The sequence below is a fragment of the Novosphingobium sp. genome, from assembly GCF_965228995.1.
Classification (GTDB): Bacteria; Pseudomonadota; Alphaproteobacteria; order Sphingomonadales; family Sphingomonadaceae; genus Novosphingobium.
In genome coordinates this window covers 2,399,842-2,457,512 of the sequence record NZ_OZ245852.1, presented here as the reverse complement: position 1 = coordinate 2,457,512, position 57,671 = coordinate 2,399,842, and the positions used below count along the sequence as shown (strand labels likewise).

Here is a 57,671-nt window from a genome sequence, read left to right as displayed (position 1 = left end):
CGCAACGCCTTCAACCGCGCCTATGTCAGCGGCGGCTCGAGCTCTGGCTCGGCCATCGCCGTCGCCGCAGGGCTCGTGCCCATCGCGCTCGGTACCGATACCGCCGGTTCCGGCCGCGTGCCTGCCGCGTTCAACCATCTGATCGGTTTCAAGCCCACCAAGGGCCGCTGGCCCACGCGCGGCGTTGTTCCCGCTTGCCGTTCGGTCGATTGCGTCACCGTCTTCGCGCATGACACGGTGGATGCCGGCCTCGTGGACAGCGTGCTCGCCAGCTTCGATCCCGCCGACGCCTGGTCCAAACCGCGCGCCGACCGCGACCTCGCCCCCCGCCGCCTCGGCGTGCCGCTGCGGCGCCAACGCCAGTTTTTCGGCGATGCCGAATCCGAATATTTCTACGACCGCGCGCTCGAAAACCTCGCCGCGTTTGCCGAGATCGTCGAAATCGATATCGCCCCGCTGCAGGAAGCCGCACAGCTCCTCTATGGCGGCCCCTGGGTCGCCGAACGCACCGCTGCCATGGCGCAGATCCTCACCGAAAACCCTGATGCCGTCGATCCCACCGTCCGCGCCGTGGTCGAGGCCGGGTGGAGCAAGACCGCCGTCGAAGCCTTCAACGGCGTCTACCGCCTCGCCGAACTCAAGCGCCACGCCGATCTCATGTGGGGCGAACTCGATGCGCTCGTGTTCCCCACCACTGGCACGACTTACCGTGTCGCCGAACTCGCCGCTGCGCCGATCGCGCTCAACAGCAATCTTGGCGCCTATACCAACTTCGTGAACCTGCTCGATATGGCGGCGCTCGCGGTCCCGGCCGGCACGCGCCACAATGCCACCGGCTTCGGGATCACGCTGATCGGCCCGGCCGATACCGACCGCGCCCTTCTCACTCTCGCCGACGCCTATCTCGCCAAGGCCAGTCTCACCCCGCCGCCCCCGCTCGATCTGGCCAAAGATCCGGAGACCAGAATGCAGACCGTGAAACTCGCCGTCGTCGGCGCCCACCTCAAGGACATGCCACTCCACTGGCAGCTCACCTCGCGCGAGGCCGTGTTCGTCGAGGCGACCCACACCGCGCCCACCTACAAGCTCTACGCCATGGCCGACAGCGTGCCTCCCAAGCCCGCGCTAGTCCACAGCACCGAGGGCGGCGCTTCCATCGCGGTCGAAGTCTATGAGTTGGGCGTCGCCGAGTTTGGCAGCTTCACCGTCGAAGTTCCCGCCCCGCTTGCCATTGGCACCGTCACGCTGGCAGACGGCACCAGCGTCAAGGGCTTCGTCGCCGAACCCCGCGCCATCACCGGCGCCGAAGACATCACCCACCTCGGCGGTTGGCGCGCCTATATCGCGCAGAAGAACTGAAACATCTCATTCCGTTCGTGTCGAGCAAAGCCGAGACACCCCGCGAAAGGACAAACCGCATGACCCCGTTCAAGGCCCTGCTTCTTTCTGCCGCATTGATCCCTGGCCTTGCCGCTGCAAAGGACGCCCCCAAACCGGTCGTAATGACCGTCCCCGGTTTTGCCGATTTCCTCGCGATCGATGGCGATACCGTCTGGGCCACCAACCGGTTCTCGGTCGAGCAATGGTCGCTCAAGGGCAAGAAGGCCGAAACCCCGATGGGCCGAGCCTGCGGCGGGATGAGCGTCGACTATGGCGCGCTCTGGGTCGCCGATTGCCCGGAAGGCGCTGTCAAGCGGATCGACATCAAGACAGGCAAGCTGCTCGCCACGATCTCCACCGGCATCGCCAACAACATGGAAGGCGAGCTCAACACCGTCACCGGCGCCGGCTCGGCATGGATTGCCAGCGAGGCGAGCGGCAAGATCGCCCGCATCGATGCCGCCACCAACAAGATCGTCGCATCGATCCCGACCGCGCCGGGCTCATGGTATCTCACCTTCGGCCTCGGTTCGCTCTGGGCGGTCAGCGGCAAGGAACAGCTTCTCAGCCGCATCGACCCGGCAACCAACACCGTCACCGGCACCGTGGCGCTTGGCAAGACGCCCGGCTTCCTCGTCGCCGGCGAAGGCGCGGTCTGGGTGCAGGAACAGGGCGATGGCACTGTCGCCAAAGTCGATCCGGCCACGATGACAGTCACCATGCGGATCAAGGTGGGTGATAACCTGAAGTATGGCGATATCGATGTGGGCGACGGCAAGGTTTGGCTGCGCACCACCGATGATCAGGAGTTCGTCGTGATCGACGCGCAAACGGGCGCTATCCTCCAGCGCGTCGGCAAACCGGTCCACAGCGGCGGCCTGCGCTGGACACCGAAAGGGTCGTGGACCTCGGCCCACGATTTCCACTTGCTGACATGGTGGCCCAATAAATAGGGACAGTCCCTATTTTAGGAAAAGCACTTCTGCGCTGCTCTGGATCCCCGCCTTCGCGGGGATGACGAAGGAAAAGAGGGCGGTGTAGGTCGGAAAACCTACCCAAATACCTCGTCATCCCCGCGCAGGCGGGGATCCAGAGCGGCAACACCCAACCTTCGCCAGCAAATGCCTCAGGCTGCCCGCGCCATCCGTCCCTTCATCCACGCAATCACCGGGCTTACCGGATAAAGCAGCGTTTCCCGGATCGACATGTGGCGCCGGCCTTCCTGACCCACTTCCACCGCTTCGCCCATGCGGAACGTACCGTGCAGCCGGTCAAACAGGATCAGCGCGCAGGCATAATTGCAGCGCGTATCCTCGTACTCGACCGAATGATGCAGGCTGTGCGCCTCGATCGTGGTGAAGATCGCCGAATACCAGCGCGGCGGATTGAAGCGCACATTGGCATGGCTGAACGCCGCGATCGTGCCCAGCATATGCCCGGCGCAAAATAGCGCGGTCAGCGAGAAATCGAAAAACGTGACCACGCTGAGCCCGATCAGGAACAGCTCGAACGGATTGCCAACCGCGCCCTTCAAGGCATTGAGCTGGCGTACGAAATGATGCGGGGCGTGGACCACCCACAGCGGAAACCAGTTGTGCATCGCGCGGTGCAGCCAATAGTGCCCCCACTCGATCAGCAGCATGATCAGCGCCACCTGCGCGATCAGCGGCGCGTGTTCCAGCCAGGGCGTATGGATGCCGAGCCAGTCCTTCACGCTGATCAGCGGGGCATCGGCCCAGTGCTTTCCGGCATAGCGCACGACTGTGTAGAACATCACGAAGTAGAACAAGTCGGAGAGGAACTCCGCGCGCGTCAACCGCCACCCGGCGTGGCGTTCATTGATCTGTTCGAGCCCCAGAATCATGAACTTGGTGCAGACCGCCGCGATCACGATGGTCCAGCCATTCGTCACCAGCTCAGCCGGCAGTAGCGACCAGAACGCGAAGATCGCCAGCAATGTCGCCGGCTGGTAATACTTGAAGATCACCGATTTAATACCTGCCGCCATTACGCAAACCCCCACGGCTTTTTATCTTGCGGACGCTAACACCAAGTTCCGGTATCAACAACTGTCCACTTCGTCATACCCGCCCCCACTCTTCGTCATCCCCGCCCCCACTCTTCGTCATCCCCGCGAAAGCGGGGACCCAGAGCGTCCATTCACCGCGCAAGGCTCCATCCGCCCTGCCCGATTTCGCTTGCATCCCATGCGCGTTTTTGATCAAAGCAATCATAAACAATCATAAATCCGGGAGACGTACGTTGCACAAGGCCCCCATCCGGCTCCTCGGGGCGCTCCTGCTCGCCGGAAGCGCGCTGGCTCCACTGCATGCCCAGCAAACCGCCGACCCGCTCACCGATGGCTTCCGTGATCCCCCGATGTCCGCACGCCCGCGCGTGTGGTGGCACTGGATGAACGGCAACATCACCGAAGAAGGCATCAGGCTCGATCTCGAATGGATGAAGCGCATCGGCATCGGCGGTGCGCAGACTTTCGATGCCCAGCTGCAGACCCCGCAAGTCGTCGAAAAGCGCCTTGCCTATATGACACCGGAGTGGAAGCACGCCTTCCGCACCGCCGCCGAAACGGCAGACAAGCTCGGCCTCGAACTCGCCATCGCCGCATCGCCCGGCTGGAGCGAAACCGGCGGCCCATGGGTCAAGCCCGAAGACGGGATGAAGAAGCTCGTCTGGTCCGAAACCCGCGTAACCGGCGGCAAGCGCTTCAAGGGCAAGCTCGCCCCGCCGCCCTCCGTCACTGGCCCATTTCAGGATCTCGGCATGCAGCCCGAGATCGGGGTCGATCACCCCAAGACCGACCTGCCCCAGCTCTACCGCGATACCTATGTCTTCGCCGTCCCGGAGACCGCCGCCCCGCTCGCTCCCGCTTACATCGCATCCTCCGGCACCATCAACGCCGCCGCACTGACCGATGGCAAGCAGGCCACCACCATCGAATTGCCCGCCGGCAGTGCCGATGCACCCGCATGGATCCGCGCCGATTTCACGGCGCCCCGGCAGATACGCTCGGCCACGCTCGCCATGCCTCCGGTCTCGCTTTTCAGCGCGGCGCGGTTCGTGCCCATCCTCGAAGCGAGCGAGGACGGCGTCAGTTTCAGCGAAGTCACCCGCTTCCCCACCGGCACTTCGGCTGAATACACCGTGACCTTCCCGGCCGTCACCGCCAAGGCCCTGCGCGTGCGGTTTCTTTCCGAAAAGTCCGGCTTCGGCCTCCCCACGCCCCCCGCTCCGGGGGCGGAGTTCCCCTCATTCCCCGGCTTCATGGCAAGCGCACCGCACGTTACCGTCAGCGAACTCAGCTTTTCCGCCAGCCCTCGCACCCACCGCTTCGAGGAAAAGGCCGGTTTCGCGACCACGCTCGATTACGACGCGATCCCCACGCCCGACGCGCCTGCCATTCCGGAAGGTGCGGTGATCGATCTCACCGGCCGCCTCGCTCCCGATGGCAGCCTCGATTGGACTCCGCCCAAGGGCCAATGGCGCGTCCTGCGCCTCGGCTACTCGCTCACCGGCACCGAGAACCACCCCGCCCCGCCCGAGGCAACCGGCCTCGAGGTCGACAAGTTCGATGCCGATGCCGTGCGCCGCTACATCAACACCTACCTCGATACCTACAGCGCCGCCGCCGGTCCGGACCTGATCGGCGCCCACGGCGTGCGCGCCCTGCTCAATGACAGCATCGAAGTCGGCGCGAGCAACTGGACCCCGGGCCTTGTTGCGCAATTCAAGGCGCGGCGTGGTTATGATCCCGTGCCGTGGCTGCCTGCACTCACCGGCGTGATCCTCGGCTCACCTGCGCGTACAGACGCATTCCTCCACGATTTCCGCGCAACCCTCGCAGACCTGATGGCCGATGCACATTACGGCACGATCGCAGAGGAAGCCCACAAGCGCGGCCTGATCCACTATTCCGAAGCGCTGGAAGACAAGCGCCCCTCGCTGGGCGACGACATGGCGATGCGCCGCCGCGCCGATGTGCCGATGGCCGCGATGTGGTCCTACGATACCGAGCACGGCGCCCCGCAGCCGAGCTACGAAGGCGACATGCGCGGCGCAGCTTCGGTCGCCCACGTCTATGGCCAGAACCTTGTCGCTGCGGAATCGCTCACCGCCGCGCTGCAGCCCTGGGCCTTCGCGCCGCGCGACCTGAAGCCAATGATCGACATGGAATTCGCTTCGGGCGTCAATCGCCCGGTGATCCACACGTCGGTCCATCAGCCGCTCACCGACAAGGCCCCCGGCTTCTCGCTGTTCATCTTCGGCCAGTATTTCAACCGGCTCGAAACCTGGGGCGAGCAGGCGCGGCCCTGGGTCGATTACATGGCCCGCAGCAGTTACATGCTCCAGCAGGGCCGCAACGTGGCCGATGTGGCCTATTTCTATGGCGAAGAAGCGCCCCTTACCGCGCTCTACGCCAAGGCTGTACCGAGCGATCTGCCCACCGCGAACGCCTTCGATTTCGTCAATCCCGATGTGCTGCTGAACCAGCTTTCGAACGATGGCACAGACCTCGTTGCGAAAAGCGGCGCGCGCTACAAGGCGCTCTACCTCGGCGGCAGCTCGGCGCGGATGAGCCTCTCGGTACTCCAGCGCATCGCCGTTCTTGTCCGCGGCGGCGCCACCCTGATCGGCGAAAGGCCCACCGGCTCGCCGGCACTACAGGACGATCCCGCTACCTTCGCCCGCATCGCCGACGCGCTGTGGAACGGTGGCACTGGCAAGGGCCGCGTCCTCGCGAGCCATGATCCGGATGCGGCGCTCATGGCACTAGGTATCTCGCCCGACGTGTTCTACCTGAAGGCCGCAGCAGATTCCGCCGTGCGGTTCGTCCACCGCAAGACGGCAGATGCAGACATCTACTTCATCACCAACCGCAAAAATCGCGTGGAGGCGACTAAGCTCACCTTCAACGTTGCCGGTAAGGCGGCGGAATGGTGGGATGCTGCCTCGGGCAAGGCTTCACCGCTCGGCTATTGGTCTGACAGCGGCCATACCGAGATCGCGATGACGCTGCAGCCGTGGCAGTCTGGCTTCGTCGTGTTCCGCAAGGATGGCCCGGCGAGCCGGACGATCCCGGCAGCGGTCCGCACACCTGTCAACACGCTAACCGGTCCCTGGTCGCTCACCTTCCAACCCGGACGCGGCGCACCGGCCAGCGTCACGCTCCCTGCGCTCGCCGACTGGACCAAGAATTCCGATCCCGGCGTGCGCTACTTTTCCGGCACCGCGACCTATCACCAGACGATCAAGGTTCCTGCCACGAAGCCCGGCCAGCGCCTGATCCTCGATCTCGGCGATGTCCGCGATCTCGCCGAGGTGATCGTCAACGGCAAGTCCGCCGGCATTCTCTGGAAGCCGCCCTACGCAGCCGACGTGACCGGCCTCACCCGCCCCGGCACCAACAGGGTCGAAATCCGCGTCACCAACCTGTGGGTCAACCGCCTGATCGGCGATGCGCAGCCCGGTGCGAAACCGATCACCTTCACCACGCTAAAGACCTACCGCGCCGACGCGCCCTTGCGGCCCTCGGGTCTGCTCGGCCCGGTCACGCTGTTCGAGGAGAAATAGATCTCAGTGCAGCTTCAGCCGTGGCCGCACGATCTGGTTCACGTGCCCGATCACGATCAGCATGATCCCGCGCCACCAGCCGTGGATGGCGATCAGATGCATCCGGTAAAGCGACATGTAGACCATCCGCGCGATCCGCCCTTCGACGCGCATGCGCCCGCCGACAAGGTTGCCCATCAGGCTCCCCACCGTCGAGAACCGGCTCAGCGAGACGAGCGAGCCGTGATCGGCATAGGCAAAGTCCTTAAGCGGCTGCCCGGCCTGCGCGCGAACGAGGTTGGTGAACACGAGGCTCGCCATCTGGTGCGCCGATTGCGCGCGCGGCGGTACCGGGCGCTCCTTGCCGGGCAGGATGCATGAGGCGCAATCGCCCAGCGCGTAGATGCGGTCATCGGTCTCGGACTGCAGCGTCGGGCGCACAATGATCTGGTTGCCGCGAGTGAGCGCCAGATCGCTCATCCCCTTGATTTCGTCGGCGCCCTTGACCCCTGCCGCCCAGACGATGAGATCGGACGGGATCACCGTGCCATCGCCGGTATGGACCGCACGGTCCTCCAATCGCACCACCTGCGTGCGCTCCAGTACCTTGACACCGAGCTTCTGCAATTCGTCGCGCGCGGTCGCGGCCAGCACTTCATCGAGCGCCGGGAGGATGCGCGGCCCCGCCTCCAGCAGCGAGACCTCGAGCTTGGTCTCGTCGAACACCTCAAGGCCGTAGTGCCGCAGCGCCTTGGCCGCGTTGTAGAGCTCGGCCGCCAGTTCCACGCCCGTCGCGCCGCCGCCGACGATGCTGACCCGCACCCGCGCATCAGGATTGCCGGTGTGGTGCAAGTGGTTCGTGCGCAGGCAGGCATTGAGCAGCTTCTGGCGAAACTTGTCCGCCTGCGGCCGGTCCTCGAGAAACATCGCATGCTCGCGCACGCCGGGCACGCCGAAATCGTTTGAAATCCCGCCGATCGCCAGCACGAGATAGTCATACCGGATCGTGTGCCGCCCGATCACTTCCTCGCCGCGCTCATCGAGCAGGGGCGCGGTGGTGATGGAGCGATGCTCGCGGTCGATGCTTTCGATGCTACCCTGAAAGAACCGGTAACCCCAGCGCACCGCGTGGCCGCCATAGCCGACCTCGTCGAGATTGGCATCGAGCGATCCCGCCGCCACTTCGTGCAGCAGCGGCTTCCAGATATGCGTGAGGTTGCGGTCGATCAGGATGATGTCGTGCTTCTTGCGCCCATACTTGGCGCCGAGCTTGCGGACGAGCTCCAGCCCGCCGGCGCCGCCGCCCACCACAACGATCTGCGTCTTCTGGTCCGGCACGCAATTCCCCCTGCGCACGCGAATGGCGCAAGAGGTTAGTGCCAGAAACGCGCCGGAAATAGTAGCCTGTCCGTAGGGGAACGCCGAAATCAGGCCTTGGCGTGTCCTCCCAGCGTGTCGGCAAACCAGTCGGCTATGTAATCATTGCCGAAACTCATGTTGTCCGCGCCGACATGCTCCACCCCGCCTTCGCGCGCGGTGAAGATCTTGAGCTCGCGCCGCGGCGAATTGACCAGCTGCGCATAGCTCTGGTGCGCATAGTCGACGCTGATCTGCCGGTCGGTCGCCCCATGGGTGACGAGGAACGGCACCGTGATCCGGTCCAGATGCCCGTTGAGGTTCATGTCGTTGCTCTTGGCGAGGAAGTCCTCGTGGTCCTTCGCACCGAACACCCAATAGACGTGGCCCCAGTAGTGCGGCACCGGGTTCTCGCCCTCGCGGGCCATGCGCTTGTCCTGCACTTCGCGCCAGTTGTGGTTCGCGCCCCAGGCGGCCCCGCTGGCAAAGCGCGGCTCATAGGCCACCGCGCGCGGGGCGAAGTGCCCGCCGAGCGAGATGCCGGTCATGCCGATACGCTTGGGATCGACTTCGGGCTGCGTTTCCAGCCAGTCGACCCACTTCGAGGCCCATTGTTCCGAATAGGGCGTCGCATTGAGCCCTTGCAGCCGCAGCGCCTCCCCGGTGCCCGGCTGATCGACGCACAGCGTGTGGATGCCGCGCTTGGCCAGCGCTTCGGGAAAGCCGCCCAGCCACAACATTTCCTTCATGCTGTCGAGCCCGTTGCAATAGACCACGCAAGGCGCAGGCCCTTCGACCGGCGCGCGGTGGAAATAGGCGGCAATCGTCTTGCCATCGTAGGGGATTTCCACCCGCTCCACCGGATCGGCGGAGAACCTCGTGCCGCGCTGGAAGCTGTCCAGCGCCTTGGCATACGTCTGCTCGCGCCCCGCCGATCCATGCGCCTGCATGCGCTCGCCCGTCAGGTAGTAGATCGTCGCGCGCTTGAGCTTGGTTCCGGCGGAAAACTCGCGGCCCAGCGCGAGGTCTTCCTCGGCAAGGCTGACCAGCTTGTCGCCCATCTTGACCCATTCGGCCATGAAATCGGCGGTCCCGGCGTCCGCACCGCTTTGCGCCTTGGCCTTGAGCGGGGCGATCATGTCGACGATTTCGCCGATCCGCCCGCCGTTCTCCATCGCGATGGCGACCGACAGGTTCCAGATGTAGTTGGGAAAAGGCTCGAACAGCGCCATGGATCAGACCCCTGCCGGCTGGAACAGCGCCGCATCGGGCGCAGGGTGCGGCATGGTCTGCGGTCCGCCGACGCCGATCCCCCACTGGTCCATGATCTCGGGCGCAGGCGCAATCACTTGCGCCACGTGGTTTTCGAAATCGACCTTCTCGAGCTCGGCGGTATATTCCACCGCAAAGCCGCCCGGCGTGGTGAAGTAGCTGAACGTGTTGTTGCCCGCCGTGTGCCGCCCCGGGCCCCAGCGAATGTCGATCTTCTGCCGCTTGAGCCGCGCCACGCCGCGCATCATCTCATCAAGATTGGCCATGTCGTAAGCCACGTGATTGAGGCACGGCGGCCCGGGCAGGAAGGCAATGCGGTGGTGCGCCTCGTTGCAGCGCAGGAAGCACATGAAATCGCCCAGCCAGTCGCTCAGCTTGAAGCCCAGCACGTCGATGAAGAAGGCCAGTTCCTCGTGGTGGCGCGGCGAGTGCATGACGATATGGCTGATCCGCTCGGGGATCGCCTCGCGCGGGGCGAGCGTGCGCGCCGTCCCCCGCGTGACACCGGCGGAAATCTCGTAAGGGAGCCCGTCCTTCGAGAAGAAGCGGAAGCCGTAGCCGCCGCCAAACTGGTCGAGCGCCTTGGGCTCCCACACGATCTGGCAACCATAGTCCCGCACCTTGGCGAAAAGCGCATCGACATCGGCCTCGGTATCAGCCGCCAGCGCGATCACATCGATCCGCTGCACCGCATCGGGCCGCAACCGCACGACGTAGAGCTCGTCATGCCCCTCGGCGGCGAAATAGACCATGCCGTCTGCCTCCTGGACCTCCCTGAGCTTCCAGTTCTCGGCATAGAAGGCGCGCTCGGCAGCCAGATCGGTGACGGCATAGCCGACATAGCGGATTTCGGTAACGCGGCTCATAGCTCAGCCCTTTTCATGTCGCGCAAGTGGTTTGAAGAATTGTCCGCCCTTCATGATGGCGGCAAGGTTGTTCTTGTCCTGCAGTACGCGGACATCGGCCGTCGGATCGCCTTCGACCAGTAGAATATCCGCAAGGTACCCGGCCTTGATCTGGCCGACATCCCAACCGACGAGCTCGCCGCCCTGCTTTGTCGCGGCGACCAGCGCCTCGGCCGGCGAGAAGCCGAACAGATTGACGAAGTGCTCAAGGTCGCGCGCGTTGCGGCCGTGCGGGTTGTAGGGGAAGCCGTAGTCGCCGCCCGGCAGCACGCGAATGCCGCGTTTGCGCATTTCGGGGATGACCTGCTGGCCCAGTTCGATCCCGCGCAGCGCGCCGAGTTCGGCGGCCTGTTCCGGGCCGATCCCGAAGTCCTGCGCTTCATAGGCGCGCGCCCAGAGCAGGCCGACCGCAGGCGCGGTGAACGTCTGGTCCTTCTTCGCCTCGAACAGATCGAGCGCTTCCTCGTCGGCATAAGTGCAGTGATAGATCGCCCGGAAACCAGCCCGCAGCGCGCGCTTCACAGCTTCGGCCCCTTGCGCATGGCAGGCCAGCCAAATCCCGGCTTCGCGCGCCGCCTCGCCGATCGCCTGCGCTTCCTCTTCGGAATACATCAGCGTCTGCGAACCGCCCGGCTGGAAAGCCTCGTCGCTCGACATCAGGAACTTGATCGTGTCGCAGCCTTCTGCCTTCTTCTGCGCGATATATTCGCGCAAATGCGGGATATCGCGCTGGTGCGTCGGATCGTGCCCCGCCGGCACGCCGAGCACGCCTTCCGCGCCCTTCTCCAATGCCGATGCACGCAGGCGCGGGCCAGGCATGAAGCCAGCGTCGATCATGTCGCGCAGCGCCGGCTCAATTCGCTCGCCGAGCGATCCCGCCGAATAGACGCTGGTGAACCCCGCCTCCAGCGTGATCCGCGCGTTCTGCGCCGTCACCAGCACATGCTGTTCGATTGGCAGCGGCCTCATCGTGTTGATCATGCGCTCGATCGAGGTCGGCCAGGTCAAGTGCCCATGCGCCTCGACCATGCCGGGCATCAGCGTGCGGCCCTGCCCTTCGACCACCGTGGCGCCCTCGCGCGGCAGACGTTCATCGCCGCGCGCCACCGCCTCAATGCGCTCGCCGCGCACCAGCACCTCGCCCGGAAACAGCGCCGCGCCGCTCCCGTCGAACACGCGCACATCGGTGAACAGCGTAGCCGTCATGCGCCCGTATCCGCCTGCAAGCCTGCCGCCGCGATTCCCGCCAACGCGCAGATTTCGTCGTTGTCCGAGGTATCGCCCGTCACGCCCACCGCGCCGAGCAGCGCGCCATCGCCATCGCGGACGAGAACACCGCCCGGCACCGGCAGCATTCCGCTGGGAAACGCCGTCTGCAGCCCGTTGAAGAACATCGGCATGGCCGCCGCGCGCCTGGCCAGCTCGCGCCCGCCGAAGCCCATGCCGAGGCAGCCCGCCGCCTTGCCCATCGCGATTTCGGGCCGATACATCGAGGCGTTTTCATCGCGCAGCAGCGCCAGAATGTGGCCGCCGCGGTCCAGCACCACGCAGGCCAGCGGCGCAAAGCCGCGCTGGCGGCCTTGCGCCAGTGTCTCCATGGCGATGGTCTGGGCTTGCGCTAGCGTCAACATGTCCGGATCGTTCTCCCGGCACCCTTCTGCGGACGCGCGATCAATCTGTAAAAATGCTTCTTTGGATGCGTAGGCATTGATGGAATTTATGATTCAGCCAGCTGACCCTTGCGCGCGATTGCCTCGATCCGCCCGCGCATCCAGGTCAACCCGGCATCGTCCTTGCGCCCGGGATGATAGCTCAGCATCTGCTTCATCGCCGGAATCTCGAACGGCACCGGCGCGCTGGCAATCGCGAATCGCCCCTTGAGCTGCTCGGCCAGACGCGAATGCATCACCGAGAGCCGGTTGGTCCCCTCGATCAGCCAGGGCACCGCGGTGAAGATTGCCACCGTCGCCTCGATGGTGCGGTTGCGTCCCATCAGATCGAGCTGCCGGTCTGCGTAGGACAACGTCTGCCCGCCGCCGAGCACGACCGCGATGTGGCCCGCCGCAAAGAACGCCTCCTCGCTGATCGTACAGTCTGCAATCGCAGGATTGCCGCTCCAGCCCACCACCACCTGTGGCTCGTGATAAAGCGTATAGGAGAGGTGATTGCCGCCGATCACGTATTCCGGCGTGATGGTGATATCGATCTTGCCTTCCTCGAGCTCCTGCACGGTGCCCGGCTGTGGCAGCCCGCAATCGATGCGGATGCCGGGGGCTTCCTCGGTCAGCTGCGCCACGAGCGGCACGATCAGCGAGGCGAAGACATAGTCCGAAGTCACCACCTTGAAGCTGCGCTGCGAAGTTGCCGGATCGAAATGCGGCGAGCGCGAGAGCATCACTTCAAGCCCCAGCAGGCTCTCGCGCACTTGCGGCATCAGCTCGTCGGCAAAGGGCGTGGGGTGCATGCGCTTGCCCTGCAGCTGCAGCAGCTCATCCCCGAAATACTCGCGCAGCCGTGATAACGCGGCGCTCATCGCTGGCTGGCTGAGGTTCAGCCGCTCCGCCGAACGGCTGACGCTGCGTGTCGTCATCAACGCATCGAACGCGACGAGGAGATTGAGATCGAGACCCTTGAAGCGCATCCTGCCCTATCCACCCACGAGGCTGCAACAGCCCGATGTATCCACCACGCTTATACGATTTTATGCAACATGACAATTTTACTTGATTGATGATTTCCCCCAAACCGTGATCAAACATATGGGAGAAGGTGAAATGGCAATCGATCGTCGCACATTCGTGGCGGCCAGTGCGGCGAGCCTCGCAATGGGCGCGGCCCCGCGCGCGATGGCCAAGGCGGTCACAGCCGCTCCCGCACCCGGGCCCTTCCCCGCCGATTTCATCTGGGGCGCTGCTACCGCAGGCCATCAGGTCGAGGGCAACAATATCAATGCCGATTGCTGGCTGCTCGAAAACGTCAAGGGCACCGCCTACAGCGAGCCGTCCGGCGATGCGGCCAACAGCTTCGAGCTGTGGCGCACCGATCTCGAACTCGCCCGGAACCTTGGCCTGAATGCCTGCCGCTTCAGCCTTGAATGGGCGCGGATCGAGCCCGAGCCCGGCCAGTTCTCGGTCGCCATGCTCGATCACTACAAGCGGATCATCGAAGGCGCGCGCGCCATGGGCCTCAGACCCATTGTCACTTTCAATCACTTCACCACGCCGATCTGGTTCGCTGCGCGCGGCGGCTGGCTGAATGACGATGCGCCCCAGCTGTTTGCCCGGTTCTGCGACAAGGCCGCGCGCCATCTCGCCGCCGGGATCGACCACGCGACCACGCTGAACGAGCCAAATCTGGCGGGCTTGCTCCAGCAACTGCTGCCGGGCGGCCTGCTCGAGGCGGACAAGGCCATGGCTGCCGCCGCCGCCGCCAAGCTCGGGGTTCCGGTGTTCCTAGCCGGCAATGCGATCTATCAGCCCGATCCGGCCAAAGTGCAGGCCAACCTCCGGGCAGGCCATACGGCCGGCAAGGCAGCGATCAAGGCTGTTCGCAGCGATCTGCCTGTCGGCGTGAGCCTTGCGATGCTTGATGATCAAGCGGGAGAGCCCGGCTCGCTGCGCGATGCGATGCGCGAGAAGCTTTACAACGCGTGGCTGCGCCTCGCTCAGGCCGATGACTTCGTCGGCGTGCAGAACTACGAACGCTCGATCTGGGGCAAGAAGGGCAAGCTCGATCCGCCCGCGGATGCGCGCCGCAACATCATGGGCGCCGAAGTCTATCCCGCCTCGCTCGCCGGCGCGGTGCGCTATGCCTACGAGGTCGCAAAGGTTCCGGTCATGGTGACGGAACACGGGGTCGGCACTGATGACGATACGATCCGCGCCTGGCTCATTCCCGAGGCGCTCACCCACCTCAAGGCGGCCATGGACGAGGGCGTGCCGGTGAAGGGCTATTGCCACTGGTCGCTGATCGACAACTTCGAATGGGGCTTCGGATACAAGTTCCACTACGGCCTGCACACACTGGACCGCCAGACCTTCGAGCGGCGCACCAAGCCGAGCGCGCTCGTCTACCGCGACTACATCAAGAGCCACACGGCAGGAGCCTGACTCATGCGCAAGACCATCGCCTTCCTGATCGCATTGCTCGCGTTCACCGGTGCCCCGGCCCGTGCGCAAGTTCCGGTTCCGACCGCCGATACAGTCCCGCCCGTCCGCGGCGAGGAGATCGTGCTCAACAACGTTCCGGCAGGCGGCGAAACCTGGACCCGCGTGTTCGGGCAGGTCTGGGCACGCAATGTCCAGCGCTCGACGCTCTATGTGATCCATCCGATGAACGGGCGCGCCAACGGCAAGTCGGTCATCATCGTCCCGGGCGGCGGTTACATGTTCGTCTCGATCGACAGCGAGGGCTTCCGGGTGGCAGACCGGCTTGCGGCGGAGGGCTACACCGCCTTCGTCCTCAAGTACCGCGTCAATGCCACCCCGCCGACAGCGGATGGCTTCATGGCCGATATGGCGTCCAAGTTCGGGCAGCTGGGCAAGGGCGAACTGGCCGATCTTCCCCCGGCGGTCGATGATCTCGCCGCTGCTGTAACGGTGGTCGCTTCCCGTGCGGCGGAATGGAAGCTCGACCCCAGGCAGATCGGCGCCATCGGCTTCTCCGCCGGATCGCGCAGCCTGATCCGCTTGCTGGAGCAGAAGAAGGAAGCCGAGCTCCTGCACCATGTCGGCCTGATCTACCCGCCGATGACTCAAACCGTGACCGGCGGCCCGCGCCCGCCTCTGTTCCTTGCGATTGCCGCGCATGATCCGCTGTTCAAGCAGGGCGGGCTGAAGCTCGTCGATAGCTGGCTCAAGGAAAGCGATGCCATCGAGTTCCACCTTTATTACGGCGGCGAACACGGCTTCGGTATGATGCCCAAGGGCACCACCAGCGATCACTGGATCGACCAGTACATCGATTGGCTGGCCGTCCAGTGACAATGTTGCGGGCGCTCGCCGCTACCCTGTTGCTGCTTGCAGGCACTCCGGCGTTGGCCGGAGAGCCGGTGCGCGATTGTCCGCTGGCGAGAGCGCCACTCGGCGTGGATTCGCCGCTTTCGGATGTGCTGATGCATCCCGATGGCCCGGCGGCGCTGGAAGCGGCCGCGCCCGATCTCGTCCCCGGCTTCACTCGCAACTTCGGCGGCGGCGGCCTGCCTCCGGGCTTTGCCAATATCCTCAGCGTGGGCTCGCTCCTCGAAGTGCGCGCCGATGGCGCCGCCCTGCGCCCCGCCCTTGCGGCAAGGCTGGCCGCGCTGCCCATCGACGATGCGTTCACCGTGGCCCGCTGCGCCCGATATGACCATGATCGCCCGGCCCTGCCCCTCGCAGATCGCCGCCCGCAAGTGCTGGTGTTCGAGAAGATCAACGGCTTCCGTGATAACCCTTCCGTCGATGCCGCGCGTGCGCGCCTCAGCGCCATTGCGGAGGCGCGCGGCTGGCAGATCGTGTTCACGGATCGCGGCGGCGTAATGAACGGCAAAGACCTCGCGCGCTTCGCCGTCGTCATATGGAACAACGTGAGCGGGGATGCCCTCACCCGGCCGCAACGCGCGGCCTTCCGCGCCTATATCGAGCACGGCGGCGGCTATGTCGGCATCCACGGCTCGGGCGGCGATCCGAAGTGGTTCTGGGACTGGTATGCCGATACACTGCTCGGCGCGCGCTTCATCGGCCATCCCGGACGGCCGCAATTCCAGACCGCCACCGTCCACGTGTCCGGCGGACAACACGGCTTCACCGCCGGCGCATGGCCGCTGCTGGAGGAATGGTACTCCTTCGACCGCAATCCGGTGAACGGCGGCGCGGTTGCCGTCGCGACCATCGACGAGAACGATTACCAGCAGATCGGCTACCGCGGCGAAAGCCTCTCGATGGGGTATCACCCCATCGCCTGGCGCAAGGCTATTGGCGCGGGCCGCATGTTCTATACCGCCATCGGCCACCGGCCGGAAAACTACGACGAACCCCATGCAGCCGCGCTGCTGGCCGAAGGCATCGCCTGGGCCATGGGACACAAGGGAACCAAGCTGCATGACTGAACTTGCCCCCATCTCCGCCATCAGCAACGCCCTCGTCGTAGGCGGCGGCATCGGCGGCATGGCAGCCGCCATCGATCTCGCCGCGCGCGGCGTGGCGGTGACGCTGATCGATCTCGATCCCGAATGGCGCGTCTACGGCGCGGGCATCACCATCACTGGCCCCACGCTGCGCGCCTACCAGCGCCTCGGCATGGTCGAGGATATCGCCCGCGAAGGCGCCATTGTCGCGGGCTCCAGCATGTTCCTGTTCAACGGCATGCACCTGCGTGATCTGGAAGAGCCGCCCATCGAAGAAGGCCTCCCCGCCACTGGCGGCATCATGCGCCCGGTGCTCCACCACCTGATGCAGCAGCGCATTACCGCCGCAGGCATTCCGGTTCGCCTCGGCGTGACAGTCGACAGCCTCGCCAATTGCGACGGCGGCGTTGACGTGACGTTCTCGGACGGCACCAGCGGCCGCTACGATCTCGTCATCGGTGCTGACAGTGTTCGCTCGCGCGTGCGCGATCTGGCCTTCCCGCACATGGCAGAAGCCGAGCTGACCGGACAGGGCTGCTGGCGCGTCTCGATGAAGAAGCCGCCGACGCTGGAGCGCGGCGAGATGTTCTTCGGCCACCGCTACATGGTCGGCATCACCCGCTGCGGTGAGGACCGCATCTACCTCTGGCTGCTCACCCCGCACGAAGACACCGGCGAGCGCCTGGAAGGTGAAGCGCTGGTCGCGCAGATGAAGGCCCACCTTGCCGATTTCGGCGGCAATGCGGGCTGGGTGCGCGATACCATGACCGCCGACGACTGGGTCAACTACCGCCCGCTCGCCGCAAAGATCCAGCCTCGCCCATGGTCGGACGGGCGCATCGTGCTGCTTGGCGATGCTGTCCATGCCACCACCCCGCACCTCGCCTCGGGCGCAGGCATCGCCGTCGAAAGCGCGCTCGTGCTGGCTGAAGAACTGGCGCGCGCCGAAAGCGCCGAAGCCGCGCTCATGGCTTACGAAGAACGCCGCTACGAACGCTGCCGCGATGTGGTGGAAACCAGCGTCTCCATCGGCGCCGCGCAGCTCGCCGGCCGTCCGGGCGAGGAAATCGGCGGCATCATGGGCGCCGCGCTGCACCGTCTGGCGGGGCCGTTCTGAGGGGACGAGACCCTGGCCCCCTCACCCGCTCGATTTTGCCGCTCTGGATCCCCGCCTTCGCGGGGATGACGAGAAGTTGAAGAAGCGGACCATGTACAAACCTCGTCATCCCCGCGAAGGCGGGGATCCAGGGCCATCACGCGCAGCCCCGCGACAGGTAGCCAGCCCCCAGCTCAATCCGCGTGGCGCAAGTAAGCGAGCGCCATCTTGGCGATCTCGTCCTTGATGAAGCCCCACAGGTAGGGATCGCTCGATTCCGGCGTCGAACCAAGGCCGAACTGGCGCGCGATCGTGGCAAACACGATCTGGAACACAGCCAGCGCCTTGGCTTCGGGATCGGCGGACTTGATCTCGTCGCGATAGGTCAGGATCGCTGCGATTGACATCTCGGACGAGCGCCGCGCAGTTTCCTTGCCCGGCTCCGACACCGCCGGATCGACCTCGGCGCGCGCCATGATCGTGCGCAGCAGCGGCGCGTGTTCTTCAAGAAACGCGCTGTAGCGAGCGATGTAGAGCGGCAGGAACTCACCCAGGCTCGACGTCTGCGCCAGCACTTCGTCGATGATCACCCGCTCCTTGGCGAGGATTGCGGTCAATTCCTCCGCGATCACCGCATGGAGCAGCCGGTCCTTGCTCTCGAAGCGCAGATAGATCGAGCCGATCGAGACCTGCCCGCGCTCGCTCACATCCTGCAGCGTGAAGCTGTCCCCACCCGTCTCGATCATCAGCGCCTTGGTCGCCTCGATCATGCGTTCGAACGAGGCAAGGCTGCGCCCCTGGCGCGGTTTGCGGCTGAGGGCCTGGAGAGCAAGCGCTTCGGTGTGATGTGTGGCGGTTGACATTGATTTGGTAGACCCTACTAAAACAGGAACGTCAATTCTAATTTGATTCGTCTGAAACGTACCAAACCGGCGTCGAGCCGCAGTCAGGCGAAGGGGGAGAAGTCAGGCTCATGCGATTCTCGGTGTTCCTCAACGCGCGCACGATGCGCCCCGAAGACGACCGGCAGCTGATGAAGGATCTCGAGACCCACGCGCTTCGCGCCGGCGATCTCGGCTTCTCGGCGATCTTCCTCCCCGATCACCACTTCAACGGCTACATGCCGGTCGCCAGCGACAGCTTCATCTTTGCGGCCTATCTCGCCGCCAAGATGCCGGACATGCATTTCGGCTTCTCGGTCGTCTCGGTGCCGCTCCACCATCCTGTGCGCTTTGCCGAGCGGATCAACATCCTCGACCAGCTGACGGACGGAAAGCTGCTCGTCGGCATCGGCAGCGGCACGACGCCGGAAGAAATGATCGGCTTCGGTGTGAACTACAAGGACGCTGGCGCCATCGCGGAGCGCAACCTCGAACTTGCCGAGGCGCTCTGGGCCAAGACGATGACCGACCCCGCTATCGAGATCGACAACGGCCCGCATCAGGGCCGCGTGCTGCAGCGCATTGCGCCGGCCGCCTATACGCCCGGTCATGCGCGGCTGATGCCGGTGGCGATGAAGGAAGCCAGCGCCCGCCGCGCCGCGACGCACGGCTGGCCCGCCTTCATCCCCGCCTTCACACCGCCCAGGATCGGCGGCACCGAGCCGTTCGTCCACGTCAAGAAGTTCTTCGACATCTACCACGGCATGCTGACGTCTGCCGGCCACCCGGCCGAAACTGTTGCCAGCGCGCTCGACTGGACCACGCACACCTACCAGTGCGTCCATGTCGCGGAGAGCGACGATCAGGCGCGCGAAGAGCTTGAGGTTATCCTGCGCGCCTATCAGGCCGCCGTCGAGCGCGAGGCGGAGTTCAACGCCCGCGCGGAAAGTACCGACGCGAACAAGAAGACCGACAGCACGCCCAATGCACTGACCGAGGACTGGATCGGCACATGGTGCCTTTACGGTTCGCCCGAGACGGTGATCGAACACCTTGAGCCTTACAAGCAGCTCGGCATCGGCAATGTGCTGTGCGGCACGACCACCGGCCCGCTGACCGAGGAGCGCCTCCGGCTTGGCAACCAGACGCTGGACCTGCTTTCGCGCGAGGTCATGCCGGCATTGGCATGATCTATTCACCGATTAGATTATCCATCAATCTCGTGAATAGATATCGATGAAAACATACTATTTCACTTAATGGACCCGATCAGGCAGGAAAATCGCCGTGAGAAGCCCGGTTCGGACCTTTTCGGCCAGAGCGGCATGATGGGTCCGCCGGGAAGACAATCAGAAAGTCAGAGCCTGCAATTCCGGCGCTGACGCAAACTTGCAAACCAGACACTCCGGCTCAAGCGGGGTGCATAACGGGAGGGATCATGCGCACCACCATCCAAGGGTTCAGCCTGCTCGCCAGCAGCGCGATCATCGCCATGGCCGCGCCCGCGCACGCCCAGCAGGCGGCTCCGCAGGCGGACACCGACGCAAGCGCGACCGAGATCGTCGTCACCGCGCAGAACCGCACCCAGAACGTCAACGACGTTCCCATCGCGATCAACGTGATCAGCGGTGAAGAGCTCAAGAAGGCGGGCTTCTCCGATCTCAACGACATCGACAAGATCGCTCCCGTGGTCCAGCTCAACCAGGATCAGGGCACGGTCAAGATCTCGGTGCGCGGCATCGGCACGACCTCGAACGATGAGGCGCAGGACACTTCGGTCGTCATCAACATCGATGGTGAATACCTCAACCGCCCCAACGTCATGGGCATGTCGCTGTTCGACATGGACCGCGTCGAAGTGCTGCGCGGGCCGCAGGGCACGCTCTATGGCCGCAACTCGACCGGCGGCGCGATCAACTTCATCACCCGCAAGCCGGGCCAGACCCTCGCCTTTGACGGCTCGGCCAGCTACGGCAATTACAACGCGGTGCGCGCCGATGCCGGCGTCGATGTGCCTGTCGGCCAGAACGCTGCGGTGCGCTTTGCCGGCTTCTACGAGGACCGCGACGGCTATGTTGCCAGCCCGGCGGGCGGCGGCTTCTTCGTGTTCCCCGCGTACAAGGCGTTCCGTTCGGACGACAACCATGCCTATGGCGGCCGCGTCTCGCTGCGGTGGGATCCGACCGATGCGCTGTCGATCAACCTTGCCGGTGAATACGCCAACCGCAGCTTCACCCCGCAGGCCTATGCCTCGACCGATCTCAACTCGCCCGGCAACGGGCCCACGGGTCCGGGCTGCAATGCGAGCGGCTTCGTGCAGGTTGCACCCAAGTATGTCGGTGAGACGCTTTGCATCCCGGCGAACACGAATTACCTCGGCAAGATCAACCGCGCCAACTTCGCCGCACCGTTCTTTGGCCAAAGCCACGTGGCGGCCGATACCTGGGCGATCCGCGGCCGCATCGCCTACAAGTTCGGCCCCGAGGCGACGCTGACCTATACCGGCGGCTACCGCAAATACAGCGGCGACCCGACCACCCACCTCTCGCTGCCCGAGACCTACCAGAGCTTCAACTTCCTCGATGAAGCCGCGACCCAGAGCCACGAACTGCGCGTCAACGGCGTGATCGGCGGCGTAACCTATCAGATCGGCGGATTCTACTTCAAGGAGAAGCTCGACCGCGAGAACGGCTTCTTCGTCGCCCCGATCGGCATTCCGGCACCGCTGCCCACTGGCTCGTACCTCACCTATTTCGGCCGCAACATCAGCAGCGAAAGCAAGTCGGTGTTCGGCCAGGTCGAAGTGCCGCTGGGCAAGACGCTGACGGCTGTCGGCGGCCTGCGCTACACTGACAACAGCCGTTCGGCGACGTACCTCAACGCGACGCCGTTCGATCCGGACCCGTCGCCGCCGAACCTGCCGCCGGACGCCTTCCTCACCCCGCCGGGCACGCCGACCACCGATTTCCTGTTCAACTCCGGACCGGGCCGCAAGAACATCCTCAAGCTGCTCTATCTCCAGACCATCCCGCTCAAGAGCTCGGAAAACAAGGTCACGTGGCTCGCCGGGCTGAACTATCAGCCTAATCGCGACACGCTGATCTATGCCAAGGCATCGACCGGCTTCAAGGGCGGCGGCTTCGACTCGGTCGGTACCTACAAGCCTGAAACCAACACCGCCTACGAAGCCGGCTGGAAACAGACCTTTGGCGATCACCGCCAGCACCAGTTCAATCTCGGCGCCTTCTACTACAACTACAAGGACCTGCAGGTTTCGGTGCTGCTCGATACCACCAAGGGCGGGCAGACCTTCAACGCGGGCAAGGCAACGATCTGGGGTATCGAAGCGGCGGCCAATATCGGCCTCGATGACGACACCCACTTCAACGCCTCGGTCAACTACCTCAATGCCCGGTATGACGAGTTGCTCGCGCAGTTCAACGTCTTCCAGGCACCGGGTGGCGGCTTCGACCGCAACGGCATCGGCGACCTCGATCCGTCGACGGCGGCTATCGAGCAGCCTAACTTCGCGGGCAACCGCCCGCCGTTCTCGCCGCGCTTCATCATCACGGCCGGGCTCGATCACGTGTTCCATCTCGGCTCGGCGGGAACGCTGACCGCGCGGGCGGACTCAACGTTCAAGTCCGCGTACTTCCTCGATTTCTACAACTACCGTGATGGCACGCAGACGGCCTATACCCAGACCAACCTGAGCCTCGAATACGCACCCGAGAACAAGCAATTCACGCTCTCGGCCTATGTGAAGAACCTCGAAAACACGCGTCCGCTCACCTACGGCAGCTTCACCTCTGCTGGCGCAGACGATATCTACAACTGGCAGTTCGGCTCGCCCCGCCTCTACGGTGTGCGGCTCGGCGTGAAGTTCTGATCTGATCCGATGACCCATGAGGGGGCGGTTGGCGACCGCCCCCGAAAACCGGCAGCCAGCCGTTCGAGAACGAACACCGGACACGCCCGGTCCCGCCGCAGCGCCCGCCGTACCCGGCGTCACCCGCAGCGATATTTGCATCGCTCCGCGCCGCTTAATTGAGCGATCAATGCGCCTGACGCGGTGAGCGAAACCGCCCGCGCCAATATTCGCATCACCGGTTTCCCTATCGCCGGGGGCCTGCCGACGCTGCATGCCGGTGTCATCTGGTTCTGGCCAGTCGACGGCGCATGGCGCAGCCAGCCCGGCGCGATCACCCTTGACTTCGCGTGGGAATTACTAGAATTAGCGTTCTAATATTTTCACAGGGAATCGCAGACAGCCACGCGGCTCCACAGCACAATCAGGGCGGCGCTTTGGCAGCTGCCTCAGGGAGACAGCCACATGCCGATCAAGCGCGGCGTAAGCCTGTACAGCTTTCAGAACGAGACCTTCCAGGGCAAGATGACCCTCGAAGACTGCATCCGCACGTGCGCCGAAATGGGCGCGAACGGGATTGAAGTGATCGGCGAGCAGTCCTTCTGGGGCTGGCCCGAGCAGGAGGTCGATCCGGCCGAGATCGATACCTGGCACCAGCTCATCGCCAAGTACGATTGCGTGCCCGTGAGCCACGATTTCATGGTCGATTACAAGCGCTACAAGGGCCGCGAAATGCCCTTCGACGAGCAAGTCGCCAGCGTCCGCAAGGATATCGAGTTCGGCGCGCGCCTCGGCATGAAGTTCCTCCGCGCGCTCGTCTCGATCGCGCCCGAAGTGCTCGTCGCCGCCGCGCCTTATGCCGAGGAAAAAGGCATCAAGATCCTGATCGAGGTCCACGCCCCGCTGCACTTCGATCATCCGTGGATCATCCGCCACGCCGAAGCCTACGAGAAGTGCGGTTCGCCCGCGCTCGGCTTCCTGCCCGACATGGGCATGTTCCTCCACGCCTTCCCGCCGGTGTGGAAGGAAAAGTTCATGCGCGTCGGCGTGCCGCAGAACATCGCCGACTATATCGAGAAAGCCTATGCCGACCGTGTCCTGTCGGAATACGTCATCCTCGATGTCCAGCAAATGGGCGGCGTCGGGCCCGCCATCGCGATGGCCGAAACGCTCCGCCACAACGCCGCATTCGAGCCGAAGCGCATGCTGGATTACATGCCGCGCATCCACAACATCCACGGCAAGTTCTACGAGATGACCCCGGATGCCAACGGCTCCTTCGTCGAACCCTCGATCCCCTATGACGAGATCGTCGGCGTGCTCAAGCAGGGCGGCTATGACGGCTACATCTGCTCCGAATATGAAGGCAACCGCTGGATCGAGGACGTGATGGAGCCCGACAGCGTCGAGCAAGTCCGCCGCCAGCAGGTCATGCTCGCAAGCCTCCTCGGCGAGCCTGCCCCCCTGCTCCGCGCTGCTGCCTGAAAGGAACTGTTCCAATGATGGACAACAAGATGATCGTCGAGGGCAGCCTTGAGAGCTCCGACAAGGGCTTCGCCTTCTACGGCCGCCTTCCCTATTACCGCGGCCTTGGCCTCTCGATGATCGAGGATATCCAGATCACCGTCGATGGCGAGCCTGTCCCCCGCGCTGACGTCCGTTTCCACGTGCGCGGCAAGACCTACACGCTGGACCAGATGGAAACGGTCTACGACGACCGCTGGAACTTCGGCGAAAAGGCCAAGATCATCGCGCTGAAAGCGGGCGGCCTGACCGCCGGTGATCACAAGATCGAGTTCGCCGTACGCATGCGCGTGTCGTACCTGCCTTTCGTTCCCACCACCAAGGACACCAAGGTCCTGGCGCTCGCAGCCTGACATGACCCGGTTGACGCTCGATCAGGCCGCCCTGCTCACGGCGGGCGCCGCGATGTGGGCCACGCCCGCCGTGCCAGACGCCGGTATCCCGTCGTTCACCATGAGCGACGGGCCGATGGGCATCGCCAGCGGCAAGGTCGACGAGCGCGACATTGCCCGGCTCTCCCCCTGCGCCACGGCGCTCGGGGCGAGCTGGGACGTCGATCTGGCGCGGCGCGTTGGCACGCTGGTCGGGCAGGAAGCGGTCGGGCGCGGCATCGACATAGTGCTCGCCCCCAACATCAACCTCGCGCGCAGCCCGCTTGCTGGCCGCGCGTTCGAGTATTTTTCCGAAGATCCCCTGCTCGCCGGCGTGCTCGGTGCGGCGTGGATCGGCGGCCTGCAGTCCACCGGCACCGGCTCGTGCGCCAAGCACCTCGTCTGCAACGACAGCGAAACCGCGCGCGATACGATGAATGTGCAAGTGGACGAGCGCACCTTGCGCGAGGTCTATCTCCTGCCATTCGAATTTGCCGCCAGTGCGGGCTGCGCCGGGATGCTGGCCGCCTACAACCGCGTCAACGGGCACTATTGCGCCGAACAGCACCACGTGCTCACCCAGGTCGTGAAGGGCGAGTGGGGCTATCCGGGCGTGATCATGTCCGACTGGTTCGGAACCCACAGCACCGCGCCGACGCTGGCCGCCGGGCTCGATCTCGAAATGCCCGGCCCCGCCCGCTTCCTTGGCACCAAGGCCGCCGCTGCCGTTGCCGAAGGCGCTCTGGCGGAGGCCCGCGTGCAGGACGCCGCCATGCGCGTCGCAAACGCCGCCCTCCGCGTCACCGGCACCAAGACTCAGCCGCTGGCCGAAACCGCCATCACCGCGCTGCTCGAAGAAGCTGCCGCAGCCGGCATGGTCCTCCTCAAGAACGAGGGCGCGCTCCTCCCGCTCGATCCGGCCCGCATCGGCACGCTTGCGGTGATCGGCCCCAATGCCGCCGCCCCCTGCTTCCAGGGCGGCACGTTTGCCAAGATCTCGGTCCGCCCGGACCTCGCCTCCCCCATCGACGCCATCCGCGCCCGCTTTGCACCGCACTGCAAGGTGCTGTTCGAACCCGGCGTCGATCCCGCGCCGCGCCTGCCGCTCATGCCGGTCACCCCCGCGCACGACAGCGGCGATGGCTGCGCGCGCGGCATGACGCTAGAATATTTCGCCAGCCCCGATTGCAGCGGCCAGCCGCTCACCCGCGAAACGCGCGATACCAATTCGCTCGTCTGGTTCGCCGGAATGCACGATCAGGCCCCGTTCGCCGTGGGCGGCTCGATCCGCGCCTCGGGCCGCTTTACCGCCGAAAAGGCTGGCATCCACCGCTTCCACCTCGGTGCCACCGGCGTGTCGCGCATGCTGGTCGATGGCCGCGCAGTCCTCACCACCACCGAATGCCCCCCGGGCGATACGATGGGCGTGCTCAAGGCCGGGGACAGCGAGAGCGCCCCGGTCGATCTCGCCGCAGGCCAGACGGTCGATGTCGTGGCCGAATTCACCTTCACCGGCGCGCGCGTCCACGGCCTTTGGTACGGCATCCGCGCCCCCGGCAGCGGCGAGGAACTGCTCGCCGCCGCAGTTGCCGCCGCGCGCGCAGCCGATGCGGTCGTCCTCATCGTCGGCGAAACCTCGGACAGCTCGGTCGAAAGCAAGGACCGGGCGGACACCCACCTCGCCGCGGGCCAGCTCGAGCTCATCGCCCGCGTCACCGCTGCCAATCCCCGTGTCGCCGTCATCACCAATGTCGGCCACGCCTACGACGCTTTGTGGGAAGACAAGGCCGCCGCGCACCTCGCCACCTGGTACCCCGGCGAAGGCTTCGCCGCCGCGCTGGCAGGCGTCCTTGCCGGTGACAGCGAGCCCGGCGGCCGCATGCCCGTCACCATCGCACGTGCCGAGGCCGATTACCCCGCCTTCACGCTCCAGCCAGACGCCGACGGCTCGCTGCCCTACAGCGACCGCACCCGCATCGGCTATCGCGGGATCGCCTCCGCGCGCCACACGCTGGGCGCGGGGCAAGGCTACGCCCGCTTCGCATGGACCGCAGCCGAGGCCACCCCCGGCGGCGTTGCCGTAACCGTGACCAATCTGTCAGACCGCCCCGGCGCAGAGGTCGTGCAGGTCTACCGCGACAGCCCCGAGACGACCCTGATCGGCTTGGCCAAAGTCCACCTCGCACCCGGCGAAGCGCAGCGCGTACAGGTCACCCTGCCCCGCCGCCGCTTCATGGTCTGGGGCGAAAGCGGCTGGGAACTGCTCCCCGCCCCTCACGCCGTGCGCATCGCCCGCCATGCCGAAGATACCGGCCACGCGCTGGAAGTGGACGCCGCAGCCCTCCCCGATACCGGCCCCTGAAACCGCAAAACCCGAAACAGCCCGCTCGCCAACCCCCGCCCATGCTGAGCTTGTCGAAGCACTGTCCTTCTTGTTGCGCCCCTCACGCGCCGCTCAAGGCAAACAACAGCCCTTCGACAAGCTCAGGATGGCCGGGGTAAGGGAGCAGCAGCAGTTCTAAAGCGCCCTGTAGCGGAAATCGCGGAACACCCCCTGTCCATTGCCCGCCGCGTAGAGCGCGGGCCGCAGGCTGGCGAGGTCGTCCATCGTATTGGCGTTGTAGCCCGAGACTTCCGATCGCACCGCATGGCGCGTCCAGTTTGTGCCATCGAGGCTGTAGAAGAACGTCACGATCTGCCGCTCGTTGACGATCCTCAGGTGCAGCAGGCGCCCCGCTGGCGCCGGCTCGCGCCAGTACATCGGCATCCCGCCGCGATAGCTCGTCATGCCAGAGCCGGTGATCCCCATGCCGAGGAACAGCCGCCGGTTGTAGAACAGCAGAAGCCCCGCCTCGCCTTCACCTTCCAGCTCCACCGTCACGCTGATCTCATAGGCCCGGTCGCCGACCATCTGCGTCAACACGCTGCCATCGCCCGGCCCGCTGCCCTTGCCCGGCAGCACCAGCTTGCCGCCGCCCATGGCGATCCGCGCCGCCTCCTCGGGCGATGCGCCATAAGCCGTCCAGCGCGTGCCCAGCGAGGATGATGCAAACGCATCGGAGCGCGCCATTCCGTGCGGCCCGCCAGACCTGCCCCCCGGCATCGGCAGCGCGCACGAAAGATCGCCGCCCAGCGCGCGCGGCCAGCCATCTGCCGTCCACGCAAAGGGTTCAAGCAAAGTCTGCCGCCCCAAAGTGCGGTAGCCGTTCTCGTATCCGTGGTAGACGAAGTACCACTGCCCGCCCGGCCCCTCGACCGCCGTCGCATGCCCGCGCGACCACCAGGCCTCGCTGGCATCCTTCGTGCGGATGATCGGATTGTGCGGACAATGCTCCCACGGCCCATGGACCGACCGCGAACGAGCCGCCGTCACCATATGACCCGTCGGCGGCCCGCTTGTGCCGCCGACCGCAGTGACGAGGTAGAACCACGCGCCCCGCCGCACGAGCTTGGGCCCTTCGAGCGAATAAGCCTCGGTCACCCAGTCGTCCGGGTATTTCCAGCCATCAAAGGCATGAACCGCCGGCCCCGCCGCTGATAGGCCGTCATCCGCCAACGGCACCTGCATCCCGCCCGAAAGGAACAGGTAGCGCCTGCCATCCTCACCCACGATATGGCCCGGATCGATCAGGCCCCGGATGCCCAGATCGATTGGCTCGCTCCACGGGCCCGCGATGGAGTCCGCATGGATCACCCAGATATGCGGCGCATCCTTGACTTTGTCCGACCAAGGCGCGGGGATGAAAGGGATGTAGATGAAATAGCGCCCGCCGTGCTTCACCAGATCGACCGCAAAGCCGATCGCCGCCGGATGCGCCAGCGCCGGGCCAACCGGGACCCAGTTCACCAGATCGCGCGAATGCCAGATCAGCAGGCCCGGCGCCGCATCGAAGCTCGAATGGGTGAGGTAGTAATCGTCACCGTCCTTCAGCACCGAAGGATCGGGATAGTCACCCGCCAGCACCGGATTGCGGTACGTGCCGTTGCCAAGGTCCGCCTTGCGCTGCCCTTCGATCCCGCGTCCCCACTGCGGCGCGGATTTGTCGGTGCGCGCCGCAACCGCCGCCTCGGCGACCACCGGCAAGGCCGCTCCCGAAAGCGTCAGTCCGCCCAGCGCGAGCAGCGAACGCCGATCCACATCGAAACCGCCCATCGACAATTTCTCCCTTTTCGCGCCCTATCAAACGCTTGAAACCCGGCCTCTAACAAATTAGAACGCTAATTACAAATAGACGGGGAGAGACAAGCTTGAGTCGGTTGCGCATGGCCATGATCGGCGGCGGCCCGGGTGCCTTCATCGGCCCCGTGCACCGGATCGCGGCGGAACTGGACCGCGAGATCGAACTCGTCGCCGGGGTCTTCTCGGCCGATCCCGCACGCAGCCGCGCGGGCGGCCTTGCCTATGGCCTCGATCCCGCCCGCGCTTATGGCAGCCTCGCCGAAATGCTCGTCGCCGAACGGGCGCGGCCCGATGGCGCGCAGTTCGTTGCAGTGGTCACGCCCAACCACGATCACCTCCCTTCGGCTCGCGCCGCGCTCGCCGCGGGTTTCCCCGTGATCAGCGACAAGCCGATGACCGCAACCCTCGCCGAAGCGCGCGAGCTGGCCACGCTGGTCGACGCCGCAGGCCTCCCCTTCGCCCTCACTTACACCTATTCCGGCTATCCGCTGGTGCGCGAAGCCCGCGCCCGCATCGCTGCCGGAGCGCTTGGGCCCGTCCGCAAGGTGGTCGCCGAATACCCGCAAGGCTGGCTCGCTGGCCCCGCGAGCGGCAAGCAGGCCGAATGGCGCGTCGATCCCGCGCGGGCCGGTGCAGGCGGCTGCATCGGCGATATCGGCGTCCATGCCTTCCAGCTTGCCGAGTTTGTCACCGGCCTGCGCGTCACCGAACTGCTTGCCGATCTCGGCTCGGTCGTTCCCGGGCGCCAGCTCGATGATGATTGCAGCGTCCTTCTCCGCTTCGAAAACGGCGCGCGCGGCGTGCTGCTCGCGAGCCAGATCGAAGTCGGCGAACTCAACGGCCTGCGCATCCGCGTCTACGGTGAAAAAGGCGGCCTCGTGTGGAAGCAGGAGGAGCCGAATGTGCTGACGCTCCACCACCTCGATGGCCGCTGCGAGCTGATCCGCGCGGGCACCGGCCTGCTCGGGCCAGACGCTGCGCGCCGCACCCGCACGCCCGGCGGCCATCCCGAGGGCTATCTCGAAGCTTTCGCCAATCTTTACCGCGACTTTGCCGAAGTCCTGCGCGGCGGCGATGCTCCGCTTTTGCCCGGCGCCGCCGAGGGCCTGCGCTCGATGGCCTTTATCGACACCGCCGTCCGCGCCAGCGCTACCTGCGCGGGCTGGACCCCGCTCTCCGTCTGAGGAACCGCCCCATGAAGACCATCAAAGGCCCCGGCATCTTCCTCGCCCAGTTCGCAGGCGATGCCGCGCCCTTCAACAGCCTTGAGGCCATCGCTGACTGGGCCGCCAGCCTTGGTTACAAGGGGATCCAGATCCCCAGCTGGGACGCGCGCCTGTTCGATCTGACCAAGGCTGCGCAAAGCCAGACTTATTGCGACGAGATCACCGGCATGCTGGCGGACAAGGGCCTCGCCATCACCGAGCTTTCAACGCACCTGCAAGGCCAGCTCGTCGCCGTCCACCCCGCGTTCGACGCGCAGTTCGATGGCTTCGCTCCGCCCGAAGTGCACGGCAATCCCGCGGCGCGGCAGGAATGGGCGGTGGCCCAGGTCAAGAATGCCGCCGCCGCCAGTCGCCGCCTCGGCCTCACGGCCCACGCCACGTTCTCCGGCGCGCTGGCATGGCCCTATTTCTACCCCTGGCCCGCGCGTCCGGCGGGTCTCGTCGAAGATGCCTTCGCCGAACTCGCCCGCCGCTGGAAGCCGATCCTCGATATGTTCGAGGACAACGGCGTCGATGCCGCCTACGAAATCCACCCCGGCGAGGACCTCCACGACGGTGTCACGTTCGAGCGCTTCCTCGAAGCCGTCGGCAATCATCCGCGCGCCAACATCCTCTACGATCCCAGCCACTTCGTGCTGCAGTGCCTCGATTATCTCCAGTTCATCGATATCTACCATGAGCGGATCAAGTGCTTCCACGTCAAGGACGCCGAGTTCCGCCCCAATGGCCGCTCGGGCGTCTACGGCGGCTATCAGGGCTGGGTGGACCGCCCGGGCCGCTTCCGCTCGCTGGGTGACGGGCAAGTCGATTTCGGCTGCATTTTCAGCAAGATGGCGGCCAATGATTTCGAAGGCTGGGCCGTGCTCGAATGGGAATGCGCGCTCAAGCACCCCGAAGTCGGCGCAGCAGAGGGCGCACCCTTCATCGACCGGCACATCATCAAGGTCACCGACCATGCCTTTGATGATTTTGCTGCCGCCGGTGCCGACCCCGCGCTCAACCGGCGCCTTATGGGGATCGGCGAATGACCGGCTGGAGCAGACGCAGCTTCCTCGGCGCCGCCGCGCTGGTCGCGCTGCAAGGCGCCGTGCCGGGCGGCGCGCAAGTGCTGGCGCGGCTCGATCCGAAGGACGCGCCTTCGCCCCTGCGCCGCAAGCTCATGCGCACGGTTGCCGATCACGTGATCCCGGCCACCGACACCCCCGGCGCGGGCGCCGTCGGTGCGGGCGATTTCGTCCTCGTCGCGCTGGCTCACGGCCTTGAAGGCACGCGCCGCCCGCCTGCCGCCAATCCCGCCTTCGCCCCCTTCCTGCGCGCCGATGGCAGCCTCGATCATGCCGCATGGCTGGAAGGCAAGCTCGGCCCCAAGTGGCTCAAACTGCCCCCGGCCCGCCGCCACGATGCGCTCGCCGCGCTCGATACCGCCGCCTTTGCCAATGATCCGGCCGCCGCCCCATGGCGCGCGATCAAGGGCCTGATCCTCACCGGCTATTACACCAGCGAGATCGGCGGATCGAAGGAACTCAACTACGAACTGGTCCCCGGCCGGTTCGATCCCAAGGTGCCCGTCACGCCCACAACGCGCGCCTATTCCAGCGACTGGACGGCAGTGGATTTCGGCTGATGGATGAGAACATGACATTTGACGCCATCGTCGTCGGCTCCGGGATTACCGGCGGCTGGGCGGCCAAGGAACTCACCGAGGCCGGCCTCAAGGTGCTGCTGCTCGAACGGGGCCGCAAGATCGAACATCAGGTCGATTACGACACCGAACTCAAGGCCCCGTGGGACATGCCCTTCCGCGGTGAAGGCGATGCCGATCTCTACGCCCGCGAGTATGCGGTGCAGAGCCTCAACCGCCACTTCACCGAGTTCACGCAAGGCCACTTCGTGAACGATGCCGAAAACCCGTATCAGACCGGTGCGGATACCGCCTTCACGTGGTTCCGCAGCTACCAGCTCGGCGGGCGTTCGCTCACCTGGGGCCGCCAGTGCTACCGCTGGTCGGACTACGATTTCGGCGCCAACAAGCGCGACGGCCACGGCACCGATTGGCCGATCCGCTACGCCGATCTCGCGCCGTGGTACGACAAGGTCGAGGACTACATCGGCGTTGCGGGCGCGGCGGAAGGCTTGCCGCAGCTGCCCGATGGCCGGTTCCAGCCCCCCTTCGCGCTCAACGTGGTCGAGCAAGCCGCGCGCGAGCGGATCATGGCGACATGGCCCGAACGCCGCCTCACCATCGGCCGCACCGCCAACCTGACGGCAGAAAAGGACGGGCGCGGCCTGTGCCAAAGTCGCTCGATCTGCGCGCGTGGATGTTCCTATGGCGCCTATTTCTCCACCCAATCGAGCACGCTGCCCGCCGCGCAAGCCACCGGCAACCTCACCCTGATCACCGACGCGGCGGTCGAGCACGTCGACTACGATCCCAATACCCGCCGCGTCACCGGGGTGCGCTGGATCGACAGCAAGACCAAGGCCCGACATCAGGCCGGCGCGCGCATGGTGTTCCTCAATGCAGGCGCATTCAATTCGGTCCACCTGCTGCTGAACTCCGCCAGCGAGGCCATGCCGAACGGCCTTGCGAACAGCAGCGGCGTTCTCGGCACCCACATCATGGACCACGCCAATACGCTTTCCGCCGCCGCCATCATGCCCGGCTTCGAGCAGTGGACCAGCTTCGGCAACCGCCCGACCGGCATCGTCATCCCGCGCTATCGCAACATGGAAACGATGGACGGCACCGGCCACACCCGCGGCTACTCGTTCCAGGGCGGCGCGCTCCAATCGACATGGACCGCCGGCAAGCGCGATGCGGGTATCGGCATAGACCTCAAGGACAAGCTGCGCAGGCCCGGCCCGTGGCGCATGGTCCTCGTCGCCTTCGCCGATTGCGTCCCGCGCGCCAGCAACCGCCTCACGCTCGACCGCACCAAGGTCGATGCGAACGGGATCCCGCAGCTGCACATCGATTTCGCCTTCGGTGCAGAGGAAAACGCCGCGCTCGCGCAGGCCAAGGCCGATGCGACCGAAATGCTGACCAAGGCGGGCGGCCACGTGATCATGGGCTTCGATCATCCCGGCCCCGGCGGAACCGCGATCCACGAGATGGGCGGCGCGCGCATGGGCAATGATCCCGCGACTTCCGTGCTCAACAAGTGGAGCCAGTCGCATGACGTGGCCAACCTGTTCGTCACGGACGGCGCGCAGATGGCTTCGTCCGCCTGCCAGAACCCTTCGCTCACCTACATGGCGCTGACGGCCCGAGCCGCCGCCCATGCCGTCTCCCTGCTCAAATCGAGTGCGCTATGACCGCTTATGTGAACAACGTCTGGTACATGGCCGCCTGGGCCGACGAGATCGCCGGAGACGCCCTGTTCTCGCGCACCCTGCTCGGCAAGCCGTGGCTGATCTGGCGCAAGGCCGATGGCAGCTATGCGATGATCGCCGACCGCTGCCCGCACCGCTTTGTGCCGCTCTCGATGGGCAAGCGGGTGGGCGACACCGTCCAGTGCCGCTATCACGGCCTCGGTTTCGACGGCGCGGGCACCTGCGTCCACTCGCCCTTCCCCGGCGATCCGCCCGCGCATGTCAGCGCGCCCGCCATGCCGATTGTGGAGAAGCACCGCGGCCTGTGGTTCTGGCCCGGCGATCCCGCGCTCGCGGACCCAGCCCGGATCCCCGATTTCAGCTTCCTTGAAGCGGATCGCGGGATGCATCGCGGCTGTCTGCGGATCGAGGGCAATTACGAGCTCATCACCGACAACCTGATGGACCTCACCCACGCCGAGTTCCTCCATATCGAGACCTTCGGCGTCAACGGCTCGATCTTCCACGGCGCGCAGACCGTCCGCCAGGACGAGGACGGCGCCATCTGGAACAACTGGGACATGACCGCGGCCGAAGCGCCCGAATGGTCGAAGCCCATGCTGGAGCCGGGCCAGAAGATCGACCAGTGGCTCCACATGCGCTGGCACGCGCCCGCCGCCATGGCGCTCACCGTCGGCCTCGCCAAGGCCGGAACCCAGCGCGCCGATCTCATCGTCCCGCCGATGATAAACCCGCACATCATCACGCCCGAGACCGAGACGTCCTCACACTATTTCTACGATCACGAGGACAACGCTGAGGCCGCCGAAATGGCCCGCCGCGTCTTCGTCGAGGAAGACGAACCGATGATCGAGGCCGCCCAGCGCGCGCTCGGCGCCCAGGATTTCTGGGACGCCCGCCCCGCGATCCTCAAAACCGACGCCGGCGCCATCCGCGCCCGCCGCGCACTGATGCAGCTGCGCAAGGCGGAGGAAGCGGCGCTCTAGCGCATGCTGCATGAAACCTGATGCATCTCCCCAATCCCCCGTCCATGCTGAGCTTGTCGAAGCACTGCACTTCTTTTTGCGGCCGACGCGCATGCTCCAAAGAAAAGCAGTCCTTCGACAAGCTCAGGATAGACGGGTTTGGGTGCGGATGTGGTTCGCATGAATCGCTCGTCGCGCTAGATGCCTGCGCGTCCTGAACCAACGGCGGCTTTCAGAGCCAACACATTGGCTCCGTTATGGCCGGAATGTCGCGGAAAGCGGACGCTATTTTAGATAGGTCGATAAACATGGCACATGTAGGAACAACGAGCGCGTCACTTAGGATTTTCGGCGACAACCTTGATCCTGAAGAGATTTCCTTGGCTCTAGGTGCTGAACCGACAAGATATGCGCGCAAGGGGGTGACGTGCTCCCCTGAAATGTGACCGCTTTTTGGTAGAGTCTGGCGCAAGGAGTCGGACGATATGAAGCGAAGCAGGTTCAACGAAGAGCAGATCATAGCGATCTTGAAGGAGCAGGAGGGCGGATTGCCGACGGCGGAGGTTTGCCGCCGCCACGGGATCAGCTCGGCGACGTTCTACAAGTGGAAGTCGAAGTTCGGCGGGCTGGAGGTGTCCGAGGCCCGGCGGTTGCGAACGCTCGAGGAGGAGAACTCCCGGCTGAAGAAGCTCTTGGCCGAGGCGATGCTCGACAATGCCGTGTTGAAGGATCTGGCATCAAAAAAATGGTAACGCCCGGCGCCAAGCGGGAAGCCGTCGCCCATGCCCGGGAGCATCACGGGGTGAGCGAGCGTCGGGCGTGTGCATTGGTTGGCGTGAGCCGCAGGGTGATCCGTTACGAGCCGACACGGCCGGATGACGGCACGCTGCGGCAACGGTTGCGCGAGCTGGCGGCGGAGCGTCGCCGGTTCGGCTATCGCCGCCTGGGCTATCTGCTGGCGCGGGAGGGCATCGCACCCAATCACAAGAAGCTGCTGCGCATCTACCGGGAGGAAGGGCTGCGCGTGCGCCGTCGTGGCGGGCGCAAGCGCGCTCTGGGCACACGCAGGCCAATGGTGTTGCCCGATGGCCCGAACCAGCGCTGGTCGCTCGACTTCGTCTCTGACAGCCTGATCTGCGGTCGGCGCTTCCGCATCCTGTGCGTGGTCGATGACTACACACGCGAGTGCCTGGCGCTGGTGGCCGATACATCACTGTCGGGTGCACGGGTGGCCCGGGAACTGACCGGCCTGATGGGCATCCGGGGGAAGCAGCATACGGTGGTCAGCGACAATGGCACCGAGCTGACCTCGTCGGCCATCCTACGCTGGTCGCAGGAGCGCCGGGTCGAGTGGCACTACATCGCGCCGGGCAAGCCGATGCAGAACGGCTTCGTCGAGAGCTTCAACGGGCGCCTGCGCGACGAATGTCTCAACGAGACGCTGTTTACCTCGCTAGCTCATGCCCGGTTCGTGCTCGCTGCCTGGCGGCACGATTACAATACGGTCAGGCCACACTCCAAACTGGGCGGGAAGACCCCCGCCGAGATCGCCGGCCAACGTGTCTGGGGGCATGCCCCCAGACACGTTGCCATCCCCTCAAACACCCATCATGAAGGAGCGAGACTCTACCTCTGACTGGTAACAATCAGGGGAGCACGTCAGGGGAAATGGAAGCAACCTCGCCACGCAAGATACCTGCAAGGACGGGATTCTGGCGATTGCAAGTGGCTGACCGGGAGCCGGGCAATCTTGACGCTCAAATAAAAGAGCTGTTCTCAATGGTATCGAGTGATCTGGGGGTCTGGCAGATTCTAACCCAACGGTTTCGGGCAGACATATTCTGCGGTTTCTTCATGAATGAAACCAATGAGGGTGGATCATTGGAACGCGATACGCTTGAGGCGATGGCTCAAAGGCGCATTACTCTTGAGTTTGATATTTATGGACCGTCATCGGATTGAGCGTCCGCAATGTTGTCGTATCCGGAACGGCAGCTTTTGATCCCCGCAGGCCATAAGCTGCCGTCGCTATCAGGCTGGATGTCCACCCAGCCTATGCCGCTTTGCCCTTCCGCCCCGCGCCAGACAACACGAGCAGCAGCAGCACAGCCCCCACCGCACTGATGATCCCCGCCACCAGAAACGCCCCCTGCATCGTGCCCAGCGCGCCGCGCAACACGGAAACCAGCAGCGGCGAGGAGAACTGGCCGAAGAAGAACGTCGCGGTCCAGATGCCCATGCCGCGCCCCCGATGCTGGAACGGCAGCTGGCTTTGCGCCCAGGCGATCAGCGTCGGGATCGCCATGCCCGCGCCCGTCTGCTGCAGCGCCATGCCGAGGATCATGCCCTTCCAGTCGTGCGCCAGACCCATCACCGCGAGGCCTGCACCGAGGAAACTGAGGAAGATCGCGATCAGCACCGGCGAGCCGACCCCGCGCGCGCCCAGCCACCAGAACAGGCTCGCGCCCGCCAGAATGAACAGCGTCGGCAGCGCGGTGATCTGGCCGATGCTCTGCGGATCGGTCACGCCCAGCTCCTGCCAGACGGTCGCGCCATTGACGATGAACACATAGTAGATCGCCGAGGAAAACAGCGTCAGCCCCGCGATCCCCAGCATCGCGCGCCATGGGAAGCCCTCGCCATCCTTCTCGTCCATCCCCAGCATCATGCGGACGGTCGCATCGCTCGAAGGCTCGAACATCCAGCGCACCATCGCCGCCCAGATCGGCACCGCGAGCAGGTAGAGCAGGAAGATCCCGTTCCAGCGCCACGCCGTCATCGTACCCGCAAAGAAGATCATCACCGAAGACAGCGCCGGCCCCACCAGCCCCTGCAGCGCCAGCCACTTGCGGCGGCCGTCGTCGGGCCAATAATCGGCGATCAGCGTGTTGACGGTGGTGAGGATCACCGCCTCGCACAGCCCCAGCAGCAAGCGCGAGGCATAGATCGTATCGAGGTTTTCAAGAAAGAACGGCGCCGCCCCGATCAGGCCATAGAAGAAAGTGGAAACCAGCAGCAGCTTGCGTCGCCCGAACCGGTCGACCATCAGCCCGGCAAACAGCGCGACCAGCGCAATCGTCAGCCCCGGCGCGGTCACCATCGAAGGCACCTTGGTCGGCGCGGTCGGATCGGTGGGCGCGAAATGGCCGATGATCGCCGGGATCGCCGGAAACATCGTGACGATGGCCAGAATCGGCAGGAAGCCCGCAATGATCACGGTCAGCCCCTGCGGCATGCCAGCCACGCGCGCGGCCGTCGGTGTGGTTGCCAAGATATTCTCCCAAAACAATTTTCGTGCCGCAGGCGGGTTGTCATCCCCACAATACCCCGCGTCCTGTGCTTGACCATAAGCGAGGTACGCGCATAATAGAAGCAAGATTTTAATTTGACCGGCAAGACGGACGGGAAATCGAAAGCAGCAATGACAGCGCATCGGGCAGCACCGGCTGCGGCCACCGGCACCAAGCTGCCGCACGAACTCGACGACCGCCAGCGCGCGCTCGCCTTCTTCACCGTGCTTACCGCAGTCGTGCTCGAAGTGGCGGACACGACCATCGTCAACACCGCGCTGCCCGCGATCCGCGATGGCCTCGGCGCCTCTCCGGCGGCGATGCAGTGGATCGTCGCGGGATATCTGCTCACGCTGGGCTCGCTGCTCCTGCTTGGCGGGCGGCTGGGTGACACGTTCGGCCATCGCCGCCTGTTTCTCGGTGGCGTTGCGGGCTTCGTCGCCGCCTCGGCGCTCTGCGGCTTTTCGTCCAGCCCGGGCATGCTCGTCCTTGCCCGCGTGCTGCAGGGCGCGGCCGGCGCGATGATGGGCCCGCAGACCATGGCCATCGTCCAGTTGCTCTACACGCCGCTCGAACGGGTGAAGCGCCTTGCCTTCTTCGGCATGATCATCGGCCTCGCCGCGATCATCGGACCGATCATCGGCGGCATGCTGATCCAGCTCAACCTGTTCGGCCTCGGCTGGCGGCTGATCTTCCTGATCAACCTGCCGGTCGGCCTGTTCGCGCTCGCCATGGGCCGCATCACGCTCCCCCGCACCGGCGAGGAGCACAAGGGCCTCGCCATCGATCTGGCCGGTGCCGCCCTGTTTGCAGGCGGCTTCGGGATGATCCTGCTCGCGCTGATTCAGGCGCATGAGGACATGGCGGCGCTCACCGCCGGGTCGATCCTCGCGGGCGGCATCGGCGCTGTCGGTCTTGGCTGGCGGCGCTCAGTCCTGCGCCGCGCCGCTGGTCTCCCCGCCATGGTGGAGCCAAGCCTCTTCGCGCTGCCGACATTCCGCTGGGGCGTGCTCGCGGCGATGGCGTTCAACAGCGGCTCGGTCGGTTTCCTGATGATCTTCGCGGTCGCGCTGCAGCAGGGCCTCGCGCTCACGCCGCTCAAGACGGCGCTGATCCACATTCCCTTCGGCCTCGGCGTGATGGTCGCCGTCGCTCTCATCGTCCCGCGTCTGCTCCCCCGGCTCGGACGGGTACTGCCGATGACGGGCGGCGTGCTGATGGCCACCGGCATCCTGGGCACCCTCGCGCTGATCCATGCCCGGATCGACGGCGGCCCGCTGCTGATCACGATGCTCGCGCTCGCCGGGATCGGCTTCGGCACGCTATCCGGCCCGCTCGGCCCCATCGCCGTCTCCGAAGTCCCGCGCACCCATGCCGGTACCGCCAGCGCGACGATGCGCACCGCGCAGCAACTGGGCGGCGCGCTCGGCATCGCGCTGGTCGGTTCGGCGTACTTTGCGGTTCGGGGAAGCGACGCGGCGGCGCGCCTTGCCGGGCTTGTCCCCGGCGCGGTCATGGTCGCTGCGCTGCTGTCCATCGCAGTGCTCGCCGTCTCGCGCCTGCCTTCGACCCTGTTCGCTGCAGAGCACAAGCCCACAGCGGATTGACCCGCCGCAACTTGATCGGCATTATCAATTGAAATCAAACGGAATCTATCCACAAAAGCGATAGATAACCATCGCGGGAGATTATATGGAACTGAAACCTGTGCGCCGCATCGTCACCGGCCACGATGCAGCCGGCCGCGCGATCATCCAGGAAGATGGCGCGCCTCCCCGCGTCCAGCAAGTCGGCGGCGCGATCGGCCCGATGTTCCACGAAGTCTGGAACACGCAGGCCACACCCGCCCCCATCGACGCTGCCTCGGGCGAACCCGCCGAGGCCGGCATCGTGCTCGCCCCGCCGAAGAACGGCACCCGCATCCGCGTGCTCGATATCCCGCCCGAAGGCGACGGCATCCGCAACATGTCGGCCGAGGAAGCCGCCGCGCACTTCGCGGAGATCGGCGCTGGCCACGCGTCCAACGCCGCCAAGGAAGGCGCGCGCCACGCCCTGATGCACCGCACCGAGACCATCGACTACGGCATCGTCATCGAGGGCGAACTCGTGCTGATCATGGATGAGGGCGAAACCACCGTCTATCCGGGCGATATCGTCATCCAGCGCGGCACCAACCACGGCTGGGCCAACCGGTCTGACAAGAACTGCCGCATCGTCTTCGTGCTGATCGACGGCGAATTTGCGCCCGAGCTCAAGGCATGAGGCTCGCGACGATCCGTGACGGTTCGGCGGACGGCGCGCTGGCGCTCGTCTCGGCAGACGGCGCGCGCTTGCTGCGGGTTGGCGGAAACCTGCTCTCCGCGATGGAGCACTGGCCCGCCGCGCAGGCCCTGCTCGAAGCAGCACAGGCCCGCCTTGCAGCCGGTGAGGGCGAACCGACCGACGACCTCGATTTCGCCGCCCCCCTGCCGCGCACCTGGCAGTGGCTCGATGGCTCGGCCTTCACCACCCACGGCGATCTCATGGCCATCGCCTTCAAGCATGATCCCCACGAAGGGGACCGGCCGCTGATGTACCAGGGGCTGTCCGACAGGTTCTACGGCCCTGCTGATCCCATGCCCTTCCCCGCGATGGAACACGGCATCGATTTCGAAGGCGAGTTCGGCGTGGTGATCGATGCTGTCCCCATGGGCACCAGCGCCGAGGAAGCGCTGAAGCACATCCGCCTGATCGTCCAGATCAACGATTGGTCGCTGCGTGCCATCGCCCCCATCGAAATGAAGACCGGCTTCGGCTGGATTCAAGCCAAGCCGGCCTGCTCGATGGCCCCCTTCGCTGTCACGCCCGACGAGCTCGCGGCTGCGTGGCAGGACGGGCGCGTGGGCCTCGATCTCATCATCGACTGGAACGGCAAGGAAGTCGGCCGAGCCAATGGCGCCGCGATGGCCTTCGGCTTCCACGAACTGATCGCCCATGCCGCGCTCACCCGCGATCTTGTCGCCGGAACGGTGATCGGCTCGGGCACAGTCTCGAACGCCAACTACGCCGAAGTCGGTTCGAGCTGCATATCGGAAATCCGCGCGATCGAGATCATCGCCCATGGCGCGCCGCAAACGCCGTTCATGGCCTTCGGCGATACCGTGCGGATGACAGCGGTGGACAGCACGGGCCGTGCTCCCTTCGGCATGATCGATCAGGAGGTCGTGAAGGCCTAGCAATTGCGGGCCGCCCCGGTGTAGGATCAGGGAAACGTTCCCACGACGAGGCGGCCGCGAGTTCCATGACCAGACCCAAGCGGGCCACTATCGTCGATGTTGCACGCATGGCCGAAGTTTCGGCCAAGACCGTCAGCCGTGTCGTCAACAACGAACCGCATGTCACCGAAGCGGTGAAAACCCGTGTGCGCGAAGCGATGCGCGAGCTGCGCTATCACCCCAATGTCGCAGCGCAAGGCCTTGTCCGCAGCCGGTCCTACCTCATCGGCCTCGTCTACGAAAAGCCCAGCCCCAGCTATGTCGTCGAACTCCAGAAGGGCGCGCTCGAACGCCTCCATGGCGAACGCTTCCGCCTTGTCGTGCTCCCGGTCGAATCCGTCACCGAGCGCGAGGACGAGATCATCGCGCTGCTCCGCTCCGCCGCGCTCGATGCCGTGCTGCTTGCCCCGCCTGCCTCCGATCACGCCGGGCTGATGGCGGAACTGCGCGAAGTCGGCATGCCATTTGCCCGCATTTCACCCACCCGCCTCCTCGGCAATGGGCCCTCTGTGGCGATGGACGATGTCGCCGCCGCGCAGGAGGCCGCCGAGCACCTCGTCGCGCTCGGCCACCGCCGCATCGGCGTGATCAAGGGCGATCCCAGCCATGCCGCGTCCGATGCGCGCCTTGTCGGCACGATGCAGGCGCTCGCCAAGGCGGGCATCGCGCTGCACCCGGAACTGATTGAATCCGGGCTCTTCACCTTCGATTCCGGCCTTGCCGCCGCGCGGCGCCTGCTGGCGCTCGATCCGCCGCCCACCGCGATCCTCGCCCAGAACGACGACATGGCCGCCGCCACCGTCGCCGCCGCGCGCGAATGCGGGCTGCATGTGCCTGAGGATCTCTCGGTTGTAGGCTTCGACGATTCCGACATATCCCGCGTCGTCTGGCCGCCGCTCACAACGATCCGCCAGCCTGTCGAAGACATGGCCTACCGCGCGATGGACATGCTGCTCCAGGTACTCAAAGGCGAACCCGAAGGCGGCGATATCCACCTCGCCCACGAACTCCTCATCCGCCGCAGCACCGCACCGCCGCGCGGCAATTAGACCCGCGAGCATTCCATAAACTCCCTCGTCACCCCCGCGGAGGCAGGGGCCCAGAGCAACATGCGCAGCGCAGGCCGCTCTGGCTTCCCGCCTGCGCGGGAATGACGAAGGGTGTGCAGGTGCGCGCAGTACCGCGCTGCGGTTAGGCCCCGAGCATTCCATAAACTCCCTCGTCACCCCCGCGCAGGCGGGGGCCCAGAGCGGTCGTGCACGGCGCTCTGGCTCGCTACTCAGCTCGCCTCGCCCGCCAAAGCCAGATCATCGAACGAGAGCAGCGCCGCGCCCACTGCCGAAGCATCCTCCGCCAGCGCTGCCGCCATGACCGGCGCAATCGCCGGAGCCTCGCGCCCGCCGCTGCGCAGGAGGAGATTGGTCCGCTGGGTCAGCCGCTCAAGTAGCGGCATCGGCAGCCGCCCGCCAACCAGCACCACGCCGGGGTTGATCAGCAAGTTCACCGCCACCAGCGGCTGCACCAGCGCGCGCGCGCATTCCTCGATCCAGTCGTCATGAATGCGCTGCAGGACGGCATCGTTCGATGGTGTCTCGCCTTGCGCAAACGGCGAACGGCCCCCTTGCTCGAGCCTCCGGTTGATGCCTGCGATCGAGACGATGGACTGCAGCGGCACCAGCGCGCCGCCTTCGCCCGGCACGGCCATGAAGCCGATCTCGCCGCTGCGCCCGTCCGCGCCCCGATCATATTGTCCGCCAACCACCAGACCGCCGCCCAGACCATAGCTGATCAGCACATAGAAGAAGCTCTGTTCCCGCTGCCCGCGCCCGAACTGCATCTCGCCGATGGCTGCAGCGGCCGCGTCGTTCTCGATATAGATCGGCCGCCCGAGCGGTTCGGCAAACAGGGCCTCGAGGTTGGTGGCCGACCACTGCGCATAATCGCCCGGCATGCCCGGCAGATCGATCACGCCAAGCCCGTCCGGCAGCGCCAGCCCGATCCCGGTTATCGCCCCTGCCTCGACCCCGGCCATCGCCAGCAGCCTGTCGAGATTGCGGCGATAGAAGCTGCGCACCTGCTCGGGCAGCGCGAAGGCGATTTCCTGATCGAGCCGCGCCTTCACCGTTCCGGCAAAGTCCGCCAGCACCATGGTGATGTGATCGCGGTCGACATTGAGCCCGATGGCATGCGCGCCCTCGGCGTTGATCACGAGCCGGGTCGCCGGCTGCCCGCGCCCGCCGCGCTGCATGCCGGCAGTGCGCAGCAGGCCGCGCTCCATCAGGCGCCGGGTGATATTGGTGACGGTGGGATGAGCAAGCCCCGTCTGCCGCGCCAGTTCTGCCTTGGTCAGCGTGCCTTGCGCACGGATGGCGCGCAGCACGATCCGGGTGTTGTGGGCACCGGCATCCTCGATTGTCGCGCCGCGATAGCCGCTGCGCGTGAGCCCCAGATTCACGCGGCGGCGCCCTCCAGCACATCGAGCGCAATCGCCAGCGCGCCCATCGGCCCCGCCTGATCGCCCAGCACCGGCGCACCTACGCTGAACGGCGCCTGCGCATAACCACCAAGGCTTGCCCGCACGGCCGCATCGACCCGCGCCACCAGTTCGGGCCGGCTGGTCAACACGCCGCCTCCCAGGGCGACGCGCTCGGGTGCCCCGGTCAACACGATGGTATGGACGAGCCGTGCAAGAACATGGACGAAGGGATTCCATATCGGATGGAGTTCGTCCAGTGCCTCCCCCGCCTGCCCCGCCCGCGCGGCCAGTGCCGGTCCGGAGATCAATCCTTCCACGCAGGCCCCATGAAACGGGCACGTTCCCGGCCCATCGTCCCCCGGCGCACGATCGACAAATATGTGCCCCATTTCACTGTGTGCGCGGCCCGCCATGGTCCGTCCGCCCACCACGAGCCCGACGCCGACCCCGGTGCCCACGGTGATATAGGCGTGATTCGCCATGCCCTCCGCGCCGCCCCAGCGTCCTTCCGCCAGCGCCGCGCCGTTCACATCGCTATCGAGCCCGATCGGCAGGCCGTAGCGATCCTGCAGATGCGCGGCGAGGCCGAAGCCCTGCCAGCCCGGCTTGGGCGTAGCGAGGAACGTGCCGAAATCAGCCGCCGCGCGGTCGGTGCGGATCGGCCCGAAGGCGGCCACGCCGATGGCCTTTAGGGCATGTGCCGCCACCCATTTGTCGAGGATCGCGGTAAGATCGCCAACCGTCGCGCCTGCATCGCGCGTCGGCACCCGGCGCTGGTCGATCACTTCGCGGCCTTGTGCCAGCGTGGCAACGCACTTGGTGCCGCCCAGTTCGAGCCCGGCGATCATGCCCCGCCTCCCCCGGAACCGCCCCAGGTTTGCGTGAAGTTCGGCCGCCCCTTCAGCGCGGGGTCGAGCAGCCGTGCCAGCATGTCCTGATGGGTCGGCGCGGCCCTCTTGTAGCGCCCCATCACTTCGCTGATCTGCCCGATCACGCGGCGCACCTCGTCAAACGGCGCCGCATCGGCCAACGGATCGAGTGCCTCGGGCACCAGCCCCATGCCTGCGCCCACGAAGAACCAACTGATATCCGCAAACAGCTCGCGCCGCCGCGAGACGATGCGCCCGGTGCGGCGGAACAGCTCCAGTTTCGCGGCAAGACTGTCCGGCAGGGGATTGCTGCGCACCTCGTCCCAGAACGGCTCGCCATGCCGCTGGTTGGGCACATAATGCAGCAGCAGGAAATCGCGGATATGCGCATATTCGTCCGCCGCCTCGCGGTTGTATGCCGTCGCCAGCGCGGGATCGCAGTGCCGGTCCGGGAAGTAATCGAGCAGCCGGTTCAGCGCGGTGTGAATAAGATGAATGCTCGTCGATTCCAGCGGTTCCAGAAACCCGCTCGAAAGCCCGACGGCGAGGCAGTTCTTCACCCACATAGCCTTGCGGTGCCCGGCGGTGAAGCGCAGGAACCGCGGCTCCGCCAGCGCTTCACCCATGACGGCACCCCGCAGCGTTTCCGCCGCCTGCTCGTCGCTCACATGGCGGCTTGAGTAGACATAGCCGTTGCCCACCCGCGATTGCAGCGGGATCCGCCAGCGCCACCCCGCTTCATGCGCAGCGGAAACGGTATAGGGCGGAGGCGGACCGACAGTCGCGGTCGGCATCGCCACGGCCCGGTCGCAGGGCAGCCACCTGGTCCAGTCCTCATAGCCCGCGTGGAGCGCTTCCTCGATCAGCAGCCCGCGAAAGCCCGAGCAATCGATGAAGAAATCCGCCTCGATCCGCCTCCCGTCGACGAGCCGAACCGCAGCGATCGCGCCGTCACCCGCCATCTCGCAGCCCGCGATCCGCGCGTCGACGTGCTCCACCCCGCGCGCCATGGAATGCCGCTTCAGGTATTGCGCCACCAGCCCCGCATCGAAGTGCAGCGCATAATTGAGCGCCCCGCCGGGATAGCTCCCGTCCGGAGGCGGAAATGCGAACTTGCCGTCCTCCGCCAGCGCGATCGCCGGGCACAGATCGGCAAAGCTCTCGCCATGCCCTGCCGCCTTGTTCTTCCACCAATAGTGGTGAAACGGCCGCTGGTTGATCGTGACGCCGAGGTTGCCGAAGGGATGCCAATACGAATGTCCCCGCTCCAGCCAGTCGTCAAAGCGGATCGCCAGCTTGAATGTCGCCTGGCAATGGCGAATAAAATCAACCTCATCGATCCCGCAATTGGCAAGGAATTCGAACACCGGCGGGATCGTCGCCTCACCCACGCCGACGGTCGGCACATCGCTCGATTCAATCAGCGTGATCCGGCAACCGGAAGGCCCCAGCACCGCGCCAAGCAGCGCTGCCGCCGACCAGCCCGCAGTGCCGCCGCCAACGATCAGGATCGAGCGCAAGGGATCAGGGGTCATCATAGGTCAGGTATCGTCATCTCGCCCGATGCTGGCGGTCATGCCGCCCCAAGACAAGGCTTCTGGACAAGAAAGGGGGGAAGGCCCGCAAAGGCCCTCCCCCCAAGAGGCTCCGAGGGAGGTGGAGCAATGATCAGAAGTTGAACTTCACGCCCGCGAAGATCCGGCGCGAGCCCGATTCATACCGGAACGGCAGCTCGGGGAACTGCAGGTAGGTCTTGGTGTTTTCCTTGTTCAGGTTGATCCCTTCGACGAACACGTTGAAGTTCGGCGTCACCTGGTAGGAAACCTGCCCGTCGAGCTGGCCATAGGGCTTTTGGTAGATGCCGAGCGTGCGCGTCACGCCGCCATCGCCGAAGCCGAAGTTGCCGAGGTACGATTTCGAGCGCCACGAGTAGGACGCGCGCGCGGCAAACCCGTGCTTCTCGAAATAGACCTGCCCGTTGAACGAGTGCTTGGAAACGCCCGGCAGCGGCAGACCCGTCTCGAAGTCGTTGCTGAACTCGGTGCTCGTATCGGAGAACGTGTAGTTCGCAGTGAAGCCAAGGCCGAACGGGAAGGCATACTGCGCCGCCAGTTCGAAGCCCTTGACCCGGCCGCCCTTGCCGTTGACCGGCTGAGAAACGGGGCCGATACGACCGCCCGCCTGGTCGTTCACGAAGACCGGCACGGTCTGCGAGATAACGAAGCTGTCCACTTCCTTCCAGAACACGCCCGCCGAAAGCAGGCCCTGCCGCCCGAAGTAGTATTCAACGCCAAGGTCGAACTGGTACGCGCGGAACGGATCGAGGGTGGCGTTGCCACGGCTGCCGCTGGTGAAGAGGAACTTGTCGGTCGCAGCATCGCGGGTGAAGTCGGTGGCAAACCCGCGGCCAAGGTCGAACAGCGGCTGGCGCGAGGTAACCCGCGCGGCCGAGGCACGCACCTTGATGCTGTCGGTCGCATCGACCACCACGTTCACGCTCGGCAGGAAGTCGGTGTAGGACCGCTGAACGCTCGAAGTGTCGAAGTCCTTCACCACGCCGTTCCAGCTGTCGGTGCCATAATAGGTCGGGTTCGCGGTGCCCTGGTTCTGGTCCACCTTCAGCTTGGTATCGACGATGCGCAGGCCCACGTTGACATGGAAGCTGTCATCCTTGCCGCCGATATCGGCCATGACATAGCCGGTCTTGGTCTCTTCCTTCACGAAGAAGGTCTGCAGCGGATCCTGGAAGAAGCTGAACGGCGTGGAAGGGTACAGGTTCTGGATCCACTTGAGCGCGTTCACCATCTGCGAACGGTTCTGGATCAGCAGCTTGCCGCCCGGAACGTTGGGATTGAGCAGCGTCTCCACGCGGCCCGCATTGCTGGTGAAGGTGTCATAAGGCGTGATCAGCGCCGGTGAATTGCCGAAGCGGCTGCACCCGGCGAAGGCTGCGGGCTTGTTTGCTTCCGGCAGGTCGCAGATCTTGTAGCCGATCGCGCCGTCCTGGAAGTAGCCATAAGGCGTGTAGTTGTAATTGAAGGTGGGATCACGCTCGGCCAGCGGGATCTTGGTCGCGTCGATCTCGCCCTTGCCCGAATAGTCCGCCAGATAGCGGCCCGAGGTGAAGTCCACCGTGCGCTGGCCATAGCGGAAGCCAGCGCTCAGCGTGATCTTGCCCTTTTCCGAAGAATCGACATCCCAAGCAAAATCGGCGCGGATCGAGTGGCCCTTGATCTTCGAGCGGTCACCGAAGGCCCAGTGCGACTTGAAGAAGCCGTTTGCCGGATTGCCGAACAAGTCCTGCGGGCTGCCCGGCGCGATGCCGAACTTCGGGAAATCACCGTTCTGATACGTGAAGTCGAATGTCGCCGGCGCCGCGCTGTTGAGCGCCACGCCGTCCTGCAGCGGCCCGCCGACCGCGCCCTGGCGCACGGTATACTTGGTGAAGCGCACGTCGTTGTTGGCCACGTCGCGGAAGAGCTTGCCCTCCGAATAGGTCGCTTCCATCGTCGCGCGGAAATTGCTGCCGTTGTCGTACTTGGTGCCAAACTGCACGTTGTCCGACTTGATGCTGGATTCGTCCACCACCGAGATCGCCTCGGCCGATTGCGCACGGACCGTGCCGCTTTCAAGCACGCCGTTGCTGTCGATCTTGTAGCCCGGCAGCAGCCCCAGCGATTCGCCCTGGCCGAACGGGAACTTCACCGAACCTTCGCGCGTGTCCACCTTGAGATCGGAATGGAAGTACTGGAGGTCCAGGCTCAGCGTGTCGGTCGGGCGGAAGGCCAGACCCACCGAGACGCCCCACCGCGTACGGTACTGCTCGCGGTCCGTCACATAGCGGTATTCGGGCGCGTAATAGTTGGTCGGCACCGTGGCAGTGTCGCGGCGGCCTTCGCCAAACGCCCAGTTACCACGGTTTTCGCCGCCCAGAATGTCATAGTGGCCGTTCGTCTTGCTGTAGCTGCCCGAGACGATGATGCCGAACTTGTCGTTGAAGTTGTAGCTCGCGACCACTGCGCCGGTCGGCTTCCAGCCATCGATCCCGCTCGCCTTGTTGAGCCGCGCGTTGCCGGCAACCGTCAGGCCGTTCTTGAGATCGAGCGGATTGCGCGTCTTCAGGTTGACGATGCCGCCAAGGCCGCCTTCCAGCAGCGAGGCGTTGGGCGACTTGAACACCTCGACCCCGCCGATGAGTTCGGACGGAACGCTCTCGAGGCTGTCGGTGCGCGTGAAGTTGCCTTCGCCCACCTTGAACACTTCCTGCCCGGTTACGAACAGTTCGCCGTTGAGCACGGTCAGGTTCTGTTCGAGGCCGCGGATGCGCACCTTGGTGCCCTGGCCGTTCTCGCGATCGATCTGGATGCCGGGGAGGCGCTGCAGCGATTCGGTGATGTTCTGGTCGGGGAACTTGCCGATATCCTCGGCACTGACTGTTTCGATGATGAGGTTCGAATTGCGCTTGGCATCGAGCGCGGCGGCAAGCGACTGGCGGAAGCCGGTCACGACGATCGGCGCGTTGCCTTCATCGGCGGCGGCGCCATCGGCCTGTGCGGCCTGCTGCGGCGCCGTCCCCTGAGCTGCGGATTGGGCTGCGGCATTGCCGCCCGCCAGCAGCGCCATGATCGACGCGGCGCCCATAAGCCCCTTTTTGGACAGCAGCGTCGTTGGACGCGCGAAACGGTCAGTCATGGTCTCTCCCCTTGCAAGTTGAGCGGATACCCCCGCTTTGAACGGGGTGTCGCCGCCTTTCCGATGATCGGGTTGTCCGCGATGCGGATTGCCCCGACCTGTGTGGCACGGTTGAAATACGATCATCTTGTCCGTATTGTCAACGTTGTCATTCAATATATGCCATCATCGTTCATTAATAGCGTAACCCGGTATGGTCGCCGATAACCGGGAAACGGAGAGGAAAACCAAGGAATGAAGCGGATTTCGCCCCAAGTCGGCCCAATGACCGGGATGGCCTGCACGCTGGCCCTCGCCGCCTGTCTCGTGCCGGCCGCAGCCCTTGCTGCCCCCCCGATTCTCCCCAGCGACTCGGCTGCCACCGTTCATCCGCAGGAATGGCCGCGAATCGCCTGGCCCAAAGTCGTGACCGATGCCGACGAGGCCAAAATCGCCAAACTTCTCAAGCAGATGGATGCTGCCTGCAAAGTCGGTCAGGTCATTCAGGGCGATATCGCCAGCCTCACTCCCGAGGACGTTGCACGCTACAATCTCGGCTCGGTGCTCAATGGCGGCAACTCCGGCCCCGGCGGCAATGACCTCGCCCCCGCGCCCGAATGGCTCAAGCTCGCCGATTCGTTTTACGCCGCCTCGATGCGTGGCCGACCCGGCTGTCCGGCGATTCCCGTGATCTGGGGCACCGACGCGGTCCACGGCCACAGCAACATCATCGGCGCCACGCTGTTTCCCCACAATGTCGGCCTCGGCGCGATGCGCGATCCGGACTTGATCGAGAAAATCGGCGCCGCCACCGCTGCCGAAATCCGCGTTACCGGGCAGGAATGGACGTTCGCTCCCACCGTCACTGTCCCGCAGGACTACCGCTGGGGCCGGGCCTACGAAGGCTACTCCTCCGATCCCGCGCTCGTCGCCAGCTATGTCGGCCGCATGGTGCGGGGGCTTCAAGGCCCGCCGACAACCGACCGCGTGCTCGCCGGCCCACATGTCATTGCCAGCACCAAGCATTTCCTCGCCGATGGCGCGACGAAAGACGGCCACGATCAGGGCGATGCGCAGATCGACGAGACCACACTGCGCCTCGTCCACGGCGCGCCCTATCTCCCCGCGATCGAGAACGGCGTTGCCACGGTGATGACCAGTTTCTCCAGCTGGAACGGCGTCAAGATCGCGGGCAATAAGGGCCTTGTCACCGACATCCTCAAGGACCGACTCGGCTTCGGCGGCTTCGTCGTCACCGATTGGAACGCCCACGGCCAGATCCCCGGCTGCACCAACGCAAGCTGCCCGCAGGCCCTCCTCGCCGGGGTCGACATGTACATGGCGCCGGATAGCTGGAAGCCGCTCTACGGCAGCCTGCTCAAGCAGGTGCAGGACGGCACCGTCCCCATGGCCCGGCTCGACGATGCCGTCAGCCGCATCCTGCGCGTCAAGCTGCGGCTCGGCCTGTTCGAACTGGGCGCGCCTTCGACCCGGCTGCTGGCGGGCCAATGGAACCTCCTCGGCAGCCCGGAGCACCGCGCAATCGCCCGCGAAGCGGTGCGCAAGTCGCTGGTCCTGCTCAAGAACACCGGCGTGCTTCCGCTGACGCAAGGCGCCCGCCTCCTCGTCGCGGGTGACGGCGCGGACGATGTCGCCCGCCAGTCCGGCGGCTGGACGCTGAGCTGGCAGGGCACCGGCCTCACGCGCAACCTGTTCCCCGGTGCCACCACATTGTGGGAAGGCCTCAAGGCCGCCGCCGAGGCCTCCGGCGGCAGCGCGCAGCTCGCGCCCGATGGCCACTTCACCCACAAACCCGATGCCGCCATCGTCGTCTTCGGCGAAACACCCTATGCCGAATTCCAGGGCGATATCCGCTCGCTCCAGCTGCGCTCCGATCTCACCGGCCCGCTCGCCACGATGAAGGCACTGAAAGCGCAGGGCATTCCTGTGATCGCGGTCATGCTCACCGGCCGCCCGCTCTTCGTGAACCCCGAACTCAATGCCGCCGATGCCTTCGTCGTCGCGTGGCTGCCAGGCTCGGAAGGTGGCGGTGTCGCCGATGTGCTTTATGCAAAAGACGGCGCGGACTTCACCGGCCGCCTCCCCACCGCCTGGCCCCGCACCGCGCGTGCCGGTGATGATCCGCTCTTCGCCTACGGCTATGGCCTCAACATGGCGAGCGGCCCCGCGCCGTGGACGCCGCTGCCCGAGGACCCGGGCGTTGCGCCCGAAGCCCTGCCCGGCGTCTTTCTCGAGCGCGGACAAGCCGCGCCCGGCTGGTCCCTCGTGCTGACCGATCCCGCCGCCGCCCCGCACACCGTTGGCCCGGTCCCGGCCGCAACACCCGGCAACCGGCTGACCATCTCGGCCATCGACAAGGACGTGCAGGAAGGCGCGCGCCGCATCACCCTCGCCGCGGGTGCGCAGCCCGCCACGATCGCGCTGGAAGCAGCGGCGCCGCAGGATCTCTCGCGCGAAACCAACGGCGATGTCCTGCTCCTCCTGAACCTGCGCCTCGATGCCAAGCCCGGCGCCCCGGTCAGCCTGTCCGCCCGCTGCGGCAGCGGCCCCTGCGGTGCGTCCGTACCGCTACCCGAACTCGCCGCCATGCCGCTCGGCACGTGGCAGACGCTCGCCGTCCCGCTCAAGTGCCTGTTGCCGGCGGGATCCGATACCCGTGCCGTCTCCAGCCCGCTCGTCCTCACCAGCCGGGGCCCGCTTTCGCTGGGCCTTGCCAGCGTGACGCTGGGCACGAAGGGCGATATCCTCGCCGGATGCAAAGGTGCCGCCAAATAATGCATTTATTATGCAGTTTATTTCTCATAGGATGAGCTAAATTGATTGCGTTGTCAGGCATTCGGGCAAATCAAGCCCGGATGCGGGGAGAGAAACCAGCCATGCCGAGATCCCAGCGCCGCCTGGCACCGCTCCTCCTAGCCGCCAGCGCGCTCGCCGCCACGCCCGTTCGGGCCGAAGTTCCCGACAACGGCGGCCCCTACAATGTGCGCATCCTCGAAGGCGGCATCGGGATCGAGCGCGACTTGCCCGCCGCAACCCCGCTGCTCGCGGCAGATGCCGCTTTCACGCTCTCCGCCTGGGTGCAGCCAGATCGCATCCAACCCGGCGAAATCACGCTCATCCAGCAGGGCCGCGCCGATTGCGCGCCCTGCCGCGCGCTGGTCCTGGTGGATGGCCGCCCCGCCCTGCGCCTCGGCGAAGTGCTGCTGACAGCCACGGCGCCGCTCCCCGCCAGGCACTGGAGCCACCTCACCGCCACGTACGACGGCAAGACCGCGCGCCTCTTCATCGATGGCAAGCCCGCCGCCCAAAGCACCATCGCCAGCCCCGCCACCGATCACCGTATCGCCATCGCCCCGCCACTCCCCGGCCAGCCGCACTTCGCCGGCGCCCTCGCCGCGGCGCAGATCGACGACAGGCTAAGCGATCCCGCCGCGCTTTTCGCCGCCCGTCCCGATTTCACAACCGTCCAGTTCCGCGACGTCGGCGTAGGCTGGCCGTTCCAGCGCAAAGCCAACATCGGCCTCACCGAACAGCAGGACGCGTGGCTCCTGCCCCGCAGCAAGACCCCGCCCAGCGCCCCTCGCGCGGTTCCGGTCACGCCCCAACCGGCACTTGCCCCCACCGCTCCGGGCCAGTGGCAGATAAACGGCTGGAAACTGACCCCCGCGCCCGATCTCGTCGCACCCGATGGCGCCGCGCTTTCCCGCCCCGGGGTCGACACCACCCGCTGGCTCGCCGCCCGCGTCCCCGGCACCGTGCTCGCCACCATGGTCGATCGCGGTGTCTATCCGGACCCCTATTACGGCCTCAACAACCTCGCGATCCCCGAAAGCCTTGCCCGGCAGGAATATTGGTACCGCGCCAGCTTCACCCTGCCCGCCGAGGCCGCAGGCAAGGCGCTCGCGCTGCGCTTCGATGGCATCAACTACGCTGCCGAAGTCTGGATCAACGGCGCGCACCTCGGCACCATGAAAGGCGCCTTCACCCGCGGCCGCTTCACCTTCACGCCGCAGCCGGGCGAAAACGTCGTCGCCGTGCGCGTCAGCCCGCCGCCGCATCCCGGCATCCCGCACGAACAGTCCGTCAAAGGCGGCGTCGGTGAAAACGGCGGCCAGCTCGCCATCGACGGCCCCACCTTCGTCGCCACCGAAGGTTGGGACTGGATCCCCGGCATCCGCGATCGCAACACCGGTCTCTGGCAAGGTGTCACGCTCGAAGCCACTGGCCCGGTACGGCTTGGCGATCCTCACGTGGTCACCGATCTGCCCTTGCCGCGCACCGACAGTGCCGATGTCACCGTCACGGTCCCTGTCATCAATCCCGGCACCGCGCCTGTCCCGCTCACCGTCACGGCCAAAATCGGCGAGATCATCCTCACCCGGAGCATCACCGCCGCCCTCGGTGAAACCACCGTGACCTTCTCGCCCGCCACCGATCCCGCGCTCCACATCGCCAACCCGCGCCTGTGGTGGCCAAACGGCTATGGCGATCCCGCGCTCTATACCCTCGATCTTACCGCCTCCGCCGCAGGCCAGCCCTCAGACACCCGCAGCCTTCGCTTCGGCATCCGTGAAGTGAGCAACGAGCTATCCCTCTTCGACAGTGCAGGCCGCCTGAACCGCGTTGAAGTCGATCCCACCGATGCGCGTCCCGGCGAACTCCCTCTCATCGACGTCCGGCACAGCGCCATCAAGCAGACCCCGCTCGGCTGGGCGCAGAGCCTCACGAAAGCGGGCGAGCAATCCCTTGCCGTCCGCCCGGTCCCGCCGTCCATCGCGCTCCCGCACCTCACCTTGCGCGTCAACGGCGTACGGATCGCCGCGCGCGGCGGCAGCTGGGGCATGGACGATGCGATGAAGCGCTTCGGCCGCGCCGAGCTCGAGCCCTACTTCCGCCTCGAGCGCGAGGCGCACATGAATGTCATCCGCAACTGGATGGGCAACAACACCGAGCCCGCCTTTTACGATCTCGCTGATGAGAACGGCATGATGATCCTCAACGATTTCTGGCAATCCACGCAGGATTTCCAGATCGAGCCCGAGGATCCGCAGCTGTTCCTCGCCAACGCGGCAGACACCATCGCGCGCTACCGCAACCACCCAAGCATCGTGGTCTGGTTCGGCCGCAACGAGGGCGTTCCCTACCCCACGCTCAACGAAGGCCTCGATGCGCTGGTCACCCGGCTCGACGGCACGCGCTGGTACACCGGCTCCTCCAACGTGGTGAACCTGCAGGGTTCCGGCCCCTATAACTACCGCCCGCCGGAAGGCTATTTCACCGATCTCGCGTCCGGCTTCTCGGTCGAAACCGGCACCCCATCCTTCGCCACGCGTGAGGCCGTCGAAGCCAGCGTCCCCGCCGCCGACCGCTGGCCGCTCGGCGACACGATGGCCTACCACGACTGGCATTTTAGCGGGAATGGCGACACGCACAGTTTCATGGACACGCTGGCCGCGATGTTCGGCCCCGCCACCAGTCTCGCCGATTTCGAACGCAAGGCGCAGATGATGAACCTCGAAACCCACAAGGCGATAATGGAGGGCTTCGTCGGCCATCTCTGGACCAGGAATTCCGGCCGCCTGTTCTGGATGACGCATCCCTCGTGGCCCTCGAACGCCTGGCAGCTCTACAGTTCCGACATGGACACCCACGCGGCCTATTACGGCGCGCGCGCCGGGGCCGAGCCCGTCCACATCCAGCTCAATCTGCCGGACAACGCGCTGATGGTGATCAACACCACCCGTAGCGATCTGCCGGGGCTGACCGCCAAGGTGTGCGTCACCGATCTGGCTGGCCGCACCCTGCTCACCCGCGAAAACCCGCTCGCCGCCCCAGCCAACACCGCAACTCCGCTGCCGCCAGTCGATCTCGCCCCGCTGATGGCGGACGGCGGCATGGTCCTCGTCGCGCTCGATCTCATCGACGCAAAAGGCGCTGTCCTCAGCCGCAACATCTACTGGCGCGGCCGCGACACCGCCGCCTACCGCGAACTCAACGCGATGCCCGCCGCTACGATCAGCATTAAGGCGCTGATGGGGCAGCCGCAGGGAAGCGACCGCCCGCTCGTGCTCACCCTCGCCAACACCGGCAAGACCCCGGCGCTCGCGATCAAGCTTACTGTGCTCGACAAAGCAGGCGCGCGCGTGCTGCCCGCTTACTTCGAGGACAACTACGTCTCGCTGATGCCGGGCGAGGCTCGCACGCTCACCGTCCGTGTGCCCGCCAGCGCCAAGCCAGCCAGCATTGCGATCCGGGGCTGGAATACGCCGGAGAGCACAACCAGGATCGCGCCGTGAAGGACCACTCTCCCCCACCCTCGTCATTCCCGTGCGGGCGGGAATCCAGAGCGACAGGCGCGGCGCTTGCGGCCCTTGATTCTTGCCTTCGCGGGAATGACGAACGGTGGGGTAAGGACACTGCCACCCCGGACATGATCCGATGTGACGCGTCCAACTGCTTCAAGCCTTCGCCTGGTCCTTGATCGGCAGCGACCGCACTCGCTTGCCCGTCAGCGCAAACAGCGCATTGGCCAGCGCCGGGGTCGCAGGCGGCAGGCCGGGCTCGCCGATGCCACCCATCTCCGCGCCGCTGTTGATGAAATGCACATCGACCGTCGGCGCGTTCGCCAGCTTGAGCACTTCGTAATCGCTGAAATTGCTCTGCTGGACTGCGCCCTTGTCCACGGTGATCGCCTCACCGATGCCGGAGGAAAGCCCCATCACCATCCCGCCGAGGATCTGCCCCTCGGCCGCAGTCGGGTTCACCACCGTGCCGCAATCGACCACGACCGTCGCCTTGTGCACCTTGGGCGTGCCATCCTCGGCGAGCGAAGCCTCGATAACCTGGCCGACGATCGTGTTGAAGCATTCGACCATCGCCACGCCGCGCGCGTGCCCGGGCTCCAGCGGCGAGCCCCATCCGCTGCGCTTCGCCACTTCCTCCAGCACGGTGCGGTGCCGCCCGGGCTTCAGGTGCTTCAAGCGGAACTCCACTGGATCGGCGCCCGCCGTATGCGCGAGCTCGTCCATGAAGCTTTCGGTGGTGAAGCCATGCTGCGTCGCGTTGACCGAACGCCACGCGCCCACGGTCTGGTTCGAAACCTGCTTGAAATGCCGCCGCGCCACTGCCGGCACATCATAAAAGAACGGCACTTCGCGCAGGCCGTCTTCCGGCTGGGCGAAATCGTTGCGCCATGCAGTGATCTTGCCATCGGCCCCGAGCGCCGCGGTCAGCTTGGCCGAGCTTTGCGGACGATACGCCCCTTGCGAGACTTCCTCCTCGCGCGACCAGATGAGCTTGACCGGGAACGGCACCTGCATGGCAACGCGCGCCACCTGATCGACCACTTCCATGTACATCGGCAGACGGCGGCCAAAGCTGCCGCCGATCAGCATGGGGTGGAACGTCACCTTGTCGGCACTCAGGCCCGCCGCGCCGGCCGCGGCCGCCTTGGCGCCGAGCGGATCCTGCATGCCGCCCCACAGATCGAGATGCCCATCCTTGAAATGCGCCGTCAGCGCAAAGGGCTCCATCATCGCGTGGTGGAGGAACGGCATCTTGTAGTCCGCCTCCAGCAGCTTCACGCCATCAGCCTTGAGCGCGGCATCGACATCGCCTTCGCCCGCGGTCTTGGTTGGCTTGCCCTCGGCGCGCAGCTTGTCCTGCTCGGCGAAGATCGTGGCGGTGGAAATCAGGCCATTGCCGCCATCGCTGAACTTGGGCGCCAGCGCGCGCGCGCCTTTCAGCGCCTGCCAGTAGCCCTTGGCGACAACCACCACGGCGCTTTCAAGGCTGATCACCTTCTCCACGCCCGAGACCGCCATCGCCGGCGCCGGATCGACCGAGATCAGCTTGCCCCCGCGCACGGGCGCCGCAATCACTGTCGCCACGCGCATGCCGGGCTTCGTCACGTCCATGCCGTACTGCGCGCTGCCGTTGACTTTGGCCGGAATGTCGAAGCGCGGGATCGACTTGCCCATGTGCTTGAAGTCTTTGGGATCCTTCAGCGCCACCTTGGTGGAAAGGCTGCGTGTCGCCGCCTCAGCCGCCAGTTCGCCGTAGCGCAGCGTCTTGCCGCTCTTGGCGTGGACCACCTTGCCGTCCGCCGTTGTCAGCTCGCCGGCGGGCACGCCCATGCGCCCCGCTGCCGTCTCGATCAGCGCAGCCCGCGTACCTGCACCCAGCACCCGCAGCCCGTGCTGACCAGTGAAGCGCAGTGCCGAGGAGCCGCCGGTGATCTGCAGGTTCATCTGCCGCGCGACCATGCCGAGCAAGGACATCGGCAGCGACCCGATGATGCCCGGATAACCGCTCATTTCGGAAAGGAAGCCCTTGCCCAGCACGACGTTGGCAAAAGCCGATTCCGCCGGTGCCGAAACCACAGACAGCTTGCTCCAGTCGGCATCCAGCTCTTCCGCCAGCATCTGCGCCAGGCCGGTGTTCGATCCCTGCCCGATATCGGTATGCGGCGAATAGAGCGTGACGGTATCGTCCTCGCCGATACGCAGCCAGGTGCCGAAGTTGTGCCCGTCCTTGCCGTCGGTCAGCTTCGCCGCCTGCGAGCGGGCCGAGCTATCGCCATACTGGACCGCGAAGATGCCGCCGCCGACCAGTGCCGCGCCGCCAATCAGGAATGTTCTGCGGATCATGCCCATGTGCTTGCTCCTCAGGCCGGGTTGGCGGGGGTGGTTGCAGCCGTACCGGCCACATCGTGGATCGCCGCGCGGATGCGGGGATATGTCCCGCAGCGGCAGATATTGGTCATCGCCGCGTCGATATCGGCATCCGTGGGCTTGGGCGTCTTCGCCAGCAGCGCCGCCGCCGCCATGATCTGGCCCGATTGGCAATAGCCGCACTGCGGCACCTGATGCGCGATCCAGGCCTGCTGCAGGGCCGTCAGCGTACCATCAGGCCCGCCCAGCCCTTCGATCGTGGTGATCGACTTGCCCGCCACATCGCTCACCGGCACGCTGCACGAGCGCGTGATTTCGCCGTCGATGTGGACGCTGCAGGCGCCGCAGGCCGCGATGCCGCAGCCGAACTTGGTGCCGGTCATGCCCAGC

The 57,671-nt window shown here is 65.6% G+C and carries 42 protein-coding genes (2 of these 42 only partly in view); 26 read left to right on the top strand and 16 right to left on the bottom strand.

The window, feature by feature from the left end; genetic code table 11:
- Positions 1–1,359: the 3' portion of an allophanate hydrolase gene (atzF, locus tag ACO056_RS11290; protein WP_421846746.1), read on the top strand. 417 nt of this gene lie to the left of the window's left edge; the window shows 1,359 of its 1,776 coding nt (coding positions 418–1,776); its start codon lies off the left edge, out of view; its stop codon occupies positions 1,357–1,359.
- Between the two features lie 59 nt (positions 1,360–1,418).
- Positions 1,419–2,333: a YncE family protein gene (locus ACO056_RS11285; RefSeq protein ID WP_421846744.1), complete on the top strand. Its 915-nt coding sequence runs from the start codon at positions 1,419–1,421 to the stop codon at positions 2,331–2,333.
- A gap of 173 nt (positions 2,334–2,506) precedes the next feature.
- Here the strand turns inward: ACO056_RS11285 and ACO056_RS11280 are convergent, their stop codons facing one another.
- Positions 2,507–3,388, bottom strand: a complete 882-nt coding sequence (locus tag ACO056_RS11280; protein ID WP_421846742.1) for a sterol desaturase family protein — start codon at positions 3,386–3,388, stop codon at positions 2,507–2,509.
- Between the two features lie 254 nt (positions 3,389–3,642).
- Here ACO056_RS11280 and ACO056_RS11275 point away from each other — a divergent pair, with 254 nt between their 5' ends.
- On the top strand, positions 3,643–6,969 hold the full coding sequence (locus ACO056_RS11275) for a glycosyl hydrolase (protein ID WP_421846740.1): 3,327 nt from the start codon (positions 3,643–3,645) through the stop codon (positions 6,967–6,969).
- A gap of 3 nt (positions 6,970–6,972) precedes the next feature.
- Here ACO056_RS11275 and ACO056_RS11270 read toward each other — a convergent pair whose 3' ends face one another.
- From ACO056_RS11270 to ACO056_RS11245, 6 genes are all read right to left on the bottom strand, one after another.
- Positions 6,973–8,286: an NAD(P)/FAD-dependent oxidoreductase gene (locus ACO056_RS11270; protein WP_421846738.1), complete on the bottom strand. Its 1,314-nt coding sequence runs from the start codon at positions 8,284–8,286 to the stop codon at positions 6,973–6,975.
- Between the two features lie 89 nt (positions 8,287–8,375).
- Positions 8,376–9,536 carry an alpha/beta hydrolase gene (locus ACO056_RS11265; RefSeq protein ID WP_421846736.1) on the bottom strand — a complete coding sequence of 387 codons (1,161 nt, stop codon included), beginning with the start codon at positions 9,534–9,536 and terminating at the stop codon, positions 8,376–8,378.
- 3 nt (positions 9,537–9,539) lie between these two features.
- Positions 9,540–10,442, bottom strand: a complete 903-nt coding sequence (locus ACO056_RS11260) for a VOC family protein (RefSeq protein WP_421846734.1) — start codon at positions 10,440–10,442, stop codon at positions 9,540–9,542.
- 3 nt (positions 10,443–10,445) lie between these two features.
- Positions 10,446–11,687, bottom strand: a complete 1,242-nt coding sequence (locus ACO056_RS11255) for an amidohydrolase family protein (protein WP_421846732.1) — start codon at positions 11,685–11,687, stop codon at positions 10,446–10,448.
- Entirely contained in the window at positions 11,684–12,112 is a 429-nt protein-coding gene (locus ACO056_RS11250; protein ID WP_421846730.1) for a GlcG/HbpS family heme-binding protein, read from the bottom strand. The genes ACO056_RS11255 and ACO056_RS11250 overlap by 4 nt, the downstream gene beginning before the upstream one ends.
- A gap of 86 nt (positions 12,113–12,198) precedes the next feature.
- A complete protein-coding gene (locus ACO056_RS11245) occupies positions 12,199–13,122 on the bottom strand; it encodes a LysR family transcriptional regulator (protein ID WP_421846728.1) in 924 nt (307 codons plus the stop codon).
- 133 nt (positions 13,123–13,255) lie between these two features.
- Here ACO056_RS11245 and ACO056_RS11240 point away from each other — a divergent pair, with 133 nt between their 5' ends.
- Genes ACO056_RS11240 through ACO056_RS11225 form a run of 4 tightly spaced genes read left to right on the top strand, consistent with a single transcriptional unit; the run spans position 13,256 to position 17,701 of the window.
- A complete protein-coding gene (locus tag ACO056_RS11240) occupies positions 13,256–14,590 on the top strand; it encodes a family 1 glycosylhydrolase (RefSeq protein ID WP_421846726.1) in 1,335 nt (444 codons plus the stop codon).
- Positions 14,591–14,593: 3 nt separating this feature from the next.
- Complete coding sequence (locus ACO056_RS11235) at positions 14,594–15,463, top strand: alpha/beta hydrolase (RefSeq protein ID WP_421846724.1); 870 nt, start codon at positions 14,594–14,596, stop codon at positions 15,461–15,463.
- Between the two features lie 2 nt (positions 15,464–15,465).
- A complete protein-coding gene (locus ACO056_RS11230; RefSeq protein ID WP_421855455.1) occupies positions 15,466–16,566 on the top strand; it encodes a ThuA domain-containing protein in 1,101 nt (366 codons plus the stop codon).
- Positions 16,559–17,701, top strand: coding sequence for an FAD-dependent monooxygenase (locus ACO056_RS11225; RefSeq protein WP_421846722.1), 1,143 nt, complete (start codon positions 16,559–16,561; stop codon positions 17,699–17,701). Before ACO056_RS11230 ends, ACO056_RS11225 begins: the two co-directional genes overlap by 8 nt.
- Positions 17,702–17,874: 173 nt before the next feature.
- Here the strand turns inward: ACO056_RS11225 and ACO056_RS11220 are convergent, their stop codons facing one another.
- Positions 17,875–18,543 carry a TetR/AcrR family transcriptional regulator gene (locus tag ACO056_RS11220; RefSeq protein WP_421846720.1) on the bottom strand — a complete coding sequence of 223 codons (669 nt, stop codon included), beginning with the start codon at positions 18,541–18,543 and terminating at the stop codon, positions 17,875–17,877.
- Between the two features lie 110 nt (positions 18,544–18,653).
- Between ACO056_RS11220 and ACO056_RS11215 the strand changes: the two genes are divergently transcribed.
- The 6 genes from ACO056_RS11215 (at position 18,654) to ACO056_RS11190 (ending at position 26,686) form a co-directional block, all read left to right on the top strand.
- Positions 18,654–19,751 (top strand): LLM class flavin-dependent oxidoreductase, encoded by a 1,098-nt coding sequence (locus ACO056_RS11215; RefSeq protein ID WP_421846718.1) that lies wholly within the window; start codon positions 18,654–18,656, stop codon positions 19,749–19,751.
- Between the two features lie 248 nt (positions 19,752–19,999).
- Positions 20,000–22,450, top strand: coding sequence for a TonB-dependent receptor (locus tag ACO056_RS11210; protein WP_421846716.1), 2,451 nt, complete (start codon positions 20,000–20,002; stop codon positions 22,448–22,450).
- A 183-nt stretch (positions 22,451–22,633) separates the two neighbouring features.
- The gene (locus ACO056_RS11205; RefSeq protein ID WP_421846714.1) at positions 22,634–22,807 is read left to right on the top strand and encodes a hypothetical protein; all 174 of its coding nucleotides are present in this window, start codon (positions 22,634–22,636) and stop codon (positions 22,805–22,807) included.
- A gap of 87 nt (positions 22,808–22,894) precedes the next feature.
- Positions 22,895–23,914, top strand: coding sequence for a sugar phosphate isomerase/epimerase family protein (locus ACO056_RS11200; protein WP_421846712.1), 1,020 nt, complete (start codon positions 22,895–22,897; stop codon positions 23,912–23,914).
- A gap of 14 nt (positions 23,915–23,928) precedes the next feature.
- Positions 23,929–24,306, top strand: coding sequence for a C-glycoside deglycosidase beta subunit domain-containing protein (locus tag ACO056_RS11195; protein ID WP_421846710.1), 378 nt, complete (start codon positions 23,929–23,931; stop codon positions 24,304–24,306).
- A 1-nt stretch (position 24,307) separates the two neighbouring features.
- The gene (locus ACO056_RS11190) at positions 24,308–26,686 is read left to right on the top strand and encodes a glycoside hydrolase family 3 C-terminal domain-containing protein (protein ID WP_421846708.1); all 2,379 of its coding nucleotides are present in this window, start codon (positions 24,308–24,310) and stop codon (positions 26,684–26,686) included.
- Positions 26,687–26,842: 156 nt separating this feature from the next.
- Here ACO056_RS11190 and ACO056_RS11185 read toward each other — a convergent pair whose 3' ends face one another.
- A complete protein-coding gene (locus ACO056_RS11185) occupies positions 26,843–28,477 on the bottom strand; it encodes a family 43 glycosylhydrolase (protein WP_421846706.1) in 1,635 nt (544 codons plus the stop codon).
- A gap of 95 nt (positions 28,478–28,572) precedes the next feature.
- Between ACO056_RS11185 and ACO056_RS11180 the strand changes: the two genes are divergently transcribed.
- The 7 genes from ACO056_RS11180 (at position 28,573) to ACO056_RS11150 (ending at position 35,990) form a co-directional block, all read left to right on the top strand.
- Entirely contained in the window at positions 28,573–29,688 is a 1,116-nt protein-coding gene (locus ACO056_RS11180; RefSeq protein ID WP_421846704.1) for a Gfo/Idh/MocA family protein, read from the top strand.
- An 11-nt stretch (positions 29,689–29,699) separates the two neighbouring features.
- Positions 29,700–30,758: a sugar phosphate isomerase/epimerase family protein gene (locus ACO056_RS11175; RefSeq protein ID WP_421846702.1), complete on the top strand. Its 1,059-nt coding sequence runs from the start codon at positions 29,700–29,702 to the stop codon at positions 30,756–30,758.
- Positions 30,755–31,354, top strand: coding sequence for a gluconate 2-dehydrogenase subunit 3 family protein (locus ACO056_RS11170; protein ID WP_421846700.1), 600 nt, complete (start codon positions 30,755–30,757; stop codon positions 31,352–31,354). The genes ACO056_RS11175 and ACO056_RS11170 overlap by 4 nt, the downstream gene beginning before the upstream one ends.
- A gap of 11 nt (positions 31,355–31,365) precedes the next feature.
- Positions 31,366–33,045 (top strand): GMC oxidoreductase, encoded by a 1,680-nt coding sequence (locus ACO056_RS11165; protein WP_421846698.1) that lies wholly within the window; start codon positions 31,366–31,368, stop codon positions 33,043–33,045.
- Positions 33,042–34,049, top strand: coding sequence for a Rieske 2Fe-2S domain-containing protein (locus ACO056_RS11160; protein WP_421846696.1), 1,008 nt, complete (start codon positions 33,042–33,044; stop codon positions 34,047–34,049). The genes ACO056_RS11165 and ACO056_RS11160 overlap by 4 nt, the downstream gene beginning before the upstream one ends.
- Before the next feature lie 464 nt (positions 34,050–34,513).
- Positions 34,514–35,664, top strand: a protein-coding gene (locus ACO056_RS11155; protein ID WP_421846694.1) for an IS3 family transposase whose coding sequence is annotated in 2 segments (ribosomal slippage) — positions 34,514–34,766 and positions 34,766–35,664 — 1,152 coding nt in all. Because the reading frame shifts where the segments join, the coding sequence is not laid out codon by codon here.
- A 32-nt stretch (positions 35,665–35,696) separates the two neighbouring features.
- A complete protein-coding gene (locus tag ACO056_RS11150) occupies positions 35,697–35,990 on the top strand; it encodes a DUF4279 domain-containing protein (RefSeq protein WP_421846692.1) in 294 nt (97 codons plus the stop codon).
- A 91-nt stretch (positions 35,991–36,081) separates the two neighbouring features.
- Here ACO056_RS11150 and ACO056_RS11145 read toward each other — a convergent pair whose 3' ends face one another.
- Positions 36,082–37,299: an MFS transporter gene (locus tag ACO056_RS11145; RefSeq protein WP_421846690.1), complete on the bottom strand. Its 1,218-nt coding sequence runs from the start codon at positions 37,297–37,299 to the stop codon at positions 36,082–36,084.
- Positions 37,300–37,449: 150 nt separating this feature from the next.
- Here ACO056_RS11145 and ACO056_RS11140 point away from each other — a divergent pair, with 150 nt between their 5' ends.
- From ACO056_RS11140 to ACO056_RS11125, 4 genes are all read left to right on the top strand, one after another.
- The gene (locus ACO056_RS11140; protein ID WP_421846688.1) at positions 37,450–38,925 is read left to right on the top strand and encodes an MFS transporter; all 1,476 of its coding nucleotides are present in this window, start codon (positions 37,450–37,452) and stop codon (positions 38,923–38,925) included.
- Between the two features lie 85 nt (positions 38,926–39,010).
- Positions 39,011–39,580, top strand: coding sequence for a cupin domain-containing protein (locus ACO056_RS11135; protein ID WP_421846686.1), 570 nt, complete (start codon positions 39,011–39,013; stop codon positions 39,578–39,580).
- The gene (locus ACO056_RS11130; RefSeq protein WP_421846684.1) at positions 39,577–40,533 is read left to right on the top strand and encodes a fumarylacetoacetate hydrolase family protein; all 957 of its coding nucleotides are present in this window, start codon (positions 39,577–39,579) and stop codon (positions 40,531–40,533) included. Before ACO056_RS11135 ends, ACO056_RS11130 begins: the two co-directional genes overlap by 4 nt.
- A 65-nt stretch (positions 40,534–40,598) precedes the next feature.
- Positions 40,599–41,621, top strand: a complete 1,023-nt coding sequence (locus ACO056_RS11125; protein WP_421846682.1) for a LacI family DNA-binding transcriptional regulator — start codon at positions 40,599–40,601, stop codon at positions 41,619–41,621.
- A gap of 230 nt (positions 41,622–41,851) precedes the next feature.
- Here ACO056_RS11125 and ACO056_RS11120 read toward each other — a convergent pair whose 3' ends face one another.
- The 4 genes from ACO056_RS11120 to ACO056_RS11105 all read right to left on the bottom strand — a co-directional run bounded on the left by ACO056_RS11120 (position 41,852) and on the right by ACO056_RS11105 (position 48,609).
- Positions 41,852–43,027 carry an ROK family transcriptional regulator gene (locus ACO056_RS11120; RefSeq protein ID WP_421846680.1) on the bottom strand — a complete coding sequence of 392 codons (1,176 nt, stop codon included), beginning with the start codon at positions 43,025–43,027 and terminating at the stop codon, positions 41,852–41,854.
- Positions 43,024–43,896, bottom strand: a complete 873-nt coding sequence (locus ACO056_RS11115) for an ROK family protein (RefSeq protein WP_421846678.1) — start codon at positions 43,894–43,896, stop codon at positions 43,024–43,026. The genes ACO056_RS11120 and ACO056_RS11115 overlap by 4 nt, the downstream gene beginning before the upstream one ends.
- Positions 43,893–45,455 carry a tryptophan halogenase family protein gene (locus tag ACO056_RS11110; RefSeq protein ID WP_421846676.1) on the bottom strand — a complete coding sequence of 521 codons (1,563 nt, stop codon included), beginning with the start codon at positions 45,453–45,455 and terminating at the stop codon, positions 43,893–43,895. The genes ACO056_RS11115 and ACO056_RS11110 overlap by 4 nt, the downstream gene beginning before the upstream one ends.
- Positions 45,456–45,585: 130 nt before the next feature.
- On the bottom strand, positions 45,586–48,609 hold the full coding sequence (locus tag ACO056_RS11105; protein WP_421846674.1) for a TonB-dependent receptor: 3,024 nt from the start codon (positions 48,607–48,609) through the stop codon (positions 45,586–45,588).
- Between the two features lie 234 nt (positions 48,610–48,843).
- Here ACO056_RS11105 and ACO056_RS11100 point away from each other — a divergent pair, with 234 nt between their 5' ends.
- Both ACO056_RS11100 and ACO056_RS11095 read left to right on the top strand, forming a co-directional pair.
- Positions 48,844–51,384 (top strand): glycoside hydrolase family 3 N-terminal domain-containing protein, encoded by a 2,541-nt coding sequence (locus ACO056_RS11100; protein WP_421846672.1) that lies wholly within the window; start codon positions 48,844–48,846, stop codon positions 51,382–51,384.
- A gap of 101 nt (positions 51,385–51,485) precedes the next feature.
- Positions 51,486–54,905 (top strand): glycosyl hydrolase 2 galactose-binding domain-containing protein, encoded by a 3,420-nt coding sequence (locus tag ACO056_RS11095; RefSeq protein WP_421846670.1) that lies wholly within the window; start codon positions 51,486–51,488, stop codon positions 54,903–54,905.
- 162 nt (positions 54,906–55,067) lie between these two features.
- Here the strand turns inward: ACO056_RS11095 and ACO056_RS11090 are convergent, their stop codons facing one another.
- Both ACO056_RS11090 and ACO056_RS11085 read right to left on the bottom strand, forming a co-directional pair.
- Positions 55,068–57,257 (bottom strand): molybdopterin cofactor-binding domain-containing protein, encoded by a 2,190-nt coding sequence (locus ACO056_RS11090; RefSeq protein WP_421846668.1) that lies wholly within the window; start codon positions 57,255–57,257, stop codon positions 55,068–55,070.
- 17 nt (positions 57,258–57,274) lie between these two features.
- Positions 57,275–57,671, bottom strand: partial view of a (2Fe-2S)-binding protein gene (locus tag ACO056_RS11085; RefSeq protein WP_421846666.1) — the 3' portion only. 86 nt of this gene lie beyond the right edge of the window; 397 of the gene's 483 nt are visible here — the last part of the coding sequence; its start codon lies off the right edge, out of view; it ends in the stop codon at positions 57,275–57,277.

Bases quoted from the DNA above. Each gene is read 5' to 3' on its own strand.
- ACO056_RS11195 (WP_421846710.1), top strand. From the start codon at position 23,929: ATGATGGACAACAAGATGATCGTCGAGGGCAGCCTTGAGAGCTCCGAC.
- ACO056_RS11285 (WP_421846744.1), top strand. From the start codon at position 1,419: ATGACCCCGTTCAAGGCCCTGCTTCTTTCTGCCGCATTGATCCCTGGC.
- ACO056_RS11175 (WP_421846702.1), top strand. From the start codon at position 29,700: ATGAAGACCATCAAAGGCCCCGGCATCTTCCTCGCCCAGTTCGCAGGC.
- ACO056_RS11240 (WP_421846726.1), top strand. From the start codon at position 13,256: ATGGCAATCGATCGTCGCACATTCGTGGCGGCCAGTGCGGCGAGCCTC.
- ACO056_RS11165 (WP_421846698.1), top strand. From the start codon at position 31,366: ATGACATTTGACGCCATCGTCGTCGGCTCCGGGATTACCGGCGGCTGG.
- ACO056_RS11160 (WP_421846696.1), top strand. From the start codon at position 33,042: ATGACCGCTTATGTGAACAACGTCTGGTACATGGCCGCCTGGGCCGAC.
- ACO056_RS11100 (WP_421846672.1), top strand. From the start codon at position 48,844: ATGAAGCGGATTTCGCCCCAAGTCGGCCCAATGACCGGGATGGCCTGC.
- ACO056_RS11235 (WP_421846724.1), top strand. From the start codon at position 14,594: ATGCGCAAGACCATCGCCTTCCTGATCGCATTGCTCGCGTTCACCGGT.
- ACO056_RS11210 (WP_421846716.1), top strand. From the start codon at position 20,000: ATGCGCACCACCATCCAAGGGTTCAGCCTGCTCGCCAGCAGCGCGATC.
- ACO056_RS11095 (WP_421846670.1), top strand. From the start codon at position 51,486: ATGCCGAGATCCCAGCGCCGCCTGGCACCGCTCCTCCTAGCCGCCAGC.
- ACO056_RS11140 (WP_421846688.1), top strand. From the start codon at position 37,450: ATGACAGCGCATCGGGCAGCACCGGCTGCGGCCACCGGCACCAAGCTG.
- ACO056_RS11230 (WP_421855455.1), top strand. From the start codon at position 15,466: ATGTTGCGGGCGCTCGCCGCTACCCTGTTGCTGCTTGCAGGCACTCCG.
- ACO056_RS11255 (WP_421846732.1), bottom strand. From the start codon at position 11,687: ATGACGGCTACGCTGTTCACCGATGTGCGCGTGTTCGACGGGAGCGGC.
- ACO056_RS11125 (WP_421846682.1), top strand. From the start codon at position 40,599: ATGACCAGACCCAAGCGGGCCACTATCGTCGATGTTGCACGCATGGCC.
- ACO056_RS11220 (WP_421846720.1), bottom strand. From the start codon at position 18,543: ATGTCAACCGCCACACATCACACCGAAGCGCTTGCTCTCCAGGCCCTC.
- ACO056_RS11215 (WP_421846718.1), top strand. From the start codon at position 18,654: ATGCGATTCTCGGTGTTCCTCAACGCGCGCACGATGCGCCCCGAAGAC.
- ACO056_RS11130 (WP_421846684.1), top strand. From the start codon at position 39,577: ATGAGGCTCGCGACGATCCGTGACGGTTCGGCGGACGGCGCGCTGGCG.
- ACO056_RS11280 (WP_421846742.1), bottom strand. From the start codon at position 3,388: ATGGCGGCAGGTATTAAATCGGTGATCTTCAAGTATTACCAGCCGGCG.
- ACO056_RS11090 (WP_421846668.1), bottom strand. From the start codon at position 57,257: ATGATCCGCAGAACATTCCTGATTGGCGGCGCGGCACTGGTCGGCGGC.
- ACO056_RS11225 (WP_421846722.1), top strand. From the start codon at position 16,559: ATGACTGAACTTGCCCCCATCTCCGCCATCAGCAACGCCCTCGTCGTA.
- ACO056_RS11110 (WP_421846676.1), bottom strand. From the start codon at position 45,455: ATGATGACCCCTGATCCCTTGCGCTCGATCCTGATCGTTGGCGGCGGC.
- ACO056_RS11190 (WP_421846708.1), top strand. From the start codon at position 24,308: ATGACCCGGTTGACGCTCGATCAGGCCGCCCTGCTCACGGCGGGCGCC.
- ACO056_RS11170 (WP_421846700.1), top strand. From the start codon at position 30,755: ATGACCGGCTGGAGCAGACGCAGCTTCCTCGGCGCCGCCGCGCTGGTC.
- ACO056_RS11250 (WP_421846730.1), bottom strand. From the start codon at position 12,112: ATGTTGACGCTAGCGCAAGCCCAGACCATCGCCATGGAGACACTGGCG.
- ACO056_RS11150 (WP_421846692.1), top strand. From the start codon at position 35,697: ATGGAAGCAACCTCGCCACGCAAGATACCTGCAAGGACGGGATTCTGG.
- ACO056_RS11105 (WP_421846674.1), bottom strand. From the start codon at position 48,609: ATGACTGACCGTTTCGCGCGTCCAACGACGCTGCTGTCCAAAAAGGGG.
- ACO056_RS11260 (WP_421846734.1), bottom strand. From the start codon at position 10,442: ATGAGCCGCGTTACCGAAATCCGCTATGTCGGCTATGCCGTCACCGAT.
- ACO056_RS11115 (WP_421846678.1), bottom strand. From the start codon at position 43,896: ATGATCGCCGGGCTCGAACTGGGCGGCACCAAGTGCGTTGCCACGCTG.
- ACO056_RS11185 (WP_421846706.1), bottom strand. From the start codon at position 28,477: ATGGGCGGTTTCGATGTGGATCGGCGTTCGCTGCTCGCGCTGGGCGGA.
- ACO056_RS11135 (WP_421846686.1), top strand. From the start codon at position 39,011: ATGGAACTGAAACCTGTGCGCCGCATCGTCACCGGCCACGATGCAGCC.
- ACO056_RS11200 (WP_421846712.1), top strand. From the start codon at position 22,895: ATGCCGATCAAGCGCGGCGTAAGCCTGTACAGCTTTCAGAACGAGACC.
- ACO056_RS11245 (WP_421846728.1), bottom strand. From the start codon at position 13,122: ATGCGCTTCAAGGGTCTCGATCTCAATCTCCTCGTCGCGTTCGATGCG.
- ACO056_RS11265 (WP_421846736.1), bottom strand. From the start codon at position 9,536: ATGGCGCTGTTCGAGCCTTTTCCCAACTACATCTGGAACCTGTCGGTC.